The following is a 57,671-nucleotide window of genomic DNA, read 5'->3' as shown; positions in this document are numbered from 1 at the left end:
AATAGGTCAGGTCCTTCGAGCAATTGGTGGGGCCGCAGGCCTGATCGACATCGAGCACATGGACATAGCCCACCTCGGTCACCAGGGTCAACGCGTCCCAGAACAGCTTGGGTCCGGTGGTGTACAGGCTCGACAGCAGACCCTGCGTGACACGGCCGCGGGTCGGTGTCGGCACCGGCCCCAGCAACCCGCCGTCAACGTCGACCAGAATGTCGACGCCGTCGCGGAAGATGGCTTCACCGCCGATGTTCATTCCGAACAGCGTGGTCGAGAAGCTCAGCGCACTCAGATCGATGCCGTCGAAGTAGCGGATGTTGTAGGTCACCGGCACCTGCAGGCCCAAAGCCTGCGTGGTCAAATCCGGCAGACCGCCGACACCCGGCAGCAGCACGGCGTAGCCGTAGTTCTGCACCGGCGCCGGCGTGGTGTTGTGATAGCGCAGCTGGTACAGACCCAGCGTGGTCTCCCACGTAAGGCGGTACTTCAGCCCCAGACCCCACTGACCAAAATCGCTGGGCCGCTTGTCCGCCTCGCGCACCACGTTGATGTAATGCGGTGCATTCGGCTGATTGATCGCGTCCAGCGGCAAGGTCACATCCGGCAACAGCGGATCGAGGCGGCTGAGCACATCGCCCAGCAGCTGTGTCAGCTGACCCGTCGGAAGATCCGGCGCCAGCAGATCCACGACCAGCTGCACCGCCTCCGGCACGTCAGACGACAGCAGGTTCAGATCGGAGAAGTTGGCCAGATACAGCGGATTCTCGATCCCCCAGATGAACTGCGCGCCGGGACCGACCACATCCGACACCGAGAAATATTCACCGACCGGATTGAGTTCGACCGGTTTGAACTCGAGCTTGTACTGCCCCAGCAGGGTCAGCTTGTCGTTGACCGCCAGCTGCATCGAGATCTGGTTGACCGGCAGCAGAATGCTTTTGACATCGGCACCCGGCACCGAAGCCTTGGTGGCATCCGCCGGCGACTGGGCCAGCGCGACCCCCGAGAAGAACAGGCTCTCGCCCCACGCCGCGATGTGCCTGCCGACACGGAGATTCAGCGCCGAACTGTCACCCAGATACCACGACCCGTAGGCATAGGCGTCGAGCAACCGCGAACGTCCACCGCTGTAGTAGCGCGCGGCATCGCTGAATTCATTGACAGTGCCTTCGAACGGATATTGCGGATCGCCGTTGGTGCGATTGATCGTGTCTGGCGAGTTGTTGTCATTGGCGCGGTGATAGACCTGATCGTAGAAGGTATCGCCACGTACCAGGATGCCGTACTCGTCTTTTTCCAGCTGCAGCTCGCCGATCATGCTCAGGCGGTTGTTGACCACCGCGCCCCGCTTGAAATTGCGATCGCCGTCGTCGTAGTTGTTGGACTCGTTGAACTTTATGTAGTCCGGAATCGGAATCTCGTCGCTGGGCGGCGTATCGATGATGCCGCTATGCGGCTTTTCGGTGCGCACCGCGTAGGCGTAGGTGGCCTGCACTTGATACGACCCGTCGAGCCCGAACAGGTCGAACGATCCCGCATGCGCGCTGCCCGACGCCAGCAGCGCCAACACAGCCGCCACGGACGCTCTCCGGATCAAGCCTTGATTGCAAGCCACAAGCATCCTTTCGCGAGTCTGGCTGAGGGCAGCCATCGCGTCTCCTCATCGTTGGGGGTGTTCTGCTTGGGATGTTAAGAAGAGGTACATGCTCGGGCATCACCCGAATTGACGAAACTGCTGCCGCAAACACTGCCCAATCGTCGCCTCATGCAGTAAGCCCTTTCCTACTCCGGTGGGGTGACGCCAACTCTGGTCCCGCACGGCACTGTGGCGATGCCCTGGGTTTTCGGGCAACGTATGCGCACAGACGCAGGGAAAATCACCTGTGGGAGGAGACAAAATAAAATGAATTACCTGAGTCCGATCGACGCGGCATTTCTGCGCATGGAGTCGATCAATACGCCGATGCATGTCGGCGCAATGATGACATTCAAGCTGCCGGAACATGCGCCTCGCGACTTTCTGCAGCGGTTGCTGGCGCAGATGCGCGAACATCCGTTCATGCCCAAGCCGTTCGACTGCAAGCTCGCGCACACGCGCTTGTCAGGGCTTGCGCCGGCCTGGGTCGAGACCGAAGTCGACATGGACTACCACCTGCGTCACTCCGCGCTGCCGTTTCCCGGCGGCGAACGTGAGCTGGGCATCCTGGTCGCACGCCTGCATTCGCATCCGCTCGATCTGTCGCGCCCGCTGTGGGAGTGCCACATCATCGAAGGTTTGGAGAACCATCGCTTTGCGATCTACTTCAAGGCTCACCACTGCGCAATCGACGGCATGGGCGCGATGCGCATGGTGCAGCGCTGGCTGTCGCATGACCCCAACGAGACCAGCGCCGAAGGTCCGTGGGTGCTCGCCGCCAAGCCGCCAGAACACGCAGCGACAAGCAAGAAGCAGGCGTTTCTGAATCGACTCAAGCAGCCGGTCAAGCTCGCCGGCGAGCAGGTCCGCTCGCTACCGGACCTGGCGCGCGCGCTGGTGAAGATGAGCAAAGGCGAGGACGCGCAGACGCGCGCCGCATTGACCACACCACGCAGCCTGTTCAATGTTCCGATCACGCAGCAGCGGCGCCTGGGCACGCAGATCCTCGATCTGTCCAGAATCAAGGCGATCGGTGAAAAGGCCCGCACCTCGACCAATGACGTGCTGATGGCCATCTGCGGCGGTGCGATTCGTCGCTATCTGCTCGAGCACGGCGCACTGCCTGAGCGCTCGCTGCTGGCTTCGGTGCCGATGGGTCTGGCCCGGCCCGACGGCAAGGCCGGCAATGCCGTCGCCGGATTCGTCTGTGCGCTCGGCACCGAAATGGCCGATCCCGCCGAGCGCCTTGCACGCATTCATCGCATCAGCGTGCGCGCCAAGGAAGAGCTCTCGGAGATGTCGCCGATCGCGCTGTCGCAGTTCGCCTTGATCGGCATGTCGCCGCTGATCCTCGGGCAGATGACCGGCGCATTGCCGAAGCTGCCGCCGATCTTCAACTTCGTGCTGTCGAACGTCGTCCTGTCGAAGAAACCGATGTACCTGATGGGCGCCGAACTCGAAGCGATGTATCCGGTGTCATTCCTGTTCGATGGCTATGCGCTCAACATCACCCTGGTTGGATACGCCGACAAGGTTGCGGTCGGCTTCCTGGGATGTCGTGATGCCATCCCGCGACTGCAACGCCTGGCGGTCTATACCAGCGACGCCCTGACCGAGCTGGAGCAGGCCGTCGGCATTGCCCCCCCGGCGGCGACCAAGAAAGCGGCACGCAAGTCGGCACCGGCAAAGAAAGCCAAGAAGGCGACCAAGACAGCACCCCGCGGGACCGGCCACAGCGCCCGCTGAGCGTTATGCCGTCGCGGTTGATGCAGATCATTGCTCAGGCGCGCCGACGGTGCTCGCCGGTGATTGCTGCAGCGAAATGTGCTCAGATGATTGCGGCCGCACAGCCAAGGAGGGTGTCATGAAACTGGTACACGACCTGTTCACGTCCGACGTCGGATTGATGAGCGCAGGCGTCATCGCATTCGTCATCGTCATGGGCTTCTATATCAACGGTTTCGTCCGTCGAAAGATTCGCGAAGACGAGGCGGCTGCAGCCAAGCGCTGACGCAGACTCGCGGCTTCTTCCGCACTCACGACTGGTCGCGCAGCGCCTGACTATACTGCGCGGCATAACAAAAGTCGGAGGAGTGCCGCGTGGATCGATCAACGTGGGCAGGGGTGGCCCTGGCTGCGGCAGGGATGTTGTCTGCCTGCGGCAGCAGTAGCGATGTAGCACCACCAAGCGCTGCGAATCCCGATGGTCCGGCGCCGAGTACGTCGACGGTGTTCAACCGTTTCCCCGGCATTCGCAGCTTGCCGGACATTACCTGTCCCGAAGACTATCTCGGCAGCACCGGACTGATCGTTGCGCCGCCTGTCGACCTGGGGAATTACAACGTCACCACCGACGGTGAGCTGGCGAGCGAAGCGGTTGCGGCAACGTTGCCGCAGCGGATAGCTCTGCGCGGCCGCACCGAGACCTATACCGTGGACTACTACTTCGCCATCCGCGACGGCCGCATCTATCTGAAGCCGAACCTCGAAGTCACCGGAATCGATGCGCCGTGGCGCGCGCTGCTGATGCCGCGCTGTCTTGACGGCCAGGTCAGTGAAATTTCCGCCGACGGATATGTTCTGCTCGCGCTGAATGCACAACGCGATGTCTACACCCTCGATATCGGACAAGCCGACATCGGCATCAGTCCGTGGACGCGCCGCTGGGGGCCGTTCTTCTGGACTGACCTTGGCGCAAGCATCCCCGGCGATGTACGCGACTGGGCCGCGTCCGAACTGCATTCCGGAGTCGACCAGTACTTCATCGACGGCGGCGGCCGGCAGCAGAAGCCCTGGGGCATTCTCACGGTCTATCTGCTGCGCGGCGATGGCCGCCACATCACCTACCTTGATCCATGGTTGCCGGTCGACGACAGCCGCGAGGTGTGCCCGCCGGAGCGCGGAACGGTTGCACTGGCCGGACTGTCTGGCAGCGGCTCGACCGTGATGGTGGTGACGGCGGACGGAGAAATCTATACACGACTCCACGAGTTCGACGTCTCCGGCGCCAACAGCGTATTTCTCGACTATTCCTGGCGCGATCAGGACGGCGTTGAATCTCCGTTGATCCAGTTGCCCGGGCCGGACTGGATTCATCATCCGCGTGTGCCCGGCACCATCACCGACCGCATCAGCCTGCGCAAACTCAGTCCGGGCACCGAGCACCGGCTCATGCGCATCGAAGGCCAGGACGCGTCCGGCAACACGGGCTACTGGCAGAAGGACCAGGCCGAAACCGGTTCTGACGCATGGCATTTCGTGCTCACTGGCGAACCTCTGCAAGGTCGTGCGCTGCCGCTGGATACCCGCACCCGCGTCGCTGCGGAAGACTTCGTCTACCAAGGCAGTATCGACGGCTACCCCGCAACGCTGACCGGCTTCAATCCGTACTGCTCGCCGACAACCTTGCGCGTTAACATCAACGGCGATCCGCTCGATCTGGTGCTGCACTCGACCGATGGTCTGCGCCAGGAACGCCGTGCACGCGGACTCGACCTGTACCCGCGCTACTACCGCGGCGCTGTAGAGGTGCCCCACGCCGTCTGGGACGCACGCGAACAGCTGCCGGACGCGCAACAAGCCTTTCTTGCCAGCCACTTCGGCAACGAGCGCTTCATCGTGGGCGCGCTGCTGGCCGACCTGCATCAGGTGCAGATCAGCGAACCGTGCTGGACCTTCACCCGCCCGGTCGACGATCCCTTGGCGGCACTGACGCAACCGCCGCTGCCGGATGCCGGCATCGTACTGGCCGAGGTGATGGCCCAGCAGGAAGAAGGGCGCTCGCCGTCGTTGTGCGTTCCGGTCGAGGCGCTGTACGCGCCATAAGCGGCAGCACCCGAGTCACAGACGCTCAGACCGGCGGACAGGCCCTCGTGATCGCTGCCACCAGTGCCGCAGTACGCAGCAGCCCGGTGGGCGATACCGACTTGCCGGTATTGAGCATCGCGACTGAAATGTCGCGCTGCGGGTCCGCCCAGCACAACACGGTCATGAAGCCGATGTGGCCGAATGCGCTCTTGCAGTTCGGCCCCCACAGACCCACCGGGCTTTCACCCAGCATGAAGCCCGGAGAAAAACGCAGCGGAAGCCCTAGGGTGCCGTCGAACTGGATGCCGCCCGCGGGGCGGATCGACTCGGCGACGGTATGCGGCTGCATGACCTGTACACCGTTGAAACTACCGCGGTCGAGCAACATCTGAAAAATCCGGCCGATGTCGTCAGCGCTGGCGAAGATATTGCCGGCCGGAACCACGCTGGACAGATAGGCTTCGTCGTTGGACGCAGACACCGCGCGCGCAAAGTCCACGCCAAGCACGCGCTTGGCGATGGCGGTCAGTGGCCAGCCCGGCGTCGGGCCCGTCAGGTGATGACGCGGCGCCAGATGGCGCAGTTCCGGTGCCAGTCCGTAATCGAGATAGCGCAGACCCAGCGGCTCGGTGATCTGTGTGCGCAACACCTCACGCAACGGTCGTCCGCTGACCCGCTGCACCAGTTCACCGATGATGAAGCCGCTGGTCAATGCGTGGTAGGCCTGCTTCTCGAACCGAGGATCGAACGGCGGCGCCAGACACAGCATGTGCACCATGGCATCCCAGTGCCGCAGCAGGCTCGGATCGGGATGATGAATCGGTAATTTTGGAATGCCGGCCCGATGCGCCAGCAGCGCACGGATCGTGACGCGATCCTTACCGTGCGCACCGAACTCGGGGATGTAGTCGACCACGCGATCGTCAAGCTTCAGCTTGCCCTGCTCCGCCAGCTGATGCACCAGCAGCGCCGTCACTGCCTTGGATGCGGAGAACAGACAGATCGGCGAATCCGGCTGCAGCACCTCGATCGGACCACTTTCGCCGGGGCCGTTGCCACGCACCGCGCCGATCGACCGCTTCATCACCACCTTACCGCCCCGGCGCAACACCAGGGTGATCGCCGGTTGCAGGCCGCTGCGGTACAGGTGCTGGACTGCGCGCCATATCCGGGCAACGCCATCGCTGCTCATGCCCGCCTCTTCGGGGCGACACTCTGCCGCATGATCGATCCGGCTCAGCACCGAAAGATCCTTGGGTACCGTCACCAACTGACTCATCGCCACCAGTCCTAAAGCCATTCAGAGCGTTCCTTCTGCCGCGCAGCCATAGCGGTCATTGCTCGCACCGCCAATGCGCTGGCGATACACCTGTCGACTACTGCGCATACGACTTCAGCGGCGGCTCTTCGCTGGTCAGATGCAGCCCCGGCAACCCGCTTTCCTGCACCACCGCACCGACCACGCCCGACAGCAGGTCCGGCAACGGCGCCACCACCAGATCCGGCACGATCGGCAGTGCATTGCACAGTGCCGCGCCTCCAGCGCGCTCGACATCCGCGGGTCCCGGATGCTCGATCGCGTCCAGCGACAGCGCAAAAGCGACCGCGTCGAGCAGACCGATCGTGACATGATCGACGAAGCGTCCCGGGCAGATATCCTGGATCAGGATGTTGCTGACTTTCGGATTGTCGACACCATATTCGAGCGCGGCGGTCGGCACCGGACTGACTGGCTGCACCAGTTCGTCGAACTGCGTGTACAAGGCGGTGTAGGAAATATCGCCGGGGGTCTCGTCACCGGCGTTGGTCGCGGCCATGAACTGCGAGTCCGGCGCGAACTGGAAGAACACCGCAGGCAGGCCCACCAGACCGCCGGTCAAGGCCGGTACGGTCGCGGTCAGCAGGGTCATGTCCGTGCCGTGATTGGGGCCGGCCTGCAGCACGAAATCGTCGACCGCGTCGCGCGCTGATGGCCACCACTTGATGGCCCACCGCGGCACGCTGACGCCCTGGCTGTGGCCGATCATTGCGACCTTGCGCCCGCTGCCGTGGTGGATCTTGCGCAGGGCGTAGACAACGTACTCGGCCGAGATCTGCATGTCGCCGAAGCCGCGATCCGGATAAGTCACCGTGCAGACATCGTAGCCGCGCTCGATCAGCAACGGCCTGTAGGTCCAGTCGTACTGTTCGAAGCCGGTGGTGAAGGTGCCGTGGACCAGCAGGACCGGGGGCTTGTCCGGGTGCTCGAAGGCGGTGCAGTCCAGCGCCGCGTCCAGAGTCGCTGAATCGGTTTCCAGCGCCGGTTCAACTGTGCCAGACGACGAGCCGGAAGGCGTGGTCGTGCTATTACAGGCGCATAGCAGCAGTGCGGTCGTCGCCGCTATCCATCGTGTCCCCATGTGGTCGTTTCTCCTCGGTAGACGACCCAGTTTTTTTCTGTCTCGTGCAGCTTTATTTCGTACAGCAACTCGCCGAAGTGTTCTTTCAGCACGGTCCAGAACAGTACCGCCAGGTTCTCAACGGTCGGATTGAGTCCCCTACACAGTACTGAATCATGGTTCAGATGCCGGTGATCGACATCGTCCAAAAGCAGGTCTCGCGTGGCATCGCGAATCTGAGTGACATTGACCACAACACCGGTCTTCGGATCGATGGCGCCACGCACGGTGACTTCCAGCACATAGTTGTGCCCATGCCCGAATTCGCGTGCGCAGTGGCCAAACAACGCATGATTCTCGGCATCACTGAGCTGATCGGACCACAGACGATGTGCTGCGCAGAACGTCTCGCGCCGGGTCAGATACACGACTGGACGGGTGTCAGTCGTCATTGCAGTGAATCTCCACCGTGGTTCCGTTCAGCGGCGCCGAGCGAGCGCGATCGAGCAGGAATTCGATCGTCGGCACCACGTCCTCGACCGTCGTCGACGGCTGCAGCCCCAGCTGCTGCGTCATCGCCGTGCGCATCGTGCCGGGCGCCACCGCGTTGACACGAATGCCGTAGGGCTTGCCCTCGATCGCGAGCGCTTCAGTCAGCCCAATTACCGCGTGCTTGGAGGAAGCGTAGGCAGCAAATCCCGGAAACCGCTGCATCCCGCGCAGTCCGCCGAGCGATGAAACATTGACGATGTCGCCGTGGATGCTGCGCGCCTGCCACAGACGCATTGCCGCACGACAGGCGTTGAACGTGCCGGAGACATTGATGGCATGAACCTCGGCAAAACGCTCGGCGTCGAGATCGCCGTAGACGCTGCCCTGCCCCAGGATGGCCGCACAGCACACCAGCGCATCCGGAGCAAAACCGTCAATCGCCGCCTCGACGGCTTCAGCGTCGGACACGTCCAGCACGAAGGCCTGCGCACCGGTGCGGTCGGACACTTCCTGCAGCCGCTCGGAGCGTCGCCCGGCAATGGCGACGTTCCAGTCGAGCCGGGTCAGCGCCTGCGCCAGCGCGGCGCCGAGGCCGCTGCCGCCGCCGGTGATGAAGACATTACGAAACGCGGGCGTATTGCCGCCCGCTTCATGTGCGGAGGGCATATGTGAGGTACTCATGGGAGCATATTAACGCCATGGTCGCCGCCGCTGCCTGACATCACAGATAGCGCACACCGGTCAGATCCTGCGAGCGTTCCCACAGCTGCGTGGCCAGCTGCGAATCGCGCGCCTTCGGCCGGCAGTCGACCGCGGTCGGATAACCGCGAAACTGCATCAGCCCGCGCGGGCCATAGTAATCCCCGCCACGCACCCCCTCCGCTGTCAGCGCATACAGCTGCGGCAGCGCTCCCATATCAGCCGGCTGCGCGATGATCGAGTTGCCGATGTGCATGACAAAGCGGCCGATGGCACTGCGCGTAAACGCGGTGCCGTTGAAGCCCAGATTGGTTGCGGCATAGCCTGGATGCGCGGCCGCCGCGATGGCGCCCAGCCCCTGCTGCTTGAGGCGCCGGTCCAGTTCGAAGGTGAACAACAGATTCGCCAGCTTGCTGCGGCCGTAGGATTCCCAGTCGCTGTAACGCCCGCGCTCCCAGTTCAGATCGTCGACATCGAAACCCTTGGCCGCACGGTGCGCCAGACTGGCGACACTGACGACGCGCGCCGCCGGCGCTGCGCGCAGGCGATCCAGCAACAGACCGGTCAACGCAAAGTGACCCAGATGGTTGGTTCCCATCTGCATCTCGAAGCCATCAACCGTACGCTCCAGCGGCAGCGCCATGACCCCGGCGTTGTTGCACAGCAGGTCCAGCTTGCCGAAGCGCGCATTGAACGCCATTGCAAACGCGCGGATGGACGCCAGGCTCGCCAGATCCAGCGGCATCAGCTCGACCTGCGCCTTGGGGTGCAATTGCCGCACCTGGGCCACTGCCGGCTCCGCACGCGCCGGCGTGCGACAGGCCATCACCACCTGCGCACCCGCACCCGCCAATGCCGCCGCGGTCTCCAGCCCCAGGCCACTGCTGGCTCCGGTGACGATCGCCACCTTGCCCTGCTGCGACGGCATATCCGCCACGATCCACTTACCCGCCATCTGTCAGTCTCCCCCTGGTTTTCTGGCGACGCCGTCCGCTGGCCTACGTCGCGGTATTGCGCGACTTCAGCGCAGTTTCGATTTCTTCGAGAATCCGCGGATCGTCGATCGTCGCTGGTACCGCGTAGTCGCGATGGTCGGCAATCGCACGCATCGTGGCGCGCAGCACCTTGCCGGACCGCGTCTTCGGCAGGCGCTGCACGACATAGGCTTCCTTGAACGCGGCAACGGCGCCGATCTGCGCGCGCACGCGGGCAATCAATTCCTTGACGATCTCGTGCTCGGGCCGGGTGACACCGGTCTTCAGCACCACCAGCCCCACCGGCAGCTGACCCTTCATGTCATCGGCCGCACCGACCACGGCACATTCGGCCACATCCGGATGGCCCGCCAGCACTTCCTCCATCGCACCGGTCGACAGACGATGGCCAGCGACGTTGATGATGTCGTCGATGCGCGACATGATCCAGACGTAGCCGTCCTTGTCGATGTAGCCGGCATCGCCGGTCAGGTAGTAGCCCGGATAGCGATCCAGGTAATTTTCCTTGTAGCCGGCCTCGTTGTTCCACATTGTCAGCAACGCTCCAGGCGGCAGCGGCAGCTTGATCGCCAGATTGCCGATCTCATCGCGCTGCATGACGGCACCATCGGCATCCAGCACCTGCAGGTCAAAACCCGGCACCGGCACCGATGACGATCCCGGCTTGACCGGCATCGGTTCGATGCCCTGGCAGTTGGCGATCGCCGGCCAGCCCAGCTCGGTCTGCCACCAGTGATCGACCACGGGCACCTTGAGCATGGCCTGTGCCCACTGGATCGTGTCCGGATCGGAACGCTCGCCAGCCAGGAACAGCGTCTGCAGACAGGAAATGTCGTAGCGCTTCAGCAACTCGCCGTTCGGATCTTCCTTCTTGATCGCGCGGAACGCGGTCGGCGCGGTGAAGAACGCCTTGACCTTGTATTCCGAAATCACGCGCCAGAACGCGCCGGCGTCCGGTGTCCCGACCGGTTTGCCTTCATACAGAATCGTGGTGCAGCCATACAGCAACGGGCCGTAAACAATGTAGGAGTGGCCGACCACCCAGCCCACATCCGACGCCGCCCAGAACACATCGCCGGGCTTGACGTTGTAGACCGCCTGCATCGAATAGCTCAGCGCGACGGCGTGCCCCCCGTGGTCGCGCACCACACCCTTGGGCTTGCCGGTGGTGCCCGAGGTATAGAGCACATACAGCGGATCCGTCGCGGCGACGGTCTCGCAGGCCGCAGGTTCGGCTGCGGCCTCAAGCGCGCGCCAGTCAAAATCACGGCCCTCGACCAGCGACGCCTGGCACTGCGGCCGCTGCAGGATGATGCAGGCCCTGACCTTGTGCGCCGCCAATTCCAGTGCCTGATCGAGCAGCGGCTTGTAGTTGATCTGACGCCCCGGCTCGATGCCGCAGGACGCGGTCACCACCAGCACCGGCTTGGCGTCGTCAACGCGCTTGGCCAGCTCCGGTGCGGCAAAGCCGCCGAACACCACCGAATGGATCGCACCGATACGCGCGCAGGCCAGCATCGCGATCGCCGCTTCCGGAACCATCGGCATGTAGATCACCACCCGCTCGCCCTTCTGCACACCCTGCGCCTTCAGCGCGCCGGCGAAGTGCGCAACGCGGTCGCGCAATTCGCGATAGGTGAACGTCTGTTTGCTGCCGGTTAGCGGGCTGTCATAGATCAGCGCCAGCTGATCGGCGCGACCGCCCTCAACGTGACGATCGAGCGCGTTGTAGCAGGTGTTGAATTGCGCCCCGGCAAACCAGCAATACATCGGCGCATTGCTGTCATCAAGCACGGTATCCCAGCGACGGTCCCAGTGCAGCGCCTCGGCCTGCTCGGCCCAGAACGCGGCGGGCTCGCGCTGGGAACGACGATACTCATTCAGGTAGGGCGAATCGGCCATCTCGCAATTCCTCCGGTCGCCAGGCGACCCCATGGTTGGTTTACTTGATCACCCGCAGCCCGGGTGAAACGGCGACACCCGCGCCCGCCTCTTCAGGCAGGCAGCGGCGCATGAATGCCGCGATATCGTGCCGCGCGATCTTCGCTTCGGGTAGAAGACTTTCGAATAAGGGGAACGCATGCGGCATCAGCGGCCAGACGTCGACGCGGGCGTCGACGCCGGCGGCGACCGCCTGGCGCACCGCCATCACCGAGTCGTCCAGCAGCACCTCAGTCTCTCCGGCCAGGAAGAACAACGGCGGGAAGCCGGTGTAATCGGCGTACAGCGGCGACAGTTCCGGATCGGACGCGTCCCAGTCGCCGGCATAGAGATCGTCGACCATGGACATCGCCTTGATCGGAATCATCGGGTCGCGCCTGGCATTGAGACCGCGTGACGGCGGAAAGTGCGCGCGCCCCAGTTCAGTGACTGGCGAGATCGGCACAGCGCAGGCCGGCATCGGCCAGCCGTGCCTGCGGATGCGCTGCAGCAGCCCCAGGGTCAGATTGCCCCCGGCCGAATCCCCGCAGACCACAATGCGTTCGGCGTCAAAACCCAGATCGAGCAGGCCCCGGTACGCGCGTTCACAGTCGTCCAGAGATGCCGGAAAGCGATTGAACGGCGCCAGCCGGTAATCGGGCATGAAGCCAACGGCATCCAGATCGCGGCACAGTCGCGCCAGCGTCGGCACATGCGCATCGTTCGACGCCGGAATCACGAAAGCACCCCCGTGCAGCCACAGGATCGCGGTCTTGCTGGTGTTGTCGAAGTCACCGATGACCGGCCCTGGCACGCGGTTGATGATGCGGTATTCCCAGCTCAGGCCAGCGGTGTAGCGGATCGGCCGGCTGCCGAGAAAGAGCTGCACCCTGGAAATCTTGGAATGCGAGGCCTTGATCACCCGCCCCAGCCACGGCTTCAGGATCCAGCGGAAAATCACGATCCAGAATCGCGTCTTGAAACTGATCTGGATCTGCTTGTAGTTGACCGACACCTGCGCTTCCCCTGCGAACCGGTCCGACAGTGTAGCCCCGGCCCGATCGACCGCGTCGTCTGTTCATGCGAGAGCCGGAACGCGAACGTCGACGCGCTCTCAGTCCGGTGAACGCTCACCGCGGCGTGCGCGCCACGCCGCGCCCGCGCCGAGCACCACGACCATCAGCGCGAAACCCGCAGCGATCTGACCCCCGACGGCAAACAGCGGATTTCCGGTGACGTCATGCAGCACCATGCACAGCACCCCGATAAGCACCGGTGCCAGTAGCAGCCACCCCATCAGGCCGGACATGCGCCTTGATCCTCGCGCGGTTCAGGCATCGAGAGCGGGCGTCCGCTGCGTGCGCTGATACTCACGCGGACTGCAGCCGGACCAGCCACGAAACGCCGCCGAGAATGCGCTCTGCTCGGCATATCCGAGCAACAGCGCCACTTCCACCACGCTCAAGCCCGGATCGCGCAGATACGCCTTTGCCTGCTCGTAACGGACCTGATTCAACACCGACTGGAAATTGCCCCCTTCCGCCTGCAGGTGTCGCCGCAGGCTGCGCTCGCTCATGCCGACGGACGCGGCAACCGCGGCGATGCTGCACTCCCCGCGCGGCAGGCGCTGCCGGATTTCGGAAACCACCTGCCGCAGCAGCGGCGACATCGCCTGCAGCTGGTCGATCTGGCTTTGCGCGCGTGCTTCCATCAGCTGGCGCAGCTCGTCATCGTGCTGGACCAACGGCACCTCCAGCAGCGCGGCATCGAACACCAGCGCATTGTCGTCGCAATCAAAGTCCGGACGGATGCCGAAGAATTCGGTATAGGCCCCGAGCCGCTCGGGCGCCGCGTGGCGGAATCTCACTTGCTCGATCGGCGCTTCGCGGCCGGTGATCCAGCGCCCATACGCAAGCCAGCCGGCGACAATCGCCTCGTTCAGCGGACGCACGCTCGGGGCCGCAGGGTCCGGCAAGGCGGCGGCCCAGCACAGATGGACGCGCGTACCCTCGCGCCGCAGCGTCGTCGTCCCACCGTCGTAGACCACGCCCTCGTACCGCGGGATCAGCTCCACCGCCTCGCCCAGGGTGCGACAACTCATCGCCGCATACCCCAGCGCATTGAAGCTGCGCGGCTGGGCCTGCATGCCCATGTGCAAGCCGATCATCGAATCCGCCGTGACGCGCATCGCCGCGTCGAACAGATCCAGCATGCGTACGACCGCGATACGCCCCGCGTTGTGCGCCAACGCCGTCGCGTCGATTCCCGCCGCAGCGAGCAACCCGTCGCGATCGACGCCGGCGCGCGTGGCGACTTCAAGCAGGGTATTCAGATAGGCCGCGGACACCGTGCCCGCGCCCATTGTGGTCGGCTTCTGGCCGGGATTCGCAAGCCGGTGGCCGGTTTGCGCGAGCATCACCGGCGCCCGCGTTTGTATAGTCATCGGATTCTCCTGAGGCGACTGTGCGATGACTCCTTCCGCAACGCAATCCCTGGCGCATCTGCGCGATCCGGCAACCTTCCAGTGGTACGTGATACCGCTGTTGCTGGTGGTGATGTATCTGTATGCCGACAACATCGCCGCGCGCCGCTACAACGTCGTGCTCGGCGCGCTGGCGTTCTGGCTGATGGACTGGGTCAACGAGATCTGGAACGGCCTGCTTGCCCACTTCAGCGGCTTCGCTCCGGCCTGGGGCACCCCCGGACCGTCGGCGTTCCAGATTTTCATCGGCCTGAACATCGAGATCAGCTTCATGTTCGCGATGATGGGCCTCTACGCGATGCGCCTGCTGCCGGAGGATCGCAAGCTGCGCATCCTCGGCATCAACAACCGCCTGTTCCTTGCGGTCATCAACTCCATCGCCTGCGTCGGCGTCGAAATCGTGCTGAACCGCATCGGCGCACTGACCTGGGACTGGCGCGGCTGGAACGCCGGCGCCCCGTGGCTGATCTTCCTGGTCGGCTATCTGCCGTTCTATCTGGTCGGCTACTGGGTGCATGATCTGCCGACCCGACGTCAGCAGATCACCGTGGTCGGCGCACTGGCGAGCATCGTGACCCTTGCCGCCCTCAGCTTTGGAACTCTCGGATGGATCTGAAAGTCGTTGCACTGATTGCGACACTGGCACTGGGCGCCTGCAGTGGCAGCTCGGACCCCGGCAGCGCGTCACCCGGAACCGACTTCGTTCCGAATCCCGGCGGCCCATTCGCGACCAAGGTCAACCACGACGCTGACGTCGGCGCCTGCGTGCTGCCGGGCGGCACCATCGGCACGCCTGATCCGGTGGCGATCGACATCCTGCCCGACACCGGCAACGGCCTCGCCGCCGACGCCGTCACCGATGCGCCCGCCGACCTCCCGGTCGGCAGCTTCGTGCGCGGCGATACTGAAACCTACAACCGCCGCTACGACTTCGCGCTGCGCGACGGCGTCATCTGGTTCCGCTCGCATGCCGAAGTCACCGGGATCAATCAGCCCTGGGACCGCGTGCAGATGCCGGCGTGCCTGGAAGGCACCGTCATCGGCATCGCGGTGGACGACGACGAGATGACGGCGATCCGTGCCGACGGCGCGATCTACGGCATGGACAACGCGCTCAACGCCCCCGAGTGGTTCAACTGGACCTCGCGCTGGGGCCCGCCGACCTGGCTCGGCAGCGGCCACCAGATCCGCGAGAACTATCGGGCCTGGACCTGGACCGTGATCTCTCCGGCCGAGGACAAGAACTGGACCGATCCTGCCGGCAACCTGCATGCAATCGGCCAGGGCAAGGTCTCGCACATCTGGATTCTCGCCGACGACGGCCAGGACCTCATCTACGTCGACCCGTGGCTGCCGCGCGACGAAAGCTACGGCATGTGCGCCCCCGAAGGCGGCCGCCTGCAGATGGTCAACCTCACCGCCAGCGGCTCCACCGTTGCCGCCATCACGCGCTACGGCGACATCTACACCCGGCATTACGACTTCGACCTGGCCGGTGCCGACAACGTGTTCTTCAGCTACAGCTACGAAGACCAGCGGGGTGTGCCCGATCCGGTGATCCAGCTGCCGAGCTATGACTGGGTCAAGCAGCCGCGCATCGAGGGCCGCATCACCCATCACTTCGGCATCCACAAGCTCGGCGAGAACATGATCCACCGCGTGCTGCGGGTGGAAGGCATCGATGCCGCCGGTCACACCGGTTACTGGCAGCGCGACATCGTCGCCGAGGACGATCACTGGACCTTTGTGCGCACCGACGCCGCGCTCAAGGGCACCGAGCTCGACAACACCGGCGACAACAGCGTCGCCCGCGTGCTCGGCCCCGCGCCCGGTCTGGACTACGGCTACAACCTCGACGCGCTGCCGACGCTCGGCGACCGCGAACACATCGAAGGCGACGACGACTGGGCCGCCGAACTGCTCGGCTTCAGCACCTATTGCTCACCGACGACCCTGCGCATCCACACCGGACCGAACCAGCACTTCGATCTGATCCTGCACACGACCGACGTCATCCGCCAGCTCGAACGTGCCCGCGGACTCGACGATCAGCCGCGCAGCTTCCGCGGCGCAATCGAAATACCGCAGACGCTCTACGACAACCTCGCCAATCAGCCGGCGAAGGTGCAGGAGTTCGTCGCGCGTTATCTCGGCCCGACGCGCTTCACCGAGATCCAGCTCAGCGGCGTCACCGGCACCATCACCTTCAGCGATCAGGGTTGGGCGTTCACGCGATAAGCGCGCAGCAGCGCGGAACCGGCACGGGGGCGGCCTACTCCTTGCCGGGCATCGCCTGCACGATCGTCATGGTCTCCACGCTGACGGTCGTCACCCGCTGCAACAGGTCGATGACCACGTCCTTATAGTTGGCGAAACGGTAGGTGTTGAACTTCTCGCGAATCGTCGGATCTTTGGGCGTCTTTTCCTTGTACTGGTCCAGCACCCACTCCAGCGCACTGCGATCGCCGAGCCGATAGTCCCAGGCGACTTGATGAACGTCAGATCGTGCGATCGGGCCCAGGCCTTCAGCAAGTCCTTGAAGGCCTCGCGAACGACGGATTCACGATGCGTGCCGGATATCTTGCGCAGCTTTGCCAGTTCGTTGAGGTACTTCTGAATCAGCAACTGGCTCATGTACCGCTCCCTTATTCGATTTCATTCGGGTCTTCGCCCGGCTCTGCCATTGCTTTGAGCACATCTTGTGCGACGTAAAGCTTTCCCCACTGCCGGCCGGTCACTTCCCGCAGCACTCCGGCCGCCGTCAACTTGCGCAGCAAGGTCCTGGCGGTCGGGTCACTGACTCCGGTGAGCTGCACGACGCGCAACGGCACGAAGTAGGGGTTCTCGAATAAAGCATCAACCAGCGGCAACGCCTTTGGAATAGCGGCCAAGCGCTGTCGCATGCTTTCACGCAGGTCGATCAGTTGACTGGCCTGCCGGATAGCCCGGCTCGCACTCCAGCGCACGCCATTCAGGAAGTACAGCAACCAGCCCTGCCAGTCTCCATGGGTACGCACGGCTTGCAGGTGGAAGTAGTAGTCGGCCTTGTATCGCTCGATGAACTCCGAGAGGTACAGCAGTGGCTGACTAAGTCGACCGCGCTCGATCAGGAACAACGTGATCAGCAGACGGCCGACGCGTCCGTTGCCATCAAGAAAAGGGTGCAGGGCCTCGAAGTGCTCGTGCATCAATGCACACTGGATCAGCTCCGGCATCGTGCCGCGTTGGTGCAGAAACTTTTCCCATTCGCCCAAGGCCTCCTTCATTTCGGCAACGGGAGGCGGAACATAGGGTGCCGTGACCGGTGTACTGCCCGGCGGACCAATCCAGTTCTGCGATCGCCGGAATTCGCCCGGAGTGGCATGTTGCCCACGGACACCTGCCATCAGGCGTGCATGCAGTTCGCCGACCAGCCGCAGGGACAACGGCAGGTCCGTGAGCCGCTCGATCCCGTATTCCAACGCGACGACGTAGTTCCGCACTTCCTGTACATCATCGGCCGGGGTCTCGGTCGGCTGGCCCGCTTCATCGACCAGAAGGTCGGAAAGACTGGCTTGCGTGCCCTCGATACGGGACGACAGCACGGCTTCGCGGCGAACATACGGCGCAATCAGCAAGCGCGGGTTGGGCAGAACGCGCCCGAGGCCCGAAAGCTCACTCAAAGCCGCATCTGCGGCCGACAGTGCCAGAACCAACGCTTCGGAATAGTCGAGTTGGGGCGGCAGGGGCGCGGGCACGAAAGCGGCATAACCCTGCGCCGTCTTGACCACGCGACCTGCCTGCGGCGCTTTGAAGTCCGCGGGATTCATCTCCCCACCCTTGGGCTGAATTTAATAAGTGCAGTGTGCCTTTTTAAATTTTACCGTGCAAACTTAAATTTCATCAAGCGCAATTTAAGTTTCGTTGGATAGGGGGAGCCTTGCACCAGCGGTCTCCGGCCCCGCTCCCGCAAGCGGGAGAGGGGAAAAGACGGCTACATCCGGAACACGCCGTAGCGCGGATCGCCGATCGGTGTGTTCAGCGCGGCAGAAATCGAGATGCCGAGGGCGTTGCGGGTGTCGGCCGGGTCGATGATGCCGTCGTCCCAGATTTCCGACGTCGCCCAGTAGGCGGACTGCTTGCGCTTGAACTCGCCCAGCACCGGGTCACGGATCGCGTCGATGTCGGCCTGGCTCAGCTCGACACCCTGCTTGCGCAGCTGGCGGATCTTGACGTCAGCCAGCGTGTTGGCGGCCTGCTCGGCGCCCATCACCGAGATCTGGTGATTCGGCCAGCTGAACAGCATGCGTGAGTCGAAGGCGCGGCCGCTCATGCCGTAGTTGCCGGCACCGAAGGAGCCGTGACACATCACGGTGAACTTGGGTACCTCGCAGTTGGACACCGCCATGATCATCTTGGCGCCGTCCTTGGTGATGCCACGGCGCTCGTATTCCTTGCCGACCATGAAGCCGGTGATGTTCTGCAGGAACACGATCGGCGTGCGGTTCTGGTTGCACAGCTCGATGAAGTGCGCGCCCTTCAGTGCACTGTCGTTGAACAGCACGCCGTTGTTGGCGAGGATGCCGACCTTGTAGCCCCAGATGTGGGCGTAGCCGCAGATCAGCGTCTTGCCGTAGTTGGGCTGGTACTCGTGGAAACGTGAGCCGTCGACGATGCGCGCGATGACTTCGTGCATGTCGAACTGCTGCTTGATGTCCTGCGGCAGCACGCCGTAAAGCTCGCTCGGATCGTAGTACGGCGCTTCCGGCGGCTGCCATTCGGTGTGCGCCTTCTGCGGCCGCTTGAACTGCGCAACGATGTCACGCGCGATGGCGATCGCTTCTTCCTCGCTCGACGCCGGATAGTCGGCGGTGCCGGAGACGCTGGTGTGCATGTCGCAGCCGCCCAGCTCGTCGACGGTGACGTCCTCGCCAGTCGCCGCCTTTACCAGCGGCGGACCCGCGAGGAAGATCGCCCCGGTGCCGCGCACGATGACGTTGTAATCGGACAGTCCTGGGACGTAGGCGCCGCCGGCGGTGCAATGCCCCAGCACCACGGACACCTGCTGCACGCCCATCTTCGACAGCATGCACTGATTGCGGAAGATGCGGCCGGCGTAATACTTGTCCGCGAACAGCTCGGCCTGCTCCGGCAGGAAGCCGCCGGCGGAGTCGCACAGGTGCACCACCGGCAGGCGGTTCTCGATCGCGATGTCCAGCGTGCGCACGGTCTTCTTCACCGTCAGCGGATACCACGCGCCGCCCTTGACCGAGGCGTCGCCAGCGTTGATGACGACTTCGCGCCCGGACACGATGCCGATGCCGGTGACGCAGGCCGCGCCCGGCACTTCGCCGTCATACAGCTCGTTGGCGGCGAGCGACGACAGCTCCAGGAACGGCGTGCCCGGATCCAGCAGCAGATCGATGCGCTCACGCACCAGCAGCTTGTTCTGCTTGCGCAGGCGGTCGATGTCGCGCTGCGGACGCTCGTAGCGCACCTTGCGCTGCTTTTCGCGGAACTCCTCGACCAGCCGGCGGTTGTGCGCAGCGTTGGCCTGGAATTCGGCGGACGCGGTATTGAGTTTGGATTCGATGCGCTTCACGCGGCTTTCTCCTGCGGCTCCAGACTCAGCAACAGCGCGTCGCGGTCGAAGGTCTGTCCCGGTTCGAAACTGACGCCGGCGATCACGCCGTCACGCGGCGAACCGATCGTCGTCTCCATCTTCATGCTCTCCATCACCAGCAGGGTCTGGCCCTTGACGACGCTGTCACCGGCCTTGACCGCGACACTGACGATGCTGCCGGGCATCGGCGCGAGAATGCTGTCCTCAGCCGAAGTGCCCGACTGTGCGGCAAGCCGGTCCAGCGGATGCTCGTAACGCAGCTGATACGCCTCACCGTCAAGATGCACAAAGACGTCGTCGCCACGTGTGGCGATAACCACTTCCAGGTGCTGCTTGCCCAGCGTCAGCCAGGCGCGACCGTCCGCGCCGGTCTTCAGATCGATGTCGATGACCTCGCCGCCCAGATGCAGGCGGTAGGCGTCGGCCGAGCGTGACAGCTCGACGTTGTGCTCGGCGTCGCCGAGCTTGAATGCGTGATGCATGGTCGTTCCCCGAATGCGTTAGTTGCGCCAGCCGCCCATCGCTGCATGCATGTCCGGCACGCTGTCGGCCATGTCACGCATCGGGCGTGTGCTCAGACTGGCTGCGGCCAGCAGCGCCTGTACCGTCTGCATCGGCAATTCCGGTTCGGCAGCAATCTGCGGATTGGCGTCGAGGAAGCCGGTGTGGACATCGCCGGAGACGAAAGCCGGATGCCCGATCAGGCGGCGCAGGAACGCGGTGTTGGTCTTGCAGCCCAGCAGCACGGTGTCGCGCAGCGCGCGATCGGCCTTGGCGATCGCATCGGCGCGATCACGGCCGCGCACGATCAGCTTGGCAATCATCGGATCGAACGCGGAGGTCACTTCGCCACCCTGCAGGATGCCGCTGTCCCAGCGCACGCCCTCGCCCTGCGGCGGATGCAGCACCAGTACCGGCCCGGTGGTCGGCGTGTAACCGCGCGCGGCGTCCTCGGCGTAGATGCGAAGCTCGATCGAATGGCCCTGGGCGGTCACGTCGGCCTGCGTGTACCCCAGCGTCTCGCCGGCGGCGATGCGCAGCTGCTGCGCCACCAGATCGATCCCGGTGATCTCCTCGGTCACGGGATGTTCGACCTGCAGGCGCGTGTTCATCTCCAGGAAATAGAACTCGCCTGCCTGTCCGAAGATGAATTCAACCGTGCCCGCATTGCGATAGTCGATTGAACGCGCGATGCCGGCGGCGGTCTCGCAGATCTTCTCGCGCAGCGCCGCGTCCAGCGCCGGCGACGGCGTCTCTTCCACGATCTTCTGGAAGCGGCGTTGCACCGAGCATTCACGCTCGAACACATGCACGACACCGCCTTGGCCGTCGCCGAGCACCTGCACTTCGATGTGGCGCGGATTCTCAATGTAGCGTTCGACGTACAGGCGGCCGTCGCCGAAATAGCGCTGGCCTTCGCTGCGGGCGCGTTCAATCTCCTGCTCCAGCACCGACAGGTCCCGCACGATGCGCATGCCCTTGCCGCCACCGCCAGCGCTGGGCTTGATCAGCAGCGGCGCACCGACTGCGCGCGCACGCTCGACGAAGCTTGCCGGATCGTCATCCTCGATCGCACTGGGCGCGACCGGGAAGCCGCCCTTCTCGACGAAGTTACGCGCACGCACCTTGTCGCCCATCAGATCGATCTGCTCGGGCCTGGGTCCGATGAAGCGGATGCCCGCGGCCTCGACCGCTTCGCAGAAGGTCTTGTTCTCGGACAGGAAGCCATAGCCCGGATGAATCGCACCCGCACCGCAGGCCTGGGCTGCCGCGATGATCTGCGCGCCGTCGAGATACGCCGCGACCGGCGTACCGCCGGTGATCTCGATCGCATGGTCGGCCATCTGCACCGCGGCCGTACCGCGATCGGCCGCGTGATAGACGACCGCGCCGCGCATGCCGAGCTGCTGCACCGTGCGCAGGACGCGCACGGCGATCTCGCCGCGATTGGCGACCAGCACGCAGTCGAACGGCCAGGCGCTCACCTGCTCCGGCGTCGGAAATGAAGGGGAAGTCATTGATGCATCCTCATGACGTTTGATTGTCCAGGGTGTCCGCCAGCGTCATCAGACGCTGCGCTTCCAGTCGCAGCGCCTCAGCGCCGCGACGTCGGGTAATGCCATCGGCAACAATGTCGGTGATGGCCTTGGCGATGCGGTCGATGTCGATTGCGCCGTCGCCGCAGAGATAGCGCCAGGCGTGATGCTCGATGCCGCCGTAGACCATGTCACGCAGCAGCGCCGGATCGAGGTCATCGCGAAACGCACCGGCATTGATGCCTTCCTCGATCACCTCGGTCAGGAACTGCGTGTAGCGCCGGTTCATCTCGTACAGCGCCGATCCGCGATAGGCGCTGTCGGCACGAAACTCCATGAACATCAAGCGGCACAGCTGCGGGTATTCGCGCACCGTGCGCAGGTGACGCCAGATCAGCAGCTGCAGACGCTGGCGATTGCCTTCGACCCCGGCGAGGTCGCGGGCGTAATCGCCGAACATCTCCTCGTACCAGTGCTCCAGCACCTTGAGCAGCAGCTCGCGCTTGGTCGCGAAGTACTTGTAGATCGTGCCCTCGACCACGCCGATGCGCGCCGCGATCTCCGACACCAGCGTCTGCTCGTAACCCTTCTCGCAAAAGGTCTCACGCGCCGCCTGCAGGATGTCGAGCACGCGCTGTTCGCGCGCGACCCGGACACCCGCACGCGGCGGCGTGCGCTGGGCAGCGTTGCGGCTCACGCCTCGACGGCGCCCGCGGTGACGTTCAGCCCGAAGCGCACGATCCAGTCTTCCGGCACCTGGATCGGATAGTCCATCAGGATCTGCGCCATCATCTTGCCCTGCGGGTCGTAGCGCAGCGAGGCCATGCCGCCGCCGCCCAGCGCGTTCTCCATCAGGAAGTTGAAGCCGTGCAGACCGGGCCATTCAAAGCGCGTCACCGGCCCTTCAGCGAAGTGCGCGAAGTAGTGCTTGACCTTGTCCGCGGTCAGCTGCTCACGCAGCAGACCGACAAACTCCGGCTTGCGGGCCAGCACGCCGATGTTGGACGCGTCGCCCTTGTCGCCGCTGCGACCATAGGCCAGCGCAATCAGCGGCACCGCACGGGTCACGTGACTGGCCGAAACCTCCTCGACCACCACCGGATCGGGATCGGCCACGGCCGGCGTCGCCACCGGCTGCGCCGCATGCAGCACCGAAATGCTTTCGACGTCCACCGTCGCCGGCACCTGCGCCTTTGGCACCAGGCAGGAGAACAGACGCACCAGCGGCGTCGGGGCCGGACGTCCACCGGAGAACCCGGTAATGCCCTGCGCCATCGCCGTCGCGGCCGGGATCACTTCGCGCGAGAAAATCTCCAGCGCCTTCTTGTCGTCGTGATGCACCGACAGCTTCAGAATCACTTCGCGGGTATGACGGGTACGCGCGTGCGCGCCCCAGTTCGACTCGGCGCCGAGCACTTCGACGTCGGTCCGCCGGTAATCCGTCAGTCCGCGCTCGCCGAACAGCCGCCGCGTGCGCTTGAGAATCGCCGCCGCAACCTTCTCGGCCTTGGCGCGCGCATCCACGCCGCCGATCATCATCGTGCCGGTGGCACGGAAGCCGTCCTGATAGGTCACCGAGGCCTTGTACTGATCGGTCGGCGCACGTCCGCGCGCGCCACTGACGCGCACCCGGTCCTCGCCGACGGACTCCAGCGACACATGGCGGAAGTCGCAGGTCACATCCGGCAGCAGGTAGGCGCCGGGATCGCCGATCTCGTAGACGATCTGCTCGGCCACGGTATCGGTGCCGACGCGGCCGCCGGTGCGCTTGGGCTTGGTGACGACGAACGAACCGTCGGCCGCGCATTCGGCGATCGGAAAGCCCATGTCGTCCCAGCTGTCGGCCACGCTCTGCCAGTCGGTGCAGATGCCACCGGTGGCCTGCGCGCCGCATTCAACGACATGCCCAGCGAGACTTCCGGCGGCGAGCTTGTCGTAGTCCTCGGGCGACCACTTGAAGCGCTGGATCAACGGCCCGAGTGCCAGCGCGCTGTCGACGCAGCGGCCGGTGATGACGATGTCCGCACCCTCTTCCAGCGCGGCAGCAATCGGAAACGCACCGAGATAGGCGTTGGCACTCCACGGCTTGTCGGGGAAGGTGTCGCCAGTGAACATCTCGCGGATGCCCTGCTCGCGCAGCGCATCAACCTGCGGCAGCAGGTCGTCGCCGGTCACGATGCCGATGGTCAGGTCGACACCGGCCTCTTTCAGCAACGCCGCCAGTGCCGCGCGGCAGGCCTGCGGATTGACGCCGCCGGCGTTGGTCACGACCTTGATGCCCTGCTGCTTGATCTGCGGCGCCAGCGCTGCGATCACCTTGGGGAAATCCGTGGCATAGCCCAGCGACGAATCCTTGCCGCGCGCACGTGCGAGCAGGGACATCGTGATCTCGGCCAGATAGTCGAGCACCAGCACATGAATCTGGCCGGACTCGACCAGCTGTCGCGGCGCTTCGCCGCTGTCGCCCCAGAAGCCGGCGCCACACCCGATATTCAATGTTGTGGTCATGGCTCAGCGCCCCGTCCAGTTCGGGCTGCGCTTTTCCTGGAAGGCGCCCATGCCTTCCTTGGCGTCCGCCGTGCTCGACATCACCGGCACCATCACCTGCGCGTATTCCAGCGACTCGCGCAGCCCCATGTCGCGCATCGCGTTGTAGGCCTGCTTGCCGAGACGGATCGCGGTCGAGGACTTGTTGGTCACGCGTGACAGCAGCCAGTCGATCTTGGCATCCAGCTCTGCGCGCGGCACCACGTAATTGACCACGCCCCACTCCAGCGCCTCCTGGGCACTGAACTGCTCACCGGTGATGCACATCTCCTGCAGCTTACGCGCCGGCAGGATGCGCAGCATGTACGGCAGGATCATCATCGGCGTGACGCCGATCTTGGCTTCCGTCGTGCCGATGCGGATGTCGTCCGCGGCGATCGCCATGTCACAGGCGCACAGCAGGCCGAAGCCGCCGGCCATGACATGGCCGTTCACACGCGCAATCACCGGCAGCGTGCATTCCTGCAATCGCTTGAACAGGTCGACGATGTAGTGCTTGGGCCGTGAGAAGTCGACGTCGAAGGCGAAACCCTTGGCGTTCTTGGCCAGATCCGCGCCGGCACAGAACGCCTTGTCACCGATGCCGGTGATGACGATCGCCCGGCACTCGCGATCGTTGTTGGCCTCGGCGATGGCCGCGTCGATGGTCCGCACCACCTGCTCATTGAGCGCATTGCGGCGCTCCTCGCGATTGAGCGTGATCCAGCACACCGCGCCGCGGCGTTCGATCAGAACCGGTTCGGACATTGAGACCTCCTGAAGCCTTGAAAGGGATTAAATGAGCCTTCCTCACCCCGATGATCCGCATGATGACTGAGTTTCAGGTCATGCGCCTCAGCCGGATGAGGGAGTTTTCCGCTATTTGGTGAGTCAATCTCACTACTTTGCGTCAGTCCGCCCGTGCCGGTCAACCGCGAGCCCAACCCAGGCGCGCCCAAAGACCGGCGCACGGGCCGGCATCTCATCCGTTCAGGGGTCGCCGCGCCGAACCCGGCCCGGACAATGAACAGGGTTTCCACTTCTGGAGTGCGCGATGTCTGCAGTGCCATCCACGGTCCTTATCACCGGCGCCGCCGGCACCCTCGGCCGCGCCCTGGCGGCGCACTTCGACGGGCTGGGCGCCGCGCAGGTCCTGGTGGATCAGGACATCGCCGCACTGCAGCGCAGCTATCCGGAGCCCAGCGCCCGGCGCTGGCTGGTGGCCGCCAATCTGCTGGAGGCCGACGCCGTCAACGCTGTCGCCGCCGGCGCGCTCGAGCGCTACGGCCGCATCGACGCGGTCTGCAACATCGCAGGCGGCTTTGCGATGGGACCGGCCGTGCACGAAACCAGCGCCGCGGACTGGCAGAAGATGCAGGACATCAACGTCGGCACGCTGCTCAACGTGGTGCGCGCCGTGGTCCCGGCGCTGCTGACAGCCGGCGGTGGGCGCATCGTCAACGTCGCCGCGCTCGGCGGACTGCACGGCGGCGCACAGATGGCCGCCTACAGCGCGTCCAAGAGTGCGGTGATCCGCATCACCGAAGCGATGTCGGATGAACTGCGCGAGCGTGGCATCAACGTCAACTGCGTGCTGCCGAGCATCATCGACACCGCACCGAATCGCGCGGCCATGCCGGACGCCGATCCGCAGCGCTGGGTCGCGCCGCAGGATCTGGCCAGCGTCATCGGTTTCCTGTGCTCGGACGCCGCACGCGCGGTGCACGGCGCCGCGATTCCCGTACGAGGACTGAGCTGATGAACACGTTGACCCGCGAACAGCAACTCGACGCACTGCTCGACAAGCAGGCGATCCACGAACTGGTCATGGCCTACTGCAACGCGGCCGATCGTCACGATCAGGACAAGATGCGCGCGCTGTACCACGAGGATGCCATCGACGAGCATGGGCACTTCGCCAAGGGTCCGGCGATGGAGTTCATCGACAAGCTGCCGCAGATCCAGGCGCCGATGGCGATCCTGCATCACAACGTCACCACGGTGAATCTGAAGCTGGACGGAGATAAGGCCGAGGGCGAGGTCTACATCATCGCCTTCCACCAGGTGCGTACACCGGCGACCGACGACGCGCCGGAATCCCTGCTCGATGTGCTGATCGGCGGCCGCTACTTCGACAAGTACGAAAAGCGCGACGGCGTCTGGAAATTCAGCCACCGCTCCATCGTCGCCGACTGGTGTTATCCGGCCGCGCCGTCCAAGGTCGATCTGCAGCATCCGTTCCTGCACGGCGCCCACATCGGCAAGCCCGGCGCGGAAGACCCGTCCTACGGATTCTTCAGCTTGCTGCAGCGCGGACAGCGCTAAGATCTTGATCCTCCGCCACAACCCTGTGGCATGCCACCCAGTGACATGGCCTCTGAATTGCAGCCTCTGAGCGCGATCCTGCTCGCAACCGAAGTGCCCGGCGCCGGACCGGAACTGTCACCGCTGTCGGCGTCGGCATACATCGCGCTGGATCTCGACGCCGCATCGCTCGACGCCGAGGCGCAAACTCGCGTTGCGGCGTGGATCCGCAGCGCGCCGGGACCGGTGCTCGGCGTCGGCGGCACTGCTGCCAACCGGATCGTTGCCGAGGCCTGTGACGCGCATGTCGTGCAGAAGGCCGATCTCGCACCGTTGATCGCCAACATCCAGCGCAGTCCGATTGCCGCCGCGGTGATGGTCCGCCTGCTCCGCACGACCGAAGGCCTGGCGATCGAAGACGCGCTGCTGGTCGAATCGCTGGCCTACTCGACGCTGCAGACCGGACCGGAATACCAGCGCTGGCTCGCCGAACACCGCGCAGCGGCACCCTTTGAGCACCGCGACGCGGGCCCGGCCGTTCTGATCGAGCGCGACCGCACGACCCTCACGCTATCCCTGAACCGCCCGTCCAACCGCAACGGCATGACCGTGGAAATGCGCGACGCCCTGGTCGAGGCACTGCAGCTGGTGCAGACCGACCCGGACATCGAGCGAGCCGTGCTGCGCGGCGAAGGCAAATGCTTTTCCACCGGCGGCGATCTGACCGAATTCGGCACCGCGCCCGATCCCGCCACCGCGCACGCGGTGCGCACGCTGCGCCTGCCCGGGCGCGAGCTGGCCGCCTGCGCCAGCCGCGTCGAGGCGCAGCTGCACGGCGCCTGCATCGGCTCCGGCATCGAATTTCCGGCCTTCGCCGGGCGCGTCGTCGCTGACGCCTCGACCCACTTCCAGCTACCCGAGCTCAAGTTCGGACTGATTCCGGGCGCCGGCGGTTGCGTCTCGATCCCGCGTCGCATCGGCCGCCAGCGCACAGCGTGGTGGGTGCTGTCCGGCCAGCGCATCAACGTGCGCCAGGCACTGGACTGGGGACTGATCGACGCCATCGTCTGAGCCGGCGTACCCTGCCGGGCGATGAATTTCCTGGCCCACCTGTGGATCGCCGATGTCACCGGCACCTCGATGCCCGGCGCCATCCTCGGCGACGTCGTGCGCGGCTCGGATTTGTCGATGTATTCTCACAGCGTTGCGGAGGGCATCCGCCTGCACCGGCGAATCGATGCCGCCACCGATCGCCATCCGCTGCTAATCGAAGCCCGCAGCGGTTTCGCCGACGGTGAACGTCGTTATGCCGGCATCGTGCTCGACCTGGCCTGCGATTTCGCGCTCGCGGGGGACTGGCCGCAACACCACCCGGCGTCGATGGAAGCCTTCTGCGCGCGCGCCGCGCAGGCCGTTGCCGTGGATACCGCTTCGTTTCGCGCGGCCGGCGCCGAGGCGCCTGAAGCCCGCCGGTTTACCCAATTGCTGCAGTCGTACGGCCGCGAGGACGGCATCGAGCGCGCGTTGCAACGCATCGCATTACGCCTGCGCCGCCCGGACGCAATGCTGCATGCGGCGCGATCCTGGCGCACCCAGGCCGAATCGCTGCGCGCGACACTGCCCCGGCTGCTCGATGATCTGCGCCAGCTTGCCCCGCCACAGACGCCACGCCCCTGAGCATCATCTTATTGGACGAAGCGGCGCGGGCGCCGGCTTGGGTATCGTCGGTAAGTCAGACTCACTTACAGTGCACTTCCATGTCCAATACCGAACGCCCCAGTGTCATGCAGGCCTTTACCGGTCTGTCCACCGACGAAATCGAAATCCTCGCCCAGGCCGACCGCTTTGCGCAGGCGGAGCTGTATCCGCTGGCGCAGCGCATGGACGACGAGGAATGGTGGCCGACTGAAGCCTTTCCAAAAATCGGCGAGACCGGCTACTTCGGCGTCACCGCGCCGGAGGCTTACGGCGGTGCCGGCATGGATGTCTTCACGTCCGGCCTGATCCTGCAGGCCTTCGGCCGCTGGAACCACGCGATGGCGCTGGCCTGGGTTGCGCACGAGAACCTGTGCCTGCACAACATCCTGCGCAATGCCAACGAGGCGCAGAAGCAGAAGTACCTGCCGGGCCTGTGCAAGGGCACGCTGATCGGCGCACTGGGTCTGACCGAACCGGGCGCCGGCTCCGACGCACTCGGCTCGATGCGCACGACAGCCCGGCGCGAGGGCGGCTACTACATCCTCAACGGCTCGAAGATCTACATCACCAACGGCCCGGTCGCCGACGTGCTGCTGGTCTATGCCAAGACCGACAAGGACAAGGGCGCGCAGGGCATTTCCGCGTTCATCGTCGAGAAGGACTTCCCCGGTTTCAAGGTCGCGCAGAAGCTGATCAAGATGGGCTTCCGCGGCTCGCAGACCGCCGAGCTGGTGTTCGAGGACTGCAAGGTGCCGGCCGAGAACCTGGTCGGCGAGGAGAACCGTGGCGTCAAGGTCGTGATGTCGGGCCTGGATCTGGAACGCTCGATGATCTCGCCGATCTGCCTGGGCATCGCCGAGCGCGCGCTGCAGCTGGCGCTGGACTACTCCAAGCAGCGCAAGCAGTTCGGGCGTCCGATCTCCGACTTCCAGATGATCCAGGCCAAGCTCGCCGAGATGTATACGCGCGTCGAAGCGATGCGCCTGTTCACGTATCAGGTGCTGCGCGCGGCCAACGTCATCGGCGAGGACGAAGGCGGCCGCGGCGAGATCCACAAGCTGACCGCCGCTGGCGTGCTGTTCGTTGCCGAGACCATGAACCAGGTGCTCAACGACGCGGTGCAGGTCCACGGCGGCACCGGCTACATCTGGGAATCCGAAATCAACCGCCTGTACCGCTCGATCAAGCTGCTGGAAATCGGCGCCGGTACCAGCGAAGTGCGCAAGATGATCATCAGCGGCGAAATGCTGCGCGGCTGAGGCGACGATGGAACTGGATATCGACACGCTCAACGCGCCCGAGGCGCTGTGGGCCAGCGACACTGTTTTCCGGCACGACCTGTTCGCGGGTCGCGTTGCACTGGTTTCCGGCGGCGGCAGCGGCCTCGGCCGTGCGCTCGCGCTGCTGTTCGCGCGCCTCGGCGCCACCGTGGTGATCTGCGGCCGCACGTTCGAGAAGCTGCAGGCGGTGGTCGACTTCGCGACCGCCAAGGGCGCGACGATGGTCGCGATGCCGGTCAACGTGCGTGAGCCCGAAGCGGTGAACGAACTGTTCACCGCGATCCACGCCCGCTTCGGCCGGCTCGACTATGTCGTCAACAATGCCGGCGGCCAGTTTCCGCAGGATGCGATCGACTACGCACCCAAGGGCTGGACCGCGGTCATCAACAACAACCTCAACGGCACCTGGTACATGATGCAGCGCGCCGCGCAGTACTGGCGCGACTGCGGCACCGCACCGGAGCCGGAACCGCCGATGGCGCGCTCGATCGTCAACGTGGTGGTCGTCACCGAGCGTGGCATGCCGGGCGTTGCCCACACCGTGGCCGCGCGCGCCGGAATCATCGGCGCCAGCCGCACGGTTGCAGTGGAATGGGCGCCGCTGGGCATCCGCGTCAACTGTGTCGCGCCAGGCCTGACCGCAACCGAAGGCCTGCGCGTCTACCCGCCGGAAGCGCAGAAGGAATTCCCGCTGGCCAACCCGATGAAACGTCCTGGCACGCCGATGGAGATCGCCGAGGCCTGCATCTACCTGAGCGCATCCAGTGGCAGCTTCGTCACCGGCGAAGTGCTGACCGTCGACGGCGGCGGCAAGCTCTGGGGCGAGCTGTGGACCGCAGGCCGCCCGGACTATTACCGCGCCGACAGTTAGTCCGCCACGCACGTTCCGCGAAGCCTATCGAAGGGTGGGGGACACCCCGCGTTCCGACTCCGACAATGGCACCATGAGGCGAAATTAGCGTCCACGCTCAGCCCATCGCTGACCGCGTTGGCCTTGCGGATTTGCAGCCCCATGGATCAACCACACGAGGAGAGAACAGCATGATCGGTTACGTCACCCTGGGAACGCGGGATCTGCCCCGCGCCACCGCGTTCTACGATGCACTGATGAGCGAGATGGGCGCACAGCGCGGCTTCGACACTGAGCGCCTGAAGCTGTGGTGGACCGCCCCGGGCGCGCCCGGCCTGGCCGTCTGCACCCCGTTCGACGGCAAGGAAGCGACCATCGGCAATGGCGACATGGTCGCGCTGGCCGCCAAGAACCGCGAGCAGGTCGATGCGCTTTACAACAAGGCCATTGAACTCGGCGCAACCGACGAGGGCGCCCCGGGCGAACGCTTCCCCGGTTTCTACGCCGGCTACTTCCGCGATCTCGACGGCAACAAGCTGAACTTCTTCTTCATGGGGTAAGCACCGCAACATAGCGACACCCCTCGAAGGGGACGCCAGAGCGCACTATGCTTGGCGTCCCCTTCGCGTTTCAGTCTTTCTTCCGACAGGTGCCGCCGATGAATTCATCCCCCGACAGCTGGCTGCCACAACTCTTTGCCAGCATTGACGCGCGCGACGCCGCAGCCTTCTGCGAATTTCTCACTGAGGACGCGGTGTTCCGCTATGGCAATGCCGATCCGGTCAGCGGACGCGACGCCATCCGCAGCTTTGTCGGCGGCTTCTTCGAGGCAATCGCCGGACTCGAGCATCGCATCGAGCGCCACTGGTCAGAACCCGATGCGGTGATTTGCCACGGCACGGTCAGCTATACCCGCCACGACCGCTCCACCTTGACGGTCCCGTTTGCGAACATCCTCAAACTCGGCGACAACCGCGTTCGCGATTATCTGATCTTCGTCGACGCCTCGGCCCTGTTCGCTCCGGGCTGATTCGGCTGCGGGCTCAGCGACCCGCTGCAGGCTCATTCCAGCGCAACAACACACGACACAGCGCCGGCCCCAACAGGACCGCGCCGAACATGTTGGCCAGGAACATCACCACCAGCAGCAGGCCCATGTCGCGCTGGAACTGCAAGCCTGAGAACAGCCAGGCAAACACACCGCCCGCCAGACACAGGCCGGTGAACATCACCGCCTTGCCGGTCTGACGCAGGGTCGTGATGTAGGCCTCACGCAGACTCATGCGGTCATCATCCAGATGATGTCGCAGCACGTCGTAGACATAGATGCCGTAGTCGACGCCGATGCCCACAGCCAGCGTCACCACCGGCAAGGTTGCGACCTTCAGGCCGATGCCGAAGAACGCCATCAGCGCGTTGGCAAAGATCGACACCAGAAACAGCGGAATGCCGATGATCAGAAAGCCCTTGAACGAACGATACGACAGCAGGATCAGGACGCCGATCACGGCGTAGACCCACAGCACGGTCTTCAGCTCGTTGTCCTCGATCACCTCGTTGGTTGCCGCCATCACGCCGACGTTGCCGGAGGCCATCGCGAAGTTCAGCGGACACGGCGTGCCGTCATCGACAGTCTGTGCCTCGCGCCGCAGACGTTGACGCTCCGCACAGACCTTTGGATCGGCATCGGCGTGCGTTGCGTAGAACTCGGTTGCGTTCTGCGCATTGAAGCGTTCGACCGCCGCGGTGATGCCGTGAATCGTCGTCGCCCGATGATCCGTGGTGTAGACGTAGACCGGAATCGCACTGCAATCGATATTGAGCAAGCCGGTCGTGGTATCCACCGGCTTGGTCGACAGCACCAGAGAATCATGATTGCGCGGAAGCACGCGCATCTTGATGTGGCCTTCCCAGAATCCGGAATAGATCTGCTTGGCGATCTGCGGCAACTGGCGTGTTGCCGATACCCCGGGCGTGTTCTGCATTGCCCAGGCAAAGCGATCGATCTGATCGAGCGTGTCGTAGTCGATACAGCCCCAGGGGTCGGCTTCCGAGATGACCGTGAAGATATCGGTCGCGACGGTGAAGTTTTCGGCGATCGCGCGCGAATCCCGGTTGTAGACCGAATCCGGCCGCAGCTCGGGCACACCGGCCTGCGCGTCGCCGATGATGCGGTGCTGCTGTCCGTAGAAACTTGCAGCCAGCACCAAAGCCGCCAGCGCGAGCAAAGCGAGCGCGGCCGGGCGCGTCGTCACCATCGCCATGCGCTGCCACAGACCGTCTCCGGCCTGCGCCAGACGCGCACGACGCGCGCGAAACGCTTCGAGGTCACGTACATTCAGCCGCGACAGCCAGATCGGCATCATCACCTTGTTGGTGACGATCACCGCCAGCATGCCCAGGCAGGCATTGGCAGACATCTCACGAATCACACCGATCGGTACCAGCGCGATGGTCAGAAAGCCGGCGACATTCGTGATCAGCGCGATGCTCCCGGGAATGAACAGCCGGCGGAACGTCTGTCGCGACGCCTCGAACGGCGCGCGTCCGTGCACGATTTCGTCAGCCCAGGTGTTGACGTACTGCACGCCATGCGAGGTCGAGATCGCCAGCACCAGGAACGGCACCATGATCGCGAATGGATCGAGCCCGAGCCCGAAGCTGTGCAGCAGTCCCATCTCCCAGATCACGGCGACGATTGAGCACACCATCGGCAGCCATGCCAGCCGCAGATCGCGCAGATAGATCAGCAGCGCAAAAAACGTGGCCAATACTGTCAGCAGGAAGAACAGCGCGACTTCGATGGTGGCATCGGAAACGTCACCGACGACTTTGGCGAAGCCGATGATGTGTACCGAAATGTCCGGATCGTAGGCAGGATTGTCGACCCGCTCCACCGTGATCCAGCGTCCCGGCACCCTGATCGTCGAACGTGCCCGCAGCGTATCCATGTGTTCGACGTTCAGCGTCTGCAGGAAAAGGCGCCAGCCCGGATCAAGGTAACGCTCCGCAACGACATCGCCGGCCTTCAACGGGGGCAGATCGCGCGTCAGGCGCAGGATGAATTTTTCGGGACTGGTCAGCTGCCCACGGACCTTGTCCTCGAGTTCATGCGCCAGTCGCACGTAGTCGGTGTGCGTGCGCGTCGCCGGATCGCGCTCCAGCACCTCGGCGTAGACCATCGCACCGCGCTGATCTTCACTGACCAGACGCCCGATCACCCCGGCCTTGCCGACATGCTCGCGGATCAACGCGAACATCTCGGGCGACGGCGCATACGACGCAGGAATCACGTCCTCCGAACGAAAACCGCCGTCGACGACTTCCAGATAACGCACGTTGCGCGTATAGATCGATGACAGCCGCGTACGGTCGATACCCTTGGCGAACTCGACCTCGGACGTGGCCTTGCTCAGGCTGTCGAGAAACCGCGCGTTGTAGATGTCGCTTTCCACCGCCCCGGGTTTGAGCATCAGCGCGACCAGAATGGCATTGGCGCCACCGAGGTCCTGCCGGTACTGCTCGAACACCTGCATGTACGGGTGCCCGGAGGGTACGGTCTTGTCGAAGCCCGCGTCCGGTTGCAGCTGCAGCACCTGCCACCCCATGACCACAGTCATCACCGCGAGCGCGCCGATGCTGAGGCGTCGCCCGCGCGGCGAGTACAGCAGCGGCTCCACCCATCGCAGGATGGTCTGCGCGTTCAATGCCATCCGCGGTACTCCTCCGATGGTTGGCGTGTGATGCGTTGCCCCGGGCGATTTGTGCAACCGCCCGGGGAGGTTCCGGCTCTTTTTTATCCGTGCGCTTCGATCCCGCGCGCCGCTGCAGCGGCACGTACTGCGCTGTAGTCACGTCCGATGAACAGGTACATCGCCGGCACCACGTACAACGTGAACAGCGTACCGATGGTCATTCCGGAGACGATGACCAGGCCCATCGAAAAGCGCGACGCAGCGCCAGGCCCTGCGGCCATCAGCAACGGCACCATCGCCACCACCAGCGCCGCAGTTGTCATCAATACCGGACGCAGGCGAATGCTCGCCGCCTCCTCGATCGCTTCGCGCTTGCCCAGGCCCTGCTCCTGCAGCTTGTTTGCGAATTCCACGATCAGGATGCCGTGCTTCGAGATGACGCCGACCAGCGTGATCAAGCCAACCTGGGTGTAGATGTTCAGCGTCATGCCGGGGAAATCGGTCAACTGCATCCCGTTGGTGATGCTGAAGATGTTGATGAACAGCAGCGCCCCGCAGATCGACATCGGCACCGTCACCAGCATGATGATCGGATCGCGGAATGACTCGAACTGTGCCGCCAGCACCAGGTAGATGATGATCAGTGCGAATACGAAGGTCAGCGCCAGGGCTGCGCCCTCCTGTTTGAACTGACGCGACGGACCGGCATAGTCGGCCTGGAAGCCAGCGGGAGCGAGCTCCGCATACAGGTCCTCGAAGATCTTCAGTGCGTCGCCCTGTGGCACGTCCGGCCGCGGTACCGCAATGATGGTGTTCGAGTTGAGCTGCTGGAAATGCTCGATCGTACGCGGCACCGTGCGACTGCCAACCTTCACCAGCGTCGAGATCGGAATCAGTTCGCCGTTGGACGCGCGGGTGTAGTAGCCCTCAAGCTGCTGCGGGTTGATGCGATCGCCGCGATCGACCTGCTGGATCACCTTGTACGAGCGGCTGTCGTAGGCAAAGCGGTTGATTTCACCGCCTGCCAGCAGTGCCGACAGATCGGCCGACAGCTGCTGCATGTCAACGCCGAGCAAGGCCGCCTTCTCGCGGTCGACTTCGACCATGCCCTCCGGCTTGTCGATGCGCAGGCGTCCGGCGACGAAGAAGAACTTCTTGGTCGCCTTCGCCCGCGCGATGATCTCTTCACCGACCTGCGCCAACGTTTCCGGCGGCGCGGTCGACTTCAGCACGAATTCGACCGGATAGCCCTGTCCCGGCGTCGGCAACGCCGGCGGCTGGATACCGGCCCAGCGCAGGCCGGAAATCTGGCTCATCTTGCCCTGCAAGTCGGCCAGGATCTGCTTGGTTCCGCGGGTACGCTGCGTCCACTCGCGCATGATCATGCCGATGAAGCCGGTGTTCGAGCTGCCGCCCTCATTGAGGCTGAATCCGAAGGTGTGCATCACATCCGGATCGTCCAGCGTTGTCTTCTCGGCCGCCTTGAAGTACTGCTCGAGATATTCCGGCGAGGCATAACCATCGGTCTCATTGATCGAGAAGGCAAAACCGAAATCTTCCTGCGGCGCCAGCTCCGACGGCGTCGACACGTACAGGAAGTAGCACGACCCCAGCACCACGGCACCGAACACGATGATGACGTAACGCGTATCCAGGGCGCTGTTCAACCGGCGCTTGAACGCGTTGCGCCAGGTATCAAACTTGGCATCCAGATAGTCGGCCAGTTTGTTGGGCTCGGCGCCTTCACCGTGTGTCGGCTTGAGCAGGCGGCTGCACATCATCGGCGTCAGCGTCAGCGCGACCACGCCGGAAATGAGGACGGCACCCGCCAGCGTAAAGGCGAATTCAGTGAACAGTTTTCCGGTAATGCCGGTGAGAAAACCAATCGGCGCGTACACCGATACCAGCGTGATCGTCATTGCGATCACTGGCCCGACGAGTTCGCGGGCGCCGCGGATCGAGGCATCGTAGGGCGTCATGCCTTCCTCGATGTGGCGATGCACGTTTTCCAGAACGATGATGGCATCGTCCACAACCATGCCGATCGCCAGCACCATCGCCAGCAGGGTCAGCAGATTGATCGAAAAGCCCATCGTGTACATCAGGAACAAGGCACCGACCAGTGACAACGGCACTGTCACCGCTGGAATCAACGCACTGCGAGCCGAGCCGAGGAACAGGAAGATGACTGCGAGAACAATCGCCACCGCTTCGATCAAGGTCGCGCGCACCTCGGAGATCGCTTCGCGGATGTACTCGGTACTGTCATAACCGATCTGCGCATCCAGGCCTTCGGGCAGGCCTTGCAGAATTGAAGGCCAGACCTCACGAACCTGCGCGATGACATCAAGTACGTTGGCATCCGGCCGGACATCGATGGCGACGAAGGTTGCAGGGGTTCCGTCCCAGGCGGCGCCGCCATCGTAGTTTTCGGCGCCGAGGACGACGTCCGCGACATCACCCAGGCGCACAATCGTTTCGCCGTCGCTGCGCAAGACGAGCTGCTTGAATTCATCAGCGCTGCGCAGATCGGTTCGTGCCGACAATCCGATGCGCACGAAATTGCCCTTCGCCTCGCCGACCGCCGACAGCACGTTCTGACTGCGGATTCGGCCCAGCACTTCGCTCGCGGTCATGTTGAACGCAGCCAGACGATCCGGCTTCAGCCAGATGCGCATCGCATACGTGCGCTCACCGAGGATCTTGGCCTTCTCGACACCGGGCAGCGATGCCAGTTGCGGCTCGACGACACGAATCAGATAGTCGGTGATCTGACTCTTGTCGAGGACATCGGAGTAGAACGACAGATACATCGCCGATGTCCCGCCGCCTTCGGCGATCTCGATGACCGGATCCTCCGAACCCTGCGGAAGCTGATTACGCAGTCTGTTGACCTTCGCCGAGATCTCCGTCAACGCCTCGTTCGGATCCTTGTCCAGTCGCAGATTGGCGGTGATCGTCGCCACGCCTTGCGCGGTGCTGGAGGTCATGAAGTCAATGCCGTCCGCCGACGCGATCTCGCGTTCCAGCGGTGTCGTGACAAAGCCATCCATCAGCGCCGCTTCGGCGCCGGGATAGGCCACGCTGACATTCAGCTGTGCATTCTGCAGCTCCGGATATTCGCGGATCGTCAGGTCGAAACCTGCGCGCAGACCCAGCAGCAGAATGACCAGGCTGACGACGGTCGCCAGTACCGGACGCTTGATGAAGATGTCGGTGAACTGCATGAGAGCACCTGCTTGAACATTGTGTGAGGTAGCGGCGTGCCGCTACTCCCCTGTCCCCGCGCCACTGCGCGAGGGTGAGTTGAGATCAGGTCTGCGGCGGCTTCGGCGCCAGCTGCGCATCCGGTGCGTTGTCGTTGTTGACGATTACCGGCTGCTGGTTGCGTAGCTTGAGCAGCCCTGAAGTCGCGACCTGCTCGCCCGGCTGCAGACCGTCGACGATGGCAACAAAATCACCGCGACTATTGCCGACATGCACGAAGCGCTGAACCACTTCGAGATCGGTTGTCGGCCCCTGGGCCGGAGGTGCCGCGGGCGCTGCTTCCGCCGCGTCGGCCGCGGGTTTCATTTTCTGCACCACGAACACCGATGTGCCGTAGGAGTTGTAGCTGATCGCAGTACGCGGAACCGCGGCCACCTTCTGCTCGCCCGGCAGGCTCAATACAACGCGGCCAAACTGGCCAGGGCGCAGCAGCTCATCCGGGTTGTCCAGGCGCGCACGCAGACCGAAATTGCGGGTCGCCGTATCCACGCGCGGTTCAACCGCCAGCACCGTACCGCTGAACGTGCGGTCCGGATAGGCATCGATGCGTACGGTCACGCCAAATCCGGGCGCGACGGAGCCGGTGTACTGCTCGGGCAGACTGAAGTCGACATCGATCGGATCCAGCGACTGCAGCGAGACGATCGGGGTGCCGGCCGCAACGTACTGGCCGACGTTGACCTTGCGAATGCCCAGACGCCCGGCGAACGGTGCGCGAATCTCCTTCTGCGCAACGCGGCCGGCCTGCGCTTCGACCGCAGCCTTGGCAGCATTGGCTTCGGCCACCGCAGCGTCATAGTCCGACTTGGAAATCGCCTCGAGCTTGAACAACTGCTCGCGGCGTTTGCGATTGAGTTCGGACAACTCGGCCTGAGCACGCAGGCGCTTGAGATCGCCCTGCTCATTGGCCGAATCCAGCGACACCAGCAACTGCCCCTTCGACACCTGTGCACCCGACTCGACGTGAATCGCTTGCACGATGCCGCCAGACTCAGTGGTGAGCTCGGCACCGTTGACCGGCACCAGCGTGCCGATGGCTTCAAGACGATTGTCCCAGACCATCTGCGCCACCGCGGTCGCGGAAATCGTCGCCGGTGGCGTCGGCATGTTTTCCAGGTACTGCACCATCATCTTGTTGCCGAACCATTTCATGCCGAAGACGCCGCCGAACAGGACCAGCGCCAGCAGCAACAATACAACCAGTCGCACGACGGCCTTGCGGCGCAGGGATCCCGCATCATCGCCGGCGGCAGTCACGGCGTTCGTTCTTGAAGTGAAGTCGTTCATAAACGGTTCCTGAAATACGTTTGCACAGGATTCTGTGTGCGGGGGCTAGCGAAGCAATTGATCGATCTGCGCGAAGTCCTGCTCCGACAGCGCGCCAGTAGCGCTCTTGAGCTGGACCAGATTCAGCAGCAGGTTGTAGCGCGAGGCGTTCATCTCGCGCCGCGCCTGCGTGACATTCGACTTGGCATCGAGCACGTCGGTGATCGTGCGGGTTCCGGCGTCATAGCCCGCCTGCGTCGCAGCTTCGGCTGACAGTGCCGACTCCAGCGAACGCTGGTAGGCCTCCGACTCGGCGTAGGCGGTCTGCGCCCTGCGATACAGCTGACGCGTAGTGCGCTCGGTTTCGAGCACGATTCGATTCAGATCCGCCTGGGCCGCACGCACGCTGGCATCGGCTTGCCGCAGCAACGCGCGGGTGGCGCCGCCGGCGTAAATCGGAACATTCAACTCGACGCCCACACGCGCATCGTCGACTTTCTGCCCGAATGTGTAATCGCTGGTGTCCTGTCGGCTCGCACTCGCCACCAGGTCCAAGGTAGGCATGGCGTCTGACAGGCGACTCTTGCGATCGGCCGCGGCAACGATCGCCGCCTGCTGAGCCAGCAGCACCGAAGGATTGTGCTCGCGTGCTGCCGTCACCCACGGCTCCAGTTCAGACGGAGTCAGCGAAGGAAAGACCACATCCTCCGGCAGTCGCGGCAATTCGACGTAGCCGCTGCCGGTAATTTCATCCAGGGCATCCTGGGCGGTTTCCAGCGCGGTTCGCGCCGACAGCAGATGCGCATGGGCCAGGTCGTCGCGTGCCTGTGCCTCCTTCAGGTCGGTGCCGGGCACCAGCTCGACGGCGTAGCGCTTGCGCGTGTCTTCCAGCGACTCGCGCACGGCATGCGCTTCGGCTTGCGCCTGGGCCAGTTGATCCTGGGCATCCAGCACGCTGAAGTAGCGCTCCGCAACGCGTTCCAGAATCTGCAGATGACGCTGCTGGTATGCCACGTCGGCCCGGCTGTCGAGCGCGCGGGCGCGATCGCCGCGCGCAAACCAGTCCAGCCGGAACAAGGGCTGCCGTGCTTCGAGCTGCGCGCCCCAGCTCGGATACTTGTCCTGGCTGGCGCCGAAGACACCGACCGAGTCGGTGTCGGCATATCGATAGTTGCCGTTGGCAGTCACGATCGGAAGGCGGCTGGCGCGATCAATGGCTGAGGATTCGCGGTCAACAGCGTACTGCGCTTCTGCCACCGTTGCGGCAGGGTCGCGCGCCAGCGCCAGCTTCAGCGCCTCGCTCAGTCCCATCGCCGACGCTGACGTTGATGCGGTCGCAGCGCATAGCGCTGCGGCGATCAAGGTCGCACGGCTACTTTTCGCAGCACAGATCATGGAATACCTCGTCCTTGATTCGATCAATCAATTTATCCAAAGCCTGGTCATCTGCAGGATCAGCCAACGGCCGCCACCCATAGCCGTTCAATAGCAGTTGCAAATGACGGCACATCAGCCGGTACGGCTCTCGCACATCGAAGTCTTCCAGCACGCCTTCGGCGTGAACCAGATTGTGCGTGCCATTGACCAGCGCCCAGGTGCCGATCGTTAGCTGCTCAGGACTCATGCCGTTCAGGTCCAGATCGCCGGCGGCAACAGCTGCATTAACAATGCCAACAACAATGTCGGCAATCGGATCGCCGGCATCGATCAATTCCTGCCGGCGTTCGGGTGACGCGGCACGCCAGACCACTTCACACAGCGCGTACTGGGCAATCCGGAAGTGTTCAGGATTGCGCTGCACGAAAATCTTGTCGGCAACACCGATCGCGAACATGCGATCCCGCGGGCTCGCGTTCCAGCGAGCCACCCGCTCGAACAAGGCCAGATGCTCATGCGAGCTGGCCGTGGTCAGCGCCAGCAGCAAATCTTCCTTGCTGGCGAAGTGCTGATACAGAGTCCCGACCGCGTATTCACCCTTTTCGGCGACCCGCGACATCTGCAGGCTCAGCAGACCGTTTTCGCGAATCAGTTCGCGCGCCGTATCGAGAAACAGTTGCTCTCGCTCGGCGAATTGACGTTGACGGCGTTCCTTGGTGCCCACCGGGCGGCGCCTCTGGAGCAAGCGGACGCGGATTTTGAATCGGATTCAATTTTCAGTCAACGTTCATTTTGTGACTGAGAGGTTTCCCGGAGGCGTGTCAGCTTTTTCCGCCAACCAAAAAACAATTGGCCCCTGTCGTGCGCACACGACATGGGCCAATGACTCAGAAAATCAGAATCTTATCTGTATCAACTCAACCCCACGGCGCCAGTTCGGCCTCGGTCGGCGCGACCGGCGCCATCAGCGGAATCGGCAGGAACCCGCCGCCACTGCCGCAGCTGTTGGCATCCGCATCCGCAAAATCAGCGACATGGTTGTCGATCCAGTCCGTAAACAGACTGACAGCCTCCGTTTCCATCACGCTCCGGGCGATCGGCGGCATCTTGATCCCGGCCTCGGTCGATGCCACGCGGTTGATCAGAATCGAGACGCCCGCATCACCCGGCTGGATGTCGTAATCGCCGGCGTCGGCACCGCGACCCGCGGCGATCGGCGGCTTGCAGATGCCATGACCCTGGTCCATCGGCTCGGCAAACGCATCCAGTCGCAGGCCCGAGTTCTGCGCGCCACCCGCCGGGTTGTGGCAGTGCATGCAATTGACCTCCAGGAACGCGCGTGCGCGCTTGTGGATGTCGACCGCGGAATTCGGAGTGTCGCCACCACTACCGGGAACATTCCATTTGACCATGCGCTCCAGCTGGTCCGGCACGGTGCCGGCGGGCAGATCCAGCATGCCGCGCGACTGCAGATAGGCCAGCTGGTTCATCGTGCCGACATCGGCGTAGTCGTGGTCCTTGTTCAGGTTGCGCACCTTCGGCCCGATCGGCGCGGTACCGGCTTCCCGATCGTCGCCGCCGTGGCACAGCAGACACGCCGCGGCACTGGGGACCGCATAGTGATCGGTTGCACCGGTGTAATGCGGGTGATTGCCCTGGGCATCGACCGCTTCCGGATCCGGGTCGTCATAGTCCCAGCTGACGCTATGCGTACTGCCTTCCAGACGCAGATTGGCGACACGCTTGCCGTTGGCATCGGTGGCCCACTCATAGGCGAAGCCGACCCATGCAATCGAACCATCGGCCTTCTGCCGCTTGATCAACAGCCGTGTCTCGATCACATCCAGCGTATCGCCCGTCTGGAACGCGAAGTTCTTCGCCAGAACCGTCCCGACCGGGAACGCCAAGGTTGCGGTGTAGCAGTTGTAGACGTTGAGCGTTTCGCAGTGCTCGTGATCCTGGTACGTCGCCTTCTGCGGCTTGCCGCTGGCATCCGGCGGCAGGAACAGGAAGCGCGACTTGCTCGCATAGTCGGAGAACAGAATCGTATTCAGATCAAACGGTACCCCGAAGCCGTTCGGATTCTTCGTCGGATCTTCCGCATCGGCGAACAGGTGATACTGATCCAGCCGCGGACAGTTGTATCGGGCCAGCGCCGCATAGTTCACCTGGCCCGGCGTGCCGCCATCGCAGACCGCCGACAGCTCCGCATCACTCGGACGCGGATCGTTCGCCGGATTCGGCACGTAGGTTTCGATCACCGGATTGAACTGCGGCAGCAACGCCGGTTCAACAATCGGACAATCGGTCGGAATGTCATGTGTCGCCAGTGCCAGATTGCCCTCCGCCGTGGGATCGGCCGTCGCAAAGTGGATGTTGGCGTAATCGTCGACCAGCAGGGCCAGCGGCGTGGTCTTGTTGAAGGTGTTGTTCTCGATGCACATGCCATTCTGCGGCCGCTTCAGTTCGCCCTGGTCATTGAACTTCCACGCGTTGTACTTGCACTCCGGTTCCGGATCGAACTGGTACAGGTTCGGCCGACCGCGTTCGTCCATGCGCGCCTCGTAACGCTGCGCGCGCGTTTCGTTCGGATTCGGCTGGTTCAGCGGAATACCGTCGGCATCGACCGGGAACGAGGTGCAGTCGTTGGGGCTGTCCACCGCACCGTCCCAGATGATCTGCGCGGACTTGCCCAGATTCTTCAGCTGGATGATCGTCACCAGCAGGCCGGCGTTGTCGGTCAGGCACAGCGGATCGTCGCCGGGCCCGGGCAGCCCGCCCGGTCCAGTGCAGCTGCTGCGCTCAGGGTCAGGCAGCTGCGGCTGCGTGCCGTTGTTGGTGAAGGTGTTGTTGTAGATGTGCATGCCTTCCGGATAGAAGTCATAGCGCTTCTGCGACTGGTTGGCGTCGGCCAGGCCGTAGTTCACGATGACCAGGCCGGTCGTGTTGTTGTCCTGGATGTCGTTGTCGTAGAACTCCAGCTGGTCGGACGCCAGTACCAGCGCGCCGGTACCGGACGGCACATAGGCGACGATCGCTCCGCGCGGGGCGAACTGCGGGATGTTGTTGTGATACGAGCGGTTGCGATGAACGAGGTTCTTCTCGCCGAACTGCACGCGACCGGGCAGATCGAAGATCAGGAAGCCGCCAACGTTGTCGTGCGCATAGTTGTCGACGAACTCGGCGCGATAAGTGTTCTCGAACTCGAAGCCGGCAACGTTGTGGAACGCCTCGGTGCGCCGCACGAGAATGTCTGACGACTGCCCGACATAGACGCCAGCGTCGGATGATCCGACCGAGATTGAATCCTCGATCAGGACCTGATGACAGATCACCGGATAGAACGCGTACGCGCCGTTCTTGCTCCAGGTGCTCGGATCAGCATTATAGGTGCCGATGCCGTAGACCTCGTCGGCATGCGGATCGGAAATGGTCCATCCGACACGCACGTCACGGATCGTGATGTAGTCCGAGCGGAACACGCGCAGTCCGTTACCCGGCGCGTCATAGATCGTCAGGCCCTCGACGGTGACGCCGGTCATCTGGTTCAGGTTGAAACCATCCTGATCGGAACTCTGCTTGAAGCGCAGATGGGTCTTGTCCTTGCCGGCGCCCTTGATCGTGATGCCCTTCTTGCCGAACATGATCAGGCCAACGGTGAAATCGAATTCGCCTTCGCAGAATTCGATGGTGTCGCCTTCATGGGCATCGAAGAACGCCAGAATCGCTTCGGTCTGGGCGTTGGGCCCCGGACAGATGCGATAGGTCTTGACCTGGGCATCACCGCCGCCACTGCTCGGAACCGCGCCAACCGGCGAACTGCTGCCGCAGGCGCCCAGCAACACGGCAAGAATCGTGACGGCGAGCGCGCGCACGAGCATTGAACTGTTCATCTGTCATTCCCCCCGGAGCCGTCGACGCGGCAACCGATCATGCTGGCAGCAACAATGAGCGTGCTGGTCGTATAACGGTAACGGCAGCCTGCGTCGCACACCAGTAGTAAATACTCCCACGCAGGCGGCTGCCGATGTCGTCGACCCTGGTGGATTACCCCCTTGCGACCCACGCACACAGGCCGCCGCTTCTCACGACGCATCCCGCGGTCGCGATATAGTGGAGAGCCACCAGCGGCACGATCCGCTGGTGGCCGAGCAGTACATAACGACAGGAGGAGAGCATGGGGATCGCAAGACTGGCGGCAGTGGTGGCATTTGCGCTGGGCATTCAAGGCTGCGGCAATTCCGAAGCACCAGCTGCCACGGCTCAGCCCGGAGCGCAGTTCTCGGCAACAGTGACCCGCACGACGCTGGGCATCCCGCATATCCAGGCCAACGACTTCGGCAGTCTCGGCTACGGCTACGGTTACGCTTTTGCCGAAGACAACCTGTGCGTGCTGCAGGAGGATCTGGTGACGATTCGCGGCCTGCGTGCACGCTACTTCGGTCGCGACGGCAGCTACACGATCGTGCCCAACGGCGTCACCGCCAACAACGTCGACAGCGACTTCTTCTGGCGCATGGCCGCCAGCGAGGAAGCGGTGGCCCCGACCCGTGCCAACACGCTGCCGGAATTCAAGCTGGTGACCCACGGTTTCGTCAGCGGCTACAACCGCTACATCCGTGAGCTCAAGGCCGGCGAACACGCGGGGCGGCATGCCGCCTGCCGCGACGCCGACTGGCTTTTCGAGATCGACGACGACGATCTGTATCGCCGCTATCTGCGGCTGGCGCTGATCGCCAGTTCGTCGGTGTTCATCAACGAGATCGCCAATGCGCAGCCGCTGCTGAATGTGGCCAAGTCGTCCGAGCCGACGGACGCACAGAAAGCGGCCGCGCTGCGCGCCGACCCCGGCCCACTGAAATATTTCACCGATCTGCGCGGCAAGCGCTTCGGCAGCAACATGTATGCGCTGTCCAAGGATGCGACGCAGGACGGCTCCAGCATGCTCTGGGGCAACCCGCATTTTCCGTGGACCGGAACCGAGCGCCTGTATCTGGCGCACCTGACCCTTTCCGACGGATTCAACATCATGGGCGCGTCCCTCTACGGCGTGCCAGCGGCGCTGATCGGCTTCAACGACCACTTCGCCTGGAGTCACACCGTCTCCACAGCGTACCGCTTCACGCTGTACGAACTGACGCTGAACCCGCTGAATCCCCACCAGTACATCTACGGCAATGAGATCCGGGACATGCAGGCGGTGCCGATCACGATTCAGATCAAGGAGAGCAACGGCTCGCTGAGTGAAGAATCACGCACGCTGTATCGCTCGCACTTTGGTCCGATGCTGGTGCTCGAAGCCTCGGGCATTCCGGTGCTCGGCTGGACTCCAGCGAAGGCCTACACACTGCGCGATGCCAACGCCGAGAACGATCGGCTGATCAACCAGTTCGCGAAATGGAACATGGCCACCTCGCTGGACGAGTTCATTCGTCTGCATGCCGAAGTGCTCGGCATTCCCTGGGTCAATACCGTTGCAACCGGCCCCGGCGGCAAAGCCTATTACGGTGACGTCAGCGTTGTACCGAACGTATCCGACGACAAGGTCCTGACCTGCGGCGCGATCCCGATCAACACCGTGATCGGTCAGCTGGTGCCGGGTCTGCCGGTGCTGGATGGTTCGCGCAGTGCCTGCGAATGGGATACCGATGCGGATGCGCCGGTGCCGGGGATCTTCGGGCCGTCGCACCTTCCGACCCTGCAACGCGATGACTGGGTCGCCAACAACAATGACTCCTACTGGCTGACGCATCCGGACCAGCCCATCACCGGCTACGCCCGCATCATCGGTGACGAGGGCACCGAACGCAGCTTCCGCACGCGGCAGTCGATCGTGCAGGTGCAGCGCCGTCTCGACGGCAGCGACGGCCTCGGCGGGACTGGCTTCACGATCCCGCTGCTGCAGCAGATCGGCCTGTCGGCACAGGTGCGCACCGCCGAACTGGGGCTCTCAAATGTTCTAAACGAAATCTGTCCGTCCGCTACGGGCGACGAGGCCGCTGCCTGCGCCGCGCTGGCGCAGTGGGACGGCACCGCCAATCTGGATTCGATCGGCGCGCACGTCTGGCGTGAGTTCTGGTACGCGCTCAACAGTGACGACCGCGGCGGCAGCTACTGGCGCGTCCCGTTCGACGTCGCCGATCCGGTCAATACTCCGCGCGATCTGGACGCTGGCGCCAACGCCGTCGCCACCGCGTTCAGCGCTGGCGTCGCTGCGGTCAAGGCCTCGGGATTCGCGTTCGACGCGCCGCTGGGCCAGATTCAGCATCCGTGCTGCATCATGAACGACATCCCGATCTTCGGCGGCCAGTTCTATGAAGGTGCATTCACGATCGCCGACTCGCAGCCGTTATCGTCTGACGGATATGAAGTCGAATACGGCAACAGCTATATCCAGAGCGTGACCTGGGACACCGACGGGGTTGCTGCCTGGGCCTTCGTGACCTATTCGGAGTCCACCGACCCGGCCAACCCGCATTTTGACGATTACACCCGTGAATACTCGGCCAAGCGCTGGAAGCGCCTGCCATTCACGCCGGCACAGATCCAGGCGGACCAGATCGAGCACTACACGCTGAGCGAGTGAACCGTTCAGTGCGCAATCGGTCTATCATCGTCCCATGCGCGTGATATCGACCCTGCTGCTGTTGCTGACCCTGCTCACGCAGGGTCAGGCAGTCGCGTGGGCAACGCCGCAGGTACTGGCAACCAAGTGTGCCGGGCACGCGCATCAGACGCACGCGATCACCATGACCTCGGCCTCGAGTGCGATGCCGTGTCATCACCATCAACTATCGCATCAGGCCGCGCCGGCGACGAAGACCGTCTCCATGCCGTGCTGCGGCAAGACACAGAAGTGCCACTGCGACGCCGGGTGCATCGCCGGCGTCGCGCTGCCGGTCACGCTGGCAAGATTGGGCGTGCCTGCCGGCGAGCACGCCACTCCGGACGTGCTGGATACCGGCCTGTTGCCGGCATTTGCACGCGCCCTGATCCGACCGCCCAGTCCGCGCCTCCTTTGATGGTTTCGTCGCACGCCTGATGCGTGCGTTCGTCATTCCTTCAGGAGGAGGCCATGCGCACTCCGCGATTGATCCACGCGCTCGTCGCGTGGACGAGTTTGATCCTATTCGGGTTTGCGTCAGCGGCGCATGCCGGTGACGCTGCACTGACGCTGGAGCGGGCAATCGAGCTGGCCAGCAGCCAGCAACCCATGCTCGCAGCAGCGGCAGCACAGCAGCAGGCTGCGCGAGAACGCGCCAAGGCTGCAGGTCAGCTGCCCGACCCCAAACTGCAGTTCGGCTTCAACAACGTCTCGGTGGATCAACCCGATCCGTTCGCCAGCGACGCCGAACGCATGAGCATGACCACGGCCGGTCTGATGCAGGAATTCCCCAATCGGGCCAAGCGTCAGCAGCAAGCCCAGCGCGCATCGGCGCGCGTTGGCGCGGCCACCGCCGCGCTGGAGCTGACGCGCCTGCGTGTGACGCGCGACACTGGACTGGCCTGGACCGCACTGTGGCAGGCCACGCAGGCTCGCAGCGTGCTGGACGCTCAGCTGGAAGAAGCACAACGTCAGCTCGAGGCCAGCACCATCGGCTATCGCAGCGATCGCCTGCGCCAGAGCGCCGTGCATACGGCGCAGATCGAGTGGGGCCTGTTGCGTGACCGTCAGCATCAGCTGCGCCAGCAGCTGGAGGATGCGCGGGCGCAACTCGCCCGGTGGATCGGCGACGATGCCGAAGCGGTCGACATCGGCCAGCTCCCTGAGCTCCCAGATCCCCCGTCTCTTGATACAGCATTGCACGCAGTCGATCGCCATCCCGCAGTGCTGCAGAGCCGTAGCGATACCCGAACCGCGAGTGCTGACGTCGCCTTGGCACAAGCCGCATATCGACCGGATTGGCGCGTTGAAGCCATGTATGGCTACCGGCGCCCGTATGACGACATGGTGTCGCTGCAATTCGGCATTGATCTGCCGCTATTCACCCGCAACCGGCAGGATCCCGCGCTTGCGGCCGCGCGCGCCGACGAGATCGCTGCCGAAGATCGGGTCGACGATCTCCAGCGTGACTTGCAGCGCCAGCTGCGCAGCGCCTACGCCGACTGGAACGCCGCCCGCGACCGTCTTGCCGACTATGACGCCCAGCTGATTCCAGCGGCACAGGCACGCAGCGACAGCGCTCTGGCGGCCTACCGCAGTGGCAGCGGGGATATCGATGCAGTGCTGACAGCGCGGCGCGGCCAGCTCGACATAGCGCTGATGCGTATCGACCTCTGCGCCATGCAACTGCGCAGCCGCCTGCAGCTGCGTTACCTGCTCTCCGGGGAATGAACATGAAAACTGGAACTCTTGTCACCGGCGCGGCACTGCTGCTGGCCATTGGTGGCACCCTGCTCTGGACGACGCGACACGCCGCTGCGCCGGAATCCACGCCCACCGCCGATCACGTTGCGGCGCCAGAATCTGCAGCGCCCGCCAAGGTGCTGTACTGGTACGACCCGATGAAGCCCGAAGTCCACTTCGACAAGCCGGGCAAATCACCCTTCATGGACATGCAGCTGAAGCCGAAGTACGCCAGCTCCGGTTCATCGAACCAGGCCGCGCAAGCAACCATCACTGTGTCTTCACAGATGACGCAAAGTCTGGGAATCCGCACCGAGATGGCGATGCGCGGAACCTTCTGGCAACGCGTCGACACCGTCGGCAATGTCGAGATCAATCCGCATCTGATCCGTGTCATCGAGAGCCGCGCCACGGGCTGGATCGAACAGCAGGCCATCCACACCGTCGGGGCGCAGGTCCATCAGGGCCAGGCCGTGGCCGGAGTCTATGCACCAGATCTATACGCCGCCCAGCAGGAGCTGGTGTTGGCGACACGCTCCGGCGACGCGGCGCTGGCCGACGCTGCACGCCAGCGCTTGCTGCTGCTGGGCGCAGACCCGGCCCAGTTGAGCCAGATCCAACGCAGCGGCAAAGCGCAGCGGAGCCTGAACCTGGTATCGCCTATTGACGGCGTGGTACTGGATATCTCTGCGCACGAAGGCAAGCAGATCGGTCCGGGCATGCCGTTGATGCGCGTGGCGGACCTGTCGCAAGTCTGGATCATCGCCCAGGTTCCGGAGTCACAGAGCGCCTGGGTGACGGCAGGCCGGCCTGCGGAGGCACGGCTGGCCGCAATGCCGGGGGAAGTGTTCGAGGGCCGGGTCGACTACGTCTATCCGAGCGTGGACGCCGCCACGCGGACGCTGTCGATGCGTCTGGTTTTCGACAATCCCCAGCAGCGTCTGAAACCCGGCATGTTCGCTGACGTGGCCTTGTTCGGCGGCGCCCGCCGCGACGTGATGATGATCCCGAGCGAAGCCTTGATTCGAACCGGCACGCGCAACACCGTGATCGTTGCGGACGACGAACAGCACTTCCGTCCGGTCAGTGTTGAAGCCGGACCTGAACGCAATGGCATGACCGTGATCCTGTCCGGGCTCGACGAAGGACAGCGCGTCGTGGTCTCCGGTCAGTTCCTGATCGACTCCGAAGCCAACCTGCGCGGCGCATTCCGCCGCATCAACGGTGCCACGCCGGCACCGGACAGCGATCCGATGGTGCAGCCATGATCGCGCGACTGATTTACGGTTCGATCAACAACCGCATGATGGTGCTGATACTGTCCCTGATCGCGGTCGCATGGGGTGCGTGGTCGGCACTGCGCACGCCACTGGATGCGATCCCCGATCTGTCCGACGTCCAGGTGATCATACGCACAACCTATGCCGGACAGGCGCCGCAGGTGGTCGAGGACCAGGTCACCTACCCGCTGACGACAACGATGCTGTCTGTCCCTCACGCCAAGAGCGTTCGGGGCTACTCGATGTTTGGCGAATCGCTGGTCTACATCCTGTTTGACGATGATACGGATCTCTACTGGGCGAGATCACGCGTCCTCGAATATTTGTCACAGGTACAGAGCCGACTTCCTGAAGGCGCGACCAGCGCCCTGGGCCCGGATGCCACTGGCGTCGGCTGGATCTACGAGTACGCGCTGGTCGATCGCACAGGCGCGCATGACATCAGCGAGCTGCGCACGATCCAGGACTGGTTCCTGAAGTACGAACTGAAAAGCGTTCCCGGGGTTGCCGAGGTTGCGACGCTGGGCGGTCAGACACGCCAATATCAGGTCGTACTCGACCCGGATCGTTTGCGGGCGTATGGCGTCACACTTGAACGGGCGATCAGCGCGCTGCGCAACGCCAACACTGAAGTCGGGGGTTCGGTACTGGAGCTTTCAGAGGCCGAATACATGGTGCGCATGCGCGGCTATCTGAAGGACCTCGAAGACTTTCGCACCATCCCGGTCGGCCTCGGCCCCAACGGCACGCCGGTATTGCTTGGAGACGTAGCGACGATCCGGATCGGCCCGCAGCTGCGACGCGGCATCGCGGAACTGGATGGTGAGGGTGAGGTTGTCGGCGGCGTAGTCGTGATGCGCTACGGCGACAATGCACTGGACACCATCAAGGCGGTCAAGCAAAAGATCGCCGCAATCAGAAGCGGTTTACCTGCGGGCGTCGAACTGGTTGAAACCTACGACCGTTCGGGCCTGATCGAGCGCGCAGTCAAAAATCTGGGAACCAAGCTGATCGAAGAGTTCGTCGTCGTCGCCGTGATCTGCACGCTGTTCCTGTTCCACCTGCGCTCGGCCTTGGTCGCAATCCTGACGCTTCCCGTTGGCATTCTGATCGCGTTCATCGTCATGCATCGACAGGGCGTCAATGCCAACATCATGTCGCTGGGCGGCATCGCCATCGCCATTGGCGCGATGGTCGACGCGGCTGTGGTGATGATCGAAAACGCGCACAAGAAGCTCGAGCAGTGGCGACACGCACATCCGAATGAATCCTTGCCGAGCGACACTCGGCAGCGTTTGATCGCCGACGCGGCTGCCGAAGTCGGTCCGGCATTGTTCTTCTCGCTATTGATCATCACGCTGTCGTTCATCCCGGTGTTCACCCTGCAAGCGCAGGAGGGGCGCCTGTTTGCACCGCTGGCGTTCACCAAGACCTACGCGATGGCCGCTGCCGCGGCGCTGTCAGTCACCCTGATCCCGGTGCTGATGACCCTGTTCATCCGCGGCAAACTCCGCGATGAGCACGACAATCCACTGAGTCGCTGGCTGACCTCGGCATACCGTCCACTGATCGAACGCGTACTGCGGTATCCACGGACGACGCTTGGCATCGCGTTGCTGTCACTACTCGCCACTGCATGGCCCGCCAGCCGTCTCGGCAGCGAGTTCATTCCACCGCTGGATGAAGGCGACCTGCTGTATATGCCAACGGCGTTGCCCGGTCTGTCTGCCGGCAAGGCGGCACAGCTGCTGCAGCAAACCGATCGCATCATCAAATCTTTTCCTGAAGTCAACCGCGTATTCGGCAAGATCGGCAGAGCGGAGACAGCAACCGACCCGGCGCCACTGGAGATGATCGAGACCACTATCCAGCTGAAGCCGCGCGATCAATGGCGTCCGGGAATGACTTCCGACGACTTGATTGCAGAGATGGATGCAGCGTTGCAGATCCCGGGCATGGGCAATGTCTGGGTGCAGCCCATCCGTAACCGGATCGACATGCTGGCCACCGGAATCAAGTCGCCAGTCGGGATCAAGATCGCAGGTCCGGATCTGGCCCAGATCGATCAGCTTGGCGCCAGGATCGAATCCGTCGTCAGCAAGGTGCCGGGTGCTGTCTCCGTTTTCGCTGAAAGAACCACGGGTGGGCGCTATATCGAAGTCCGCCCCGATCGCCTGGCGACCGCGCGTCTCGGCCTGTCGATAGAAGACGTCCAGCGCGTCATCGCATTCGCCGTCGGCGGACGCAATGTTGGCGAACTGGTGGATGGCCTCGCGCGCTATCCGATCAACGTGCGCTATCCCCGCGCGCTGCGTGACTCACCCGACGCCTTGCGCGCACTGCCGATCCTCACCGCCGCCGGAGCAACCGTCACGCTGGGACAGATCGCTCAGATTGCGATTGTCGATGGTCCTCCGATGATCCGCAGCGAGAATGCACGCCCTGCCGGATATGTCTACGTCGACATTCGCAATCGGGATCTCGGCTCGTTCGTGGCGGATGCCCAAGCCGCTGTGCATGACCAGATTGAACTGCCTTCGGGCTATTCCATCGCGTGGTCCGGTCAGTTCGAGTACCTCGAGCGGGCCAGCGACCGACTGAAGCTGGTTGTGCCGCTGACCCTGGCAATCATCTTCCTGCTGTTGTTCATGATTTTCGGCCGCGCGGGTGAAGCCGCGCTGATCATGTCGACACTGCCATTCGCGCTGGTTGGTGGGTACTGGCTGATTTACCTGCTCGGCCATCACCTGTCGATTGCGTCCGCTGTCGGCTTCATCGCCCTGAGTGGAGTGGCCGCAGAGTTCGGTGTCGTTATGCTGATCTACCTTCAGCATGCGCTGAGTGCGCGCGCGACAGAGAATCGTCTGCAGACTGATGCTGACCTGCGCGCGGCGATCATCGAAGGCGCGGTTCTGCGAGTTCGCCCAAAAGCGATGACCGTCGCCGTCATCATCGCGGGCCTGCTGCCGCTGTTCTGGCATCTGGGCGGCTCCGCCACCGGCTCGGAAATGATGCAGCGCATTGCAGCGCCCATGATCGGGGGCATGCTGACGGCCCCGCTGCTGTCAATGCTGGTGTTACCCGCCGCTTACCTGCTGATCGGCCGCCGGCGCTTGGCGCGACAACATTTGCCCGCATAATCCAGTCATGGCGTCGAGCCAACTACGTAGGGATACAGACATGCAGGCAATCGCTGCGCCTGAGCTTTCAATCCTGACCTTGAACATCCAGGTTGGGATGCCAACCAATGACTACCGCCACTATGTCACCGGCGCATGGCGTCACGTGCTGCCGTCCAAGAGCGCGCGCCATAATCTGGATCGCATTGCCGAGCTGGCATCGCAGTATGACGTCGTGGCCCTGCAGGAGGCCGATGCCGGCAGCCTGAGAACGAGCCAGATCAATCAGGTCGAGTATCTGGCGCGTCGTGCAGGCTTCACGCATTGGCGTGCGGCAGTGAATCGCAATCTGGGGCCACTCGCGCAGCATGCCATCGGGCTGATGTCGCGACATCCACTGACCGATGTGCATCACCATCCTCTGCCCGGACGCTTTCCCGGTCGCGGGGCATTGGAAGCCCATATCCGTGAGCCCGGGCACGCCCCCGTACATTTGATGGTGGCGCATCTTGCGCTGGGTCGAATGTCGCGCACGCGGCAGCTCAGCTATCTCGCGGGACTTGCGGATCCGAAGGCAGACACCTTGCTGGTGGGCGACTTCAACTGCGAGCCGATTGAGCTTGCCGAGCATCCTGAACTTCGCAAGATCGGATTTCGTCCCGTCCACCAAGCGCCCACCTATCCAAGCTGGCGACCGGTGCGCAGCATCGATCACATGCTGGTGTCGCCGTCGGTAGATTCATACGACACCCAGGTCCTGGACAACCGGCTGTCAGACCATCTGCCGGTTTCGACCCGGATTCGTCTGCGGTCGACATGAGCGACGTCGACACTTCATTGCCATCATGGTCATGGTCGGCTGTCCTGCTGACGCTATGGGCTGGCATCGCCCTTTACGCAGCGGGTCATGCGCTGCTGACCAAACGCGAGCCGCGCAGTGCATGGGGGTGGATCGCCGTGTGCTGGCTATTTCCCTTTGCCGGTCCAACGCTGTACTTCCTGTTCGGCATCAACCGGCTGCAGACCCGTGCCCGGGCGATCAGCCCCGAGCGACGTAAATCACAAACCGTCGGAACGGCACACGCAATCGACGCGCGCAACAGTGCCCGTCCAACTTGCAGCTGGCTACCGGAATCACTGGTGCAGATTGCGCATACGGCTGATGTCGTCACCGGCCTTCCCCTGCTCGACGGCAATCGTATCCTTGCGTTGCACAATGGCGAGCAGGCTTACCCAGCCATGCTTGCTGCCATTGACAGCGCACAGCGCTGGATCGCTCTCGCAACCTACATCTTCGACAACGATGACGTCGGCCAGCGTTTCGTCGATGCGCTGTCGCGGGCACGGGCCCGTGGGGTCGAGGTGCGCGTGCTGATCGATGGCGTCGGCGAGCGCTACTCGTGGCACCGCATGACGCCCGTCCTTCGACGCCAAGGAATCGACGTTGCCATTTTCAATCCGCTACGACTGGTGCCGCCGTCGCTGCATCTGAACCTGCGCAACCACCGCAAACTGTTGCTGGTTGATGGAAATATCGGATTCACCGGCGGTATGAATATCGGACGTCGCCATGAGCTCGGGGCCCTGCCACGTTGGAACGCCGCCAGCGATATCCAGTTCCAGGTCAGTGGCGCTGTCCTTAACCAGCTGCTTGATGTCTTCGTTGAGGATTGGAACTACAGCAGCCGATCGGCTTGGTCGGTGCCTCCATTCAGTCCAAGCCACGCAGACAAGGAGCTGACGCCCTTAGCGATCTGTCGGGCGATTCCGGCAGGACCTAATGAAGACGACGATCATCTGTCTCTGGTCCTGCAGGCTGCCGTGTCCGCGGCGCAGCATCACATCTTGATGATGACACCCTACTTTTTGCCGCCTGCCGAACTGCTGGCTGAGCTGCAAGCGGCAGCGCTGCGTGGCGTCGACGTGCAAATCATCCTGCCTGCACGCAACAACCTTCCATTCGTGCATTGGGCAACACGCAACGTGCTAGGAGAACTGCTTCGGTATGGCGTGCGCGTGTACTACCAACCGCCGCCGTTCTGCCATACCAAGCTATTTGTAATTGATTCTGCCTATAGCCAAATCGGTTCGGCCAACATGGATGCACGCAGCCTCAAGCTGAATTTCGAGCTGGTCATGGAGGTCTATGATCAAAAGCTCGCAGGAACGCTGACCCAACACTTCGATCATGTGCGAACCGCTTCGAAGTGCCTCGACGCTCAAGAGCTTCGCCGACGTAGCCTGCCTGTGCGTGTGCGCGACGCGTTCTTCTGGCTGTTCTCGCCGTATCTGTAATCAGCTGTAGATTTGATCCCGACGACGACGGGGCACCCGCCGTTTATTTCTGCTGAAATTTTTACGCAGTGCGACGGGAAAAGAAGCGGCCACTCGAGACTTGGGTCGGGCAGCCGCAGCGTAAAGTTAAGCGATTGCTGTCGGTTTGTTCTAAATCGGGCGGCTGGCTGAAAACTCTACAGCCAGCTTGGGCCGCCCGTGCGGTATGCAGCCCGCTTACTTCTTCGCTGCGGACTTTGCTTTCTTAACAACCTTCTTGGCAGCCTTCTTTGTGGCCTTCTTTGCAACCTTCTTGACGGCCTTCTTTGCTGCGACCTTCTTGGTTGCCTTCTTTGCAGCCGGCTTCTTGGCGACAGCCTTCTTCACAACCTTCTTCGCAGCCGCCTTCTTCACAGCCTTCTTGACGACCTTCTTTGCAGCTTTCTTAACAACCTTCTTCGCAGCTTTCTTCTTCGTTGCCATTACACACCTCCACTCTTGCGGACAATCACGGAACACTCCGTGGGGATCTGGAAGCGCATTCATCGCGTTTCCACAGTGTGAATTTTTACCGATAAAAAAATATCAAATCAATGCCTTTGTATTGCCGCACAATATCGCCACTGCTTTTAACGGTGCCGTTAAATGAAATTCGCAAGCTCAATTCTGCTGCTCCTTTTCATTGCATCGTGCGCAACCAATACCGCAGATAGTGCAAGTTCTCCTACGTTGAGTTGGAATTTGGAGAAAACGCTTCCTCACGACACATCGCATTTCACGCAAGGTCTAGAGATAGACGGTGACCGAATTTTTGAAAGCTCTGGTCGCTACGGATTTTCCTCGATCTACGAAAAAAAACTCGCCACTGGAGTCGTTTTGCGCAAACGCGCGCTTGATCGACGCTGGTTTGCCGAGGGTCTAACGGTTTGGAATTCCAAGCTGATCGTGCTGACATGGAGGGAACAGATCGCGCAGGTCTTCGACCAACTCCTTCAGCCGATTCACCGCATTCACTACGAAGGCGAAGGTTGGGGACTTACTCATGATCGCGATCATCTGATCATGAGTGATGGCAGTGCGGCATTGAGCTTTCGCGATCCCGCAAGCTTCGATGTTATCCGTCGGGTTCATGTCAGCGATCGCGGCAAGTCGGTCCCGCAACTCAATGAGCTCGAGTATGTCGACGGATGGATTTTTGCGAACGTCTGGAAATCAAATCGAATTGCGGTGATTGCACCCACTGACGGTTCGGTGCGTGCGTGGATCGATCTCACGGCACTGCATGACGCGCTGCCAAAGGGTTCGTTGTGGGATGAATCAGAGTTCGTGCTCAACGGTATCGCTTATGACCCCCATTCGAAGCTGCTCTACGTCACCGGAAAATGTTGGCCACAAATGTTTGCGCTGAGTGTCGCCCCAATGGCTGAGCGTGCGGAGACCGCGGCCATTCAAGACTGAAGTGCCTCTCGCATATGGACTGCGCAATTCCTCAGTGTGGAGGGGAGAGTCCGAACGTTACTGAAGATCATTGAAGCGCCTTGACTCGCACATCCTGTGCTGCGTGAAGTCCCGTCCGTCATCGCGGTAAAGCGTCACCCTTGAACATTGCGAGCGCCCGAACGCATCGGTCATTCAACCGATATCTCTCGAATCGATTACAGAAGTGCACGCGGCTTGTACAAGTACTTGCACGCCCCCTGTCGCTATTGGCGAAGCGACCACCTCGGAACACTGTCTCCGCTATCGACGCAGTCTCCAAGCGCGTGCGTTTACACGGTGACGCTCCCACCAGCATTCGATTCATTCGGCAGCAATCGGCGATGTTGACTAGACGGTAATAGTTCGTTCCACCCAATTCAAACAGAATTCTGCAGTTATAAGCTATGCTTCAGACTATAGCTGGGGTCACTATTCATTCGATTTGGACGGAGATTGGTAATGCTTCTTACTCATGAACATGAAGAGCTGTACAGAACAACAAAGAAATTTGTTGAAGATGAACTCAATCCTCATGTCGATGAATGGGAAGCGGCCGGCATCTGGCCGGCACACGAAATCCTACGCCGCATGGGTGAGCTTGGATTGCTGGGGATCAACAAGCCAACGGCGTACGGTGGACTCGGGCTCGATTATTCCTATCAGGTCGTGTTCGCGCAGGCGCTGGGAAATTGCACCTGTGGCGGCGTACCCATGGGGGTCGGCGTGCAAACCGATATGGCCACACCAGCACTGGCTCGTTTCGGATCCGATGCGCTGAAACAGGAATTCCTGGCTCCCGCGATCAAAGGCGAGCAAGTAGTGTCGATCGCAGTTTCGGAGCCCGGAGCCGGATCCGATGTTTCAA

General features: G+C 63.2%; 46 protein-coding genes and 1 pseudogene (2 of these 47 cut by a window edge). 22 read left to right on the top strand and 25 right to left on the bottom strand.

Annotation, left to right across the window (positions count from 1 at the left end):
* Nucleotides 1-1,576, bottom strand: the 5' portion of a protein-coding gene (locus tag E4T66_RS01365) for a DUF1302 domain-containing protein (RefSeq protein WP_169577423.1). The gene continues 305 nt to the left of window position 1, outside the view; only the first 1,576 of its 1,881 coding nucleotides appear in the window; the start codon lies at nucleotides 1,574-1,576; its stop codon lies beyond the left edge, outside the window.
* Nucleotides 1,577-1,900: 324 nt separating this feature from the next.
* On the opposite strand from E4T66_RS01365, the gene E4T66_RS01360 reads away from it, so the two are divergent.
* The 3 genes from E4T66_RS01360 (at nucleotide 1,901) to E4T66_RS01350 (ending at nucleotide 5,458) form a co-directional block, all read left to right on the top strand.
* The gene (locus E4T66_RS01360) at nucleotides 1,901-3,379 is read left to right on the top strand and encodes a WS/DGAT/MGAT family O-acyltransferase (protein WP_136847107.1); all 1,479 of its coding nucleotides are present in this window, start codon (nucleotides 1,901-1,903) and stop codon (nucleotides 3,377-3,379) included.
* Nucleotides 3,380-3,497: 118 nt separating this feature from the next.
* A complete protein-coding gene (locus E4T66_RS01355; protein ID WP_136847106.1) occupies nucleotides 3,498-3,644 on the top strand; it encodes a DUF3149 domain-containing protein in 147 nt (48 codons plus the stop codon).
* Between the two features lie 89 nt (nucleotides 3,645-3,733).
* Complete coding sequence (locus E4T66_RS01350) at nucleotides 3,734-5,458, top strand: hypothetical protein (protein ID WP_136847105.1); 1,725 nt, start codon at nucleotides 3,734-3,736, stop codon at nucleotides 5,456-5,458.
* Between the two features lie 25 nt (nucleotides 5,459-5,483).
* On the opposite strand, the gene E4T66_RS01345 is transcribed toward E4T66_RS01350, so the two are convergent.
* The 9 genes from E4T66_RS01345 to E4T66_RS01305 form a co-directional block, all read right to left on the bottom strand.
* Nucleotides 5,484-6,740, bottom strand: coding sequence for a serine hydrolase domain-containing protein (locus tag E4T66_RS01345; RefSeq protein WP_136847104.1), 1,257 nt, complete (start codon nucleotides 6,738-6,740; stop codon nucleotides 5,484-5,486).
* Nucleotides 6,741-6,816: 76 nt separating this feature from the next.
* Nucleotides 6,817-7,839 (bottom strand): esterase/lipase family protein, encoded by a 1,023-nt coding sequence (locus tag E4T66_RS01340; protein WP_136847103.1) that lies wholly within the window; start codon nucleotides 7,837-7,839, stop codon nucleotides 6,817-6,819.
* Complete coding sequence (locus tag E4T66_RS01335) at nucleotides 7,821-8,270, bottom strand: 6-carboxytetrahydropterin synthase (protein WP_136847102.1); 450 nt, start codon at nucleotides 8,268-8,270, stop codon at nucleotides 7,821-7,823. Before E4T66_RS01335 ends, E4T66_RS01340 begins: the two co-directional genes overlap by 19 nt.
* Entirely contained in the window at nucleotides 8,260-8,976 is a 717-nt protein-coding gene (locus E4T66_RS01330) for an SDR family NAD(P)-dependent oxidoreductase (RefSeq protein ID WP_211242702.1), read from the bottom strand. Before E4T66_RS01330 ends, E4T66_RS01335 begins: the two co-directional genes overlap by 11 nt.
* Nucleotides 8,977-9,031: 55 nt before the next feature.
* The gene (locus E4T66_RS01325; RefSeq protein WP_136847100.1) at nucleotides 9,032-9,964 is read right to left on the bottom strand and encodes an oxidoreductase; all 933 of its coding nucleotides are present in this window, start codon (nucleotides 9,962-9,964) and stop codon (nucleotides 9,032-9,034) included.
* 43 nt (nucleotides 9,965-10,007) lie between these two features.
* Entirely contained in the window at nucleotides 10,008-11,906 is a 1,899-nt protein-coding gene (locus E4T66_RS01320) for a propionyl-CoA synthetase (RefSeq protein ID WP_136847099.1), read from the bottom strand.
* Nucleotides 11,907-11,946: 40 nt separating this feature from the next.
* On the bottom strand, nucleotides 11,947-12,939 hold the full coding sequence (locus E4T66_RS01315) for an alpha/beta hydrolase (RefSeq protein WP_169577422.1): 993 nt from the start codon (nucleotides 12,937-12,939) through the stop codon (nucleotides 11,947-11,949).
* 99 nt (nucleotides 12,940-13,038) lie between these two features.
* Nucleotides 13,039-13,233 carry a hypothetical protein gene (locus E4T66_RS01310; RefSeq protein WP_136847097.1) on the bottom strand — a complete coding sequence of 65 codons (195 nt, stop codon included), beginning with the start codon at nucleotides 13,231-13,233 and terminating at the stop codon, nucleotides 13,039-13,041.
* Between the two features lie 21 nt (nucleotides 13,234-13,254).
* Nucleotides 13,255-14,367 (bottom strand): AraC family transcriptional regulator, encoded by a 1,113-nt coding sequence (locus E4T66_RS01305; protein WP_169577421.1) that lies wholly within the window; start codon nucleotides 14,365-14,367, stop codon nucleotides 13,255-13,257.
* Nucleotides 14,368-14,392: 25 nt separating this feature from the next.
* Between E4T66_RS01305 and E4T66_RS01300 the strand changes: the two genes are divergently transcribed.
* Both E4T66_RS01300 and E4T66_RS01295 read left to right on the top strand, forming a co-directional pair.
* Nucleotides 14,393-15,022 carry a hypothetical protein gene (locus E4T66_RS01300; RefSeq protein WP_136847095.1) on the top strand — a complete coding sequence of 210 codons (630 nt, stop codon included), beginning with the start codon at nucleotides 14,393-14,395 and terminating at the stop codon, nucleotides 15,020-15,022.
* Nucleotides 15,013-16,644, top strand: coding sequence for a hypothetical protein (locus E4T66_RS01295; RefSeq protein ID WP_136847094.1), 1,632 nt, complete (start codon nucleotides 15,013-15,015; stop codon nucleotides 16,642-16,644). The genes E4T66_RS01300 and E4T66_RS01295 overlap by 10 nt, the downstream gene beginning before the upstream one ends.
* A gap of 34 nt (nucleotides 16,645-16,678) precedes the next feature.
* Here the strand turns inward: E4T66_RS01295 and E4T66_RS21650 are convergent.
* The 8 genes and pseudogenes from E4T66_RS21650 to E4T66_RS01255 all read right to left on the bottom strand — a co-directional run.
* Nucleotides 16,679-16,903: pseudogene (locus E4T66_RS21650) on the bottom strand (type ISP restriction/modification enzyme); the annotation flags it as partial.
* A 148-nt stretch (nucleotides 16,904-17,051) separates the two neighbouring features.
* Nucleotides 17,052-18,176: a Fic family protein gene (locus tag E4T66_RS01285; RefSeq protein ID WP_211242701.1), complete on the bottom strand. Its 1,125-nt coding sequence runs from the start codon at nucleotides 18,174-18,176 to the stop codon at nucleotides 17,052-17,054.
* Nucleotides 18,177-18,379: 203 nt separating this feature from the next.
* On the bottom strand, nucleotides 18,380-19,987 hold the full coding sequence (locus E4T66_RS01280; protein WP_136847092.1) for an acyl-CoA carboxylase subunit beta: 1,608 nt from the start codon (nucleotides 19,985-19,987) through the stop codon (nucleotides 18,380-18,382).
* The gene (locus E4T66_RS01275; protein WP_136847091.1) at nucleotides 19,984-20,490 is read right to left on the bottom strand and encodes an acyl-CoA carboxylase biotin carboxyl carrier protein subunit; all 507 of its coding nucleotides are present in this window, start codon (nucleotides 20,488-20,490) and stop codon (nucleotides 19,984-19,986) included. Before E4T66_RS01275 ends, E4T66_RS01280 begins: the two co-directional genes overlap by 4 nt.
* A gap of 18 nt (nucleotides 20,491-20,508) precedes the next feature.
* Complete coding sequence (locus tag E4T66_RS01270; protein WP_136847090.1) at nucleotides 20,509-22,026, bottom strand: acetyl-CoA carboxylase biotin carboxylase subunit; 1,518 nt, start codon at nucleotides 22,024-22,026, stop codon at nucleotides 20,509-20,511.
* Between the two features lie 10 nt (nucleotides 22,027-22,036).
* Nucleotides 22,037-22,741: a TetR/AcrR family transcriptional regulator gene (locus tag E4T66_RS01265; protein WP_169577420.1), complete on the bottom strand. Its 705-nt coding sequence runs from the start codon at nucleotides 22,739-22,741 to the stop codon at nucleotides 22,037-22,039.
* Nucleotides 22,738-24,552, bottom strand: a complete 1,815-nt coding sequence (locus E4T66_RS01260) for an acyclic terpene utilization AtuA family protein (protein WP_136847088.1) — start codon at nucleotides 24,550-24,552, stop codon at nucleotides 22,738-22,740. Before E4T66_RS01260 ends, E4T66_RS01265 begins: the two co-directional genes overlap by 4 nt.
* A 3-nt stretch (nucleotides 24,553-24,555) precedes the next feature.
* On the bottom strand, nucleotides 24,556-25,338 hold the full coding sequence (locus E4T66_RS01255) for an enoyl-CoA hydratase-related protein (RefSeq protein ID WP_136847087.1): 783 nt from the start codon (nucleotides 25,336-25,338) through the stop codon (nucleotides 24,556-24,558).
* A 286-nt stretch (nucleotides 25,339-25,624) separates the two neighbouring features.
* Between E4T66_RS01255 and E4T66_RS01250 the strand changes: the two genes are divergently transcribed.
* From E4T66_RS01250 to E4T66_RS01215, 8 genes are all read left to right on the top strand, one after another.
* Entirely contained in the window at nucleotides 25,625-26,329 is a 705-nt protein-coding gene (locus E4T66_RS01250) for an SDR family oxidoreductase (RefSeq protein ID WP_136847086.1), read from the top strand.
* Complete coding sequence (locus E4T66_RS01245) at nucleotides 26,329-26,895, top strand: nuclear transport factor 2 family protein (RefSeq protein ID WP_211242700.1); 567 nt, start codon at nucleotides 26,329-26,331, stop codon at nucleotides 26,893-26,895. The genes E4T66_RS01250 and E4T66_RS01245 overlap by 1 nt, the downstream gene beginning before the upstream one ends.
* 45 nt (nucleotides 26,896-26,940) lie before the next feature.
* Nucleotides 26,941-27,945 carry an enoyl-CoA hydratase/isomerase family protein gene (locus tag E4T66_RS01240; RefSeq protein ID WP_136847085.1) on the top strand — a complete coding sequence of 335 codons (1,005 nt, stop codon included), beginning with the start codon at nucleotides 26,941-26,943 and terminating at the stop codon, nucleotides 27,943-27,945.
* Nucleotides 27,946-27,966: 21 nt separating this feature from the next.
* On the top strand, nucleotides 27,967-28,551 hold the full coding sequence (locus tag E4T66_RS01235; protein ID WP_136847084.1) for an ACP phosphodiesterase: 585 nt from the start codon (nucleotides 27,967-27,969) through the stop codon (nucleotides 28,549-28,551).
* A gap of 80 nt (nucleotides 28,552-28,631) precedes the next feature.
* Nucleotides 28,632-29,831: an acyl-CoA dehydrogenase family protein gene (locus E4T66_RS01230; protein WP_136847083.1), complete on the top strand. Its 1,200-nt coding sequence runs from the start codon at nucleotides 28,632-28,634 to the stop codon at nucleotides 29,829-29,831.
* A 7-nt stretch (nucleotides 29,832-29,838) separates the two neighbouring features.
* Nucleotides 29,839-30,723 carry an SDR family oxidoreductase gene (locus E4T66_RS01225; RefSeq protein ID WP_136847082.1) on the top strand — a complete coding sequence of 295 codons (885 nt, stop codon included), beginning with the start codon at nucleotides 29,839-29,841 and terminating at the stop codon, nucleotides 30,721-30,723.
* 170 nt (nucleotides 30,724-30,893) lie between these two features.
* Entirely contained in the window at nucleotides 30,894-31,262 is a 369-nt protein-coding gene (locus E4T66_RS01220) for a VOC family protein (RefSeq protein WP_136847081.1), read from the top strand.
* Nucleotides 31,263-31,360: 98 nt separating this feature from the next.
* Nucleotides 31,361-31,732 (top strand): nuclear transport factor 2 family protein, encoded by a 372-nt coding sequence (locus tag E4T66_RS01215; protein ID WP_169577419.1) that lies wholly within the window; start codon nucleotides 31,361-31,363, stop codon nucleotides 31,730-31,732.
* Nucleotides 31,733-31,745: 13 nt separating this feature from the next.
* On the opposite strand, the gene E4T66_RS01210 is transcribed toward E4T66_RS01215, so the two are convergent.
* The 6 genes from E4T66_RS01210 to E4T66_RS01185 all read right to left on the bottom strand — a co-directional run bounded on the left by E4T66_RS01210 (nucleotide 31,746) and on the right by E4T66_RS01185 (nucleotide 44,200).
* On the bottom strand, nucleotides 31,746-34,415 hold the full coding sequence (locus tag E4T66_RS01210; protein WP_136847079.1) for an efflux RND transporter permease subunit: 2,670 nt from the start codon (nucleotides 34,413-34,415) through the stop codon (nucleotides 31,746-31,748).
* A gap of 83 nt (nucleotides 34,416-34,498) precedes the next feature.
* Nucleotides 34,499-37,624, bottom strand: a complete 3,126-nt coding sequence (locus E4T66_RS01205; RefSeq protein ID WP_136847078.1) for an efflux RND transporter permease subunit — start codon at nucleotides 37,622-37,624, stop codon at nucleotides 34,499-34,501.
* 85 nt (nucleotides 37,625-37,709) lie between these two features.
* Complete coding sequence (locus E4T66_RS01200; RefSeq protein ID WP_136847077.1) at nucleotides 37,710-38,951, bottom strand: efflux RND transporter periplasmic adaptor subunit; 1,242 nt, start codon at nucleotides 38,949-38,951, stop codon at nucleotides 37,710-37,712.
* Between the two features lie 45 nt (nucleotides 38,952-38,996).
* Nucleotides 38,997-40,325, bottom strand: coding sequence for a TolC family outer membrane protein (locus tag E4T66_RS01195; protein ID WP_136847076.1), 1,329 nt, complete (start codon nucleotides 40,323-40,325; stop codon nucleotides 38,997-38,999).
* Nucleotides 40,303-41,031, bottom strand: a complete 729-nt coding sequence (locus tag E4T66_RS01190) for a TetR/AcrR family transcriptional regulator (protein WP_136847075.1) — start codon at nucleotides 41,029-41,031, stop codon at nucleotides 40,303-40,305. The genes E4T66_RS01195 and E4T66_RS01190 overlap by 23 nt, the downstream gene beginning before the upstream one ends.
* A 193-nt stretch (nucleotides 41,032-41,224) precedes the next feature.
* Nucleotides 41,225-44,200 carry a parallel beta-helix domain-containing protein gene (locus E4T66_RS01185; RefSeq protein ID WP_136847074.1) on the bottom strand — a complete coding sequence of 992 codons (2,976 nt, stop codon included), beginning with the start codon at nucleotides 44,198-44,200 and terminating at the stop codon, nucleotides 41,225-41,227.
* A gap of 284 nt (nucleotides 44,201-44,484) precedes the next feature.
* Between E4T66_RS01185 and E4T66_RS01180 the strand changes: the two genes are divergently transcribed.
* From E4T66_RS01180 to cls, 7 genes are read left to right on the top strand one after another with little or no spacing between them, the layout of a single operon-like run.
* Nucleotides 44,485-46,893, top strand: coding sequence for a penicillin acylase family protein (locus E4T66_RS01180; protein ID WP_136847073.1), 2,409 nt, complete (start codon nucleotides 44,485-44,487; stop codon nucleotides 46,891-46,893).
* A gap of 34 nt (nucleotides 46,894-46,927) precedes the next feature.
* Nucleotides 46,928-47,329: a CopL family metal-binding regulatory protein gene (locus E4T66_RS01175; RefSeq protein WP_136847072.1), complete on the top strand. Its 402-nt coding sequence runs from the start codon at nucleotides 46,928-46,930 to the stop codon at nucleotides 47,327-47,329.
* A 53-nt stretch (nucleotides 47,330-47,382) separates the two neighbouring features.
* Nucleotides 47,383-48,642 carry a TolC family protein gene (locus E4T66_RS01170; RefSeq protein ID WP_136847071.1) on the top strand — a complete coding sequence of 420 codons (1,260 nt, stop codon included), beginning with the start codon at nucleotides 47,383-47,385 and terminating at the stop codon, nucleotides 48,640-48,642.
* A gap of 2 nt (nucleotides 48,643-48,644) precedes the next feature.
* Nucleotides 48,645-49,922, top strand: coding sequence for an efflux RND transporter periplasmic adaptor subunit (locus E4T66_RS01165; RefSeq protein ID WP_169577418.1), 1,278 nt, complete (start codon nucleotides 48,645-48,647; stop codon nucleotides 49,920-49,922).
* On the top strand, nucleotides 49,919-53,074 hold the full coding sequence (locus tag E4T66_RS01160) for an efflux RND transporter permease subunit (RefSeq protein ID WP_136847069.1): 3,156 nt from the start codon (nucleotides 49,919-49,921) through the stop codon (nucleotides 53,072-53,074). Before E4T66_RS01165 ends, E4T66_RS01160 begins: the two co-directional genes overlap by 4 nt.
* A 40-nt stretch (nucleotides 53,075-53,114) precedes the next feature.
* Nucleotides 53,115-53,873 carry an endonuclease/exonuclease/phosphatase family protein gene (locus E4T66_RS01155; RefSeq protein ID WP_248679345.1) on the top strand — a complete coding sequence of 253 codons (759 nt, stop codon included), beginning with the start codon at nucleotides 53,115-53,117 and terminating at the stop codon, nucleotides 53,871-53,873.
* Nucleotides 53,870-55,348 carry a cardiolipin synthase gene (gene cls / locus E4T66_RS01150; RefSeq protein ID WP_136847067.1) on the top strand — a complete coding sequence of 493 codons (1,479 nt, stop codon included), beginning with the start codon at nucleotides 53,870-53,872 and terminating at the stop codon, nucleotides 55,346-55,348. The genes E4T66_RS01155 and cls overlap by 4 nt, the downstream gene beginning before the upstream one ends.
* Before the next feature lie 216 nt (nucleotides 55,349-55,564).
* On the opposite strand, the gene E4T66_RS21265 is transcribed toward cls, so the two are convergent.
* Nucleotides 55,565-55,810, bottom strand: coding sequence for a hypothetical protein (locus E4T66_RS21265; RefSeq protein WP_211242699.1), 246 nt, complete (start codon nucleotides 55,808-55,810; stop codon nucleotides 55,565-55,567).
* 162 nt (nucleotides 55,811-55,972) lie between these two features.
* On the opposite strand from E4T66_RS21265, the gene E4T66_RS01140 reads away from it, so the two are divergent.
* A complete protein-coding gene (locus tag E4T66_RS01140) occupies nucleotides 55,973-56,785 on the top strand; it encodes a glutaminyl-peptide cyclotransferase (protein WP_136847066.1) in 813 nt (270 codons plus the stop codon).
* A 480-nt stretch (nucleotides 56,786-57,265) separates the two neighbouring features.
* A protein-coding gene (locus tag E4T66_RS01135) for an acyl-CoA dehydrogenase family protein (RefSeq protein WP_136847065.1) crosses the window boundary here: on the top strand, nucleotides 57,266-57,671 show its 5' portion. It continues 779 nt past the right edge of the window; the window shows 406 of its 1,185 coding nt (coding positions 1-406); it begins with the start codon at nucleotides 57,266-57,268; its stop codon lies beyond the right edge, outside the window.

Source organism: Sinimarinibacterium arenosum, from assembly GCF_005047655.1.
In the GTDB taxonomy this organism is placed as follows: Bacteria; Pseudomonadota; Gammaproteobacteria; order Nevskiales; family Nevskiaceae; genus Solimonas.
The sequence above is the reverse complement of the archived record's forward strand: the minus strand, read 5'-3'. Positions and strand labels throughout refer to the sequence as shown.

Bases quoted from the DNA above. Each gene is read 5' to 3' on its own strand.
- E4T66_RS01360 (WP_136847107.1), top strand. From the start codon at position 1,901: ATGAATTACCTGAGTCCGATCGACGCGGCATTTCTGCGCATGGAGTCG.
- E4T66_RS01355 (WP_136847106.1), top strand. From the start codon at position 3,498: ATGAAACTGGTACACGACCTGTTCACGTCCGACGTCGGATTGATGAGC.
- E4T66_RS01345 (WP_136847104.1), bottom strand. From the start codon at position 6,740: ATGGCTTTAGGACTGGTGGCGATGAGTCAGTTGGTGACGGTACCCAAG.
- E4T66_RS01340 (WP_136847103.1), bottom strand. From the start codon at position 7,839: ATGGGGACACGATGGATAGCGGCGACGACCGCACTGCTGCTATGCGCC.
- E4T66_RS01335 (WP_136847102.1), bottom strand. From the start codon at position 8,270: ATGACGACTGACACCCGTCCAGTCGTGTATCTGACCCGGCGCGAGACG.
- E4T66_RS01330 (WP_211242702.1), bottom strand. From the start codon at position 8,976: ATGCCCTCCGCACATGAAGCGGGCGGCAATACGCCCGCGTTTCGTAAT.
- E4T66_RS01325 (WP_136847100.1), bottom strand. From the start codon at position 9,964: ATGGCGGGTAAGTGGATCGTGGCGGATATGCCGTCGCAGCAGGGCAAG.
- E4T66_RS01320 (WP_136847099.1), bottom strand. From the start codon at position 11,906: ATGGCCGATTCGCCCTACCTGAATGAGTATCGTCGTTCCCAGCGCGAG.
- E4T66_RS01310 (WP_136847097.1), bottom strand. From the start codon at position 13,233: ATGTCCGGCCTGATGGGGTGGCTGCTACTGGCACCGGTGCTTATCGGG.
- E4T66_RS01305 (WP_169577421.1), bottom strand. From the start codon at position 14,367: ATGACTATACAAACGCGGGCGCCGGTGATGCTCGCGCAAACCGGCCAC.
- E4T66_RS01300 (WP_136847095.1), top strand. From the start codon at position 14,393: ATGACTCCTTCCGCAACGCAATCCCTGGCGCATCTGCGCGATCCGGCA.
- E4T66_RS01295 (WP_136847094.1), top strand. From the start codon at position 15,013: ATGGATCTGAAAGTCGTTGCACTGATTGCGACACTGGCACTGGGCGCC.
- E4T66_RS01275 (WP_136847091.1), bottom strand. From the start codon at position 20,490: ATGCATCACGCATTCAAGCTCGGCGACGCCGAGCACAACGTCGAGCTG.
- E4T66_RS01270 (WP_136847090.1), bottom strand. From the start codon at position 22,026: ATGACTTCCCCTTCATTTCCGACGCCGGAGCAGGTGAGCGCCTGGCCG.
- E4T66_RS01260 (WP_136847088.1), bottom strand. From the start codon at position 24,552: ATGACCACAACATTGAATATCGGGTGTGGCGCCGGCTTCTGGGGCGAC.
- E4T66_RS01255 (WP_136847087.1), bottom strand. From the start codon at position 25,338: ATGTCCGAACCGGTTCTGATCGAACGCCGCGGCGCGGTGTGCTGGATC.
- E4T66_RS01250 (WP_136847086.1), top strand. From the start codon at position 25,625: ATGTCTGCAGTGCCATCCACGGTCCTTATCACCGGCGCCGCCGGCACC.
- E4T66_RS01245 (WP_211242700.1), top strand. From the start codon at position 26,329: ATGAACACGTTGACCCGCGAACAGCAACTCGACGCACTGCTCGACAAG.
- E4T66_RS01240 (WP_136847085.1), top strand. From the start codon at position 26,941: ATGGCCTCTGAATTGCAGCCTCTGAGCGCGATCCTGCTCGCAACCGAA.
- E4T66_RS01235 (WP_136847084.1), top strand. From the start codon at position 27,967: ATGAATTTCCTGGCCCACCTGTGGATCGCCGATGTCACCGGCACCTCG.
- E4T66_RS01230 (WP_136847083.1), top strand. From the start codon at position 28,632: ATGTCCAATACCGAACGCCCCAGTGTCATGCAGGCCTTTACCGGTCTG.
- E4T66_RS01225 (WP_136847082.1), top strand. From the start codon at position 29,839: ATGGAACTGGATATCGACACGCTCAACGCGCCCGAGGCGCTGTGGGCC.
- E4T66_RS01220 (WP_136847081.1), top strand. From the start codon at position 30,894: ATGATCGGTTACGTCACCCTGGGAACGCGGGATCTGCCCCGCGCCACC.
- E4T66_RS01215 (WP_169577419.1), top strand. From the start codon at position 31,361: ATGAATTCATCCCCCGACAGCTGGCTGCCACAACTCTTTGCCAGCATT.
- E4T66_RS01210 (WP_136847079.1), bottom strand. From the start codon at position 34,415: ATGGCATTGAACGCGCAGACCATCCTGCGATGGGTGGAGCCGCTGCTG.
- E4T66_RS01205 (WP_136847078.1), bottom strand. From the start codon at position 37,624: ATGCAGTTCACCGACATCTTCATCAAGCGTCCGGTACTGGCGACCGTC.
- E4T66_RS01200 (WP_136847077.1), bottom strand. From the start codon at position 38,951: ATGAACGACTTCACTTCAAGAACGAACGCCGTGACTGCCGCCGGCGAT.
- E4T66_RS01195 (WP_136847076.1), bottom strand. From the start codon at position 40,325: ATGATCTGTGCTGCGAAAAGTAGCCGTGCGACCTTGATCGCCGCAGCG.
- E4T66_RS01185 (WP_136847074.1), bottom strand. From the start codon at position 44,200: ATGAACAGTTCAATGCTCGTGCGCGCGCTCGCCGTCACGATTCTTGCC.
- E4T66_RS01180 (WP_136847073.1), top strand. From the start codon at position 44,485: ATGGGGATCGCAAGACTGGCGGCAGTGGTGGCATTTGCGCTGGGCATT.
- E4T66_RS01175 (WP_136847072.1), top strand. From the start codon at position 46,928: ATGCGCGTGATATCGACCCTGCTGCTGTTGCTGACCCTGCTCACGCAG.
- E4T66_RS01170 (WP_136847071.1), top strand. From the start codon at position 47,383: ATGCGCACTCCGCGATTGATCCACGCGCTCGTCGCGTGGACGAGTTTG.
- E4T66_RS01165 (WP_169577418.1), top strand. From the start codon at position 48,645: ATGAAAACTGGAACTCTTGTCACCGGCGCGGCACTGCTGCTGGCCATT.
- E4T66_RS01160 (WP_136847069.1), top strand. From the start codon at position 49,919: ATGATCGCGCGACTGATTTACGGTTCGATCAACAACCGCATGATGGTG.
- E4T66_RS01155 (WP_248679345.1), top strand. From the start codon at position 53,115: ATGCAGGCAATCGCTGCGCCTGAGCTTTCAATCCTGACCTTGAACATC.
- cls (WP_136847067.1), top strand. From the start codon at position 53,870: ATGAGCGACGTCGACACTTCATTGCCATCATGGTCATGGTCGGCTGTC.
- E4T66_RS21265 (WP_211242699.1), bottom strand. From the start codon at position 55,810: ATGGCAACGAAGAAGAAAGCTGCGAAGAAGGTTGTTAAGAAAGCTGCA.
- E4T66_RS01140 (WP_136847066.1), top strand. From the start codon at position 55,973: ATGAAATTCGCAAGCTCAATTCTGCTGCTCCTTTTCATTGCATCGTGC.